This is a genomic window from Streptomyces sp. NBC_01525, from assembly GCF_045040405.1.
GTDB classification, from domain to species: domain Bacteria; phylum Actinomycetota; class Actinomycetes; order Streptomycetales; family Streptomycetaceae; genus Streptomyces; species Streptomyces benahoarensis.
Genome location: NZ_CP109397.1, coordinates 5,120,302 through 5,177,972, shown reverse-complemented (window position 1 = coordinate 5,177,972; position 57,671 = coordinate 5,120,302). Strand labels below are relative to the sequence as shown.

The window sequence follows — 57,671 nt, the reverse complement described above, 5'->3', positions numbered from 1 at the left end:
CACGATGCGCAGCAGATCGCCCTTGGCCGCTCGCTCCCGGCATCCCACACAGGTTCGCTCAGGGCATGCGCGGGCATCCGTCCGGCCAGACACTTGTTAAGTCTACCTCCCCGCGCCGACCTCACCCCGATGGGGTAAAGGCCGGACGACTGCTCAGAATTCCCGGTCGGCCCCCACGGCACCACTCATTTTCACGAGCGGTCCGCGGGGGCGTGCCGTGCGGCTCAGTCCCGGGGGGCCTGCTGCTCGGTGTCCGGGCGGATGTCGATGCGCCAGCCGGTCAGCCGGGCGGCGAGGCGGGCGTTCTGCCCCTCCTTGCCGATGGCCAGGGACAGCTGGTAGTCGGGGACGGTGACCCGGGCGGAGCGCGCGGCGAGGTCGACGACCTCGACCTTGCTGACCCGTGCCGGGGACAGCGCGTGCGCCACCAGCTCGGCCGGGTCGTCGGACCAGTCCACGATGTCGATCTTCTCGCCGTGCAGCTCGGCCATGACCGCACGCACCCGGCCACCCATGGGGCCGATGCAGGCGCCCTTGGCGTTGAGCCCGGAGCGCATGGAGCGCACCGCGATCTTCGTACGGTGCCCGGCCTCACGCGCGATGGCGGCGATCTCGACGGAACCGTCGGCGATCTCCGGCACCTCCATGGCGAAGAGCTTCTTCACCAGGTTGGGGTGCGTGCGCGACAGCGTCACGGACGGGCCGCGGACACCCTTGGCCACCCGGACGACGTACGACCGCAGCCGGGTGCCGTGCGAGTAGTCCTCGCCGGGGACCTGCTCCTGCACGGGGAGCATGGCCTCCATGGGGCCGACGTCCACGAGGACGTTCTTGGGGTCCTTGCCCTGCTGGACGACGCCGGTGATGACGTCGCCCTCACGCCCGGCGAACTCGCCGAAGGTGATCTCCTCCTCGGCGTCCCTCAGCCGCTGCAGGATGACCTGCTTGGCGGTGGTCGCCGCGATCCGGCCGAAACCGGACGGGGTGTCGTCGAACTCGCGGGGCTCCTCGCCCGGCTCCAGGTCCGCCGCGTCTTCCTTCGCCCACACAGTCACATGACCGGTACCGCGGTCCAGCTGCACCCGTGCGTGACGGCGGCTGCCGTCGGTGCGGTGGTAGGCGATGAGGAGGGCCGACTCGATCGCCTCGACCAGCAGGTCGAACGAGATCTCCTTCTCCCGCACCAAACCCCGCAGGGCACTCATGTCGATATCCACGGCTACGCCTCCTCCTGACTCTCGTCGATCTTCTCGTCGTCCTGCGCACCGCGCTGATCGGACGACTCGCTCTTACGGTTGAACTCCAGCTCGACCCGCGACTTGCCGATCGCGTCGAAGGCGAGGCGCCGCTCGGTCGGCTTGCGGCCCTTGACGCCCGGTACCTCAAGATCGAGGCCGTCCTCGTCCACCGCCTGGATACGGGCCACCAGCTCGCCGCCCTCGCGCAGCTGCGCCTTGATCAGCCGGCCGACGGCGCGGCGGTAGTGCCGCAGCTCGGTCAGCGGCCGGTCGGCACCGGGCGAGGTGACCTCAAGGGTGTACGGGGCGCCGCCCATCACATCGGAGTCGTCCAGCGCCTGCGAGACCTCGCGGCTGAGCTCGGCGCACTCGTCGAGCTGGACGCCCGCGTCGGAATCCACCACGACCCGCAGCACCCGCCGTTTGCCCGCGGGGGTCACATCGATCTCTTCCAGATCCAGCTCTCGCGCGGCGACGAGCGGTTCAAGCAGCCCGCGCAGCCTCTCGCTCTGGGTGGTGCTCATCCGGGTGACTCCTCGGCCGCGTGTGCTGTTGTGGGTGGGTCGCGTGTCGGGTCAAAGCCTATCTGTTCCGGCGGGGTACTGACGATTCGGTGGCCGGTCGCGGATACGCTCGCCTGCGGTGATCACTACGGAAGACCCGGGATGTGGAACGTGCCGAACGTGGCGCTCACGCGCAGAACTACCCTGCTGGCCGGCGCCGCGCTCGGTGCCGCCCCCCTGCTGACCGGTTGTTCCGACGACTCCGGGCCGCCTCGTGCGCGGCAGACGGCGGCCGCCGAGCGGCTGCGTGCCGCGGCGGCGGGCGACAGTACGCGCCTGCTGGCCCGCTACGACGCGACCCTCGCCGCCCATCCCGCCCTGGGGCCCCGCCTGGGGCCGCTCCGCGCCGAAGTGGCGCGCCATGCCGAGGCGTTCGGCGCCCGCCCCGCCGGCGGCAGCGGCGCCCCCTCCCCCACCGACGGGCCGGAGAGCCCGGCCGGGCCCTCCGCACCCGGCGCCTCGGGAAAGCCGGACGCCTCGGAGGGTTCCGACGCGTCGCCGAAGGCCGAGGCACCGGGGAAGGCCGCCGCATCGAAGAAGCCCGCCGCCGGGTCCGCGGCGTCCGGCTCCGGCGTGCCCGGTGACGAGAAGGCGGCGCGCGCCGCGCTGGCCGACGCCGAGCGCCGCCTGGCCGACGCCCGCGCCCGCACGCTGCGCACCGCGCCGCCCGATCTGGCCCGCCTGCTGGCCTCGGTGGCCGCCGCCGGTGCCGCCCACGCGTATCTGCTGACCGCCGCCGGGTGACACGGCCGGTACGCCGGACCCCCGCCCCGGACCGGACGGGCGCCCCGTACGTACGGTCCCCGGGCCCCGCTCCGGTCCGCATGGGGCGGCCGCACCCTGCGGACCGCACCGTGCCCCGTCCCGGCACACCCCCCGTCCACCGAAGGAACAGGCCCGCCCCGTGACGCCCACCCCGCGCACCGCCGACGCCCGCCCCACGCAGTTGTCCGCCGTGCAGAGCGCCCTGGCCGCCGAGCACGCCGCCGTCTACGGCTACGGCGTGGTCGGCGGGCGGATCGCCGCCGACCGCCGCAAGGAGGCCCACGACGCCTACGACGCCCACCGCGCGCGCCGCGACGCGCTGCGCCGCACGGTGCGCGACCTCGGCGGCACCCCCGCGGCGGCGGCCGCCGCGTACGAGCTGCCGTTCCCCGTGCCGGACGCCGCCGCCGCGGTCCGGCTCGCCGCAGAGCTGGAGGACCGGCTCGCCGCCGTCTACGCGGGGCTGGTGCGTGCGGGGGACTCGGAGCGCCGCGCGGACGCGGCCGCCGCGCTCCGTGAGGCGGCGGTGCGTGCGGTGCGGTGGCGCGGCAGCGGCGTAGCCTTCCCTGGGCTCGCGGAACGGGCGGCGAACGGCGCCCCGTCCCCGTCCGTGAGCGTCTCGGCGAACGCGCTCTGACGACCGGCCGCGGGCCCTGACGGGCCGGGCGGCCCTTGACCCTGGAAAGGGACGGCAAGGCATGGCAACGGCACCCGTCGAACCACCGCGGCGGTTGGTGACCTTCCTCGGCAGCGACCCGGCCGCCCCCGTGCGCGCCTGGCTGGCCGCGCTGCCGTCGGCGGTCCACGAGCGGCTCGACGCGTGGGGGCTGACGCTGGAGCGGGTGGACGCGCCCGGGGGCCGCAGCAGCCTGGTCGCGCTCGTCCGGCAGCAGGACGGGACCCCGGCGACGCTCAAGTTCCCCGTCCCGGGCCGCTTGCACGCGCGGGAGGCCGCGGTACTGCGGCTGTGGGACGGCTGGGGCGCGGTCCGGCTGCTGCGGGCGGACGAGGCGAGCGGTGCGCTGCTGCTGGAACGTCTCCAGGGCTCGGTCTCACTGCGGTCGCTGCCGGAGGCGCGGGCGCTGCTGGAGGCTGCAGGAACGGTACGCCGCCTGTGGGTGGCACCCGGTGCGGACCACGGGTTCGAAACGCTGTCGGACCGCACGGAGGAGGCGGTGGAGGCGCTGCGCACGGCGGGTGCCCTGACGCCGACGGCCGCTCCCCTGGTGGAGCAGGCGGCGGAGCTGCGCCGTGCGCTGCCGTCCTCCGCCACCGAGGAGTACGTGCTGCACGGCGCGTTCCGTCAGGGCAAGGTCCTCGCCGGGGAGCGGGCGCCGTGGCTGGCGGTGGGCCCCGCCCCGGTGGTCGGCGAGCGGGCCTATGACCTCGCGGCGCTGACCACGGACCGCTTCGAGGACCTGGCGGCCGGCTCGGGCGCCGCGGCCGCGACCCGTCGCCGGGTGGCGAAACTCGCCGACTCCCTGGAGGTCGACCGCGACCGGCTGCGCGACTGGACGCGCTACCGCGCGGTGGCCGCCGGAGTCCACGAAACCGCATCGGGCGACCGCCGTCACGGCGAACTCCTCCTGGAATTCGCCACCTGGCTCTGAGCGGTCACGTTCTCGGTCGCCTGGGCCATGGCGGCAGCGGTGTGCCGGGGCTGGCATGGCGGGGTGAGGGGGCGTGGGGCGGGGCGCGCCTCATGCGCCGGGCCCACGCGCCATGCGTCGGGCCCCATGCGCTCGGCTCCATGTCTCCCGCACCGTGCCCCAAGCCCCATGCGCTCGGCTCCACGTCTCGGGTTCCTTTGCGGATGGGAGGTCAGCCGTTTCGCGCATGGGGCGCTGGCCTTCTCCGCACGGGGCGAGCGCATGGGGCGCTGGCCTTCTCCGCATGGGGCAGACGCATGGAGCACCCCGCACCATGCGGAAGGCCGCGCCACCCCGCCCACGGGAACGCGCCCACCACCACTCGCCCCGCCCCCGGCCAAGGCCACCCCAGGCACACGAAAGGGCCGGCCCGGACGTCATCGCCCCGGCCGGCCCTTTCGTCGCTGTTACGCGCCGAGCCGCGCGACCGCGTCCTCGACGGAGAGCTCCTCACGCTCTCCCGTGCGGCGGTCCTTGACCTCGACGACGCCCTCGCCCGCGCGGCGTCCCGCGACCACGATGGTCGGGACGCCGATCAGCTCGGCGTCGGTGAACTTCACGCCGGGCGAGACACCGGCACGGTCGTCGACCAGCACCCGCAGGCCCGCGGCGCCGAGCTTCTCGCCGATTTCCAGGGCGAGTTCGGTCTGCTTGGCCTTACCGGCGGCGACGACATGCACATCGGCCGGGGCGACCTCGCGGGGCCAGCACAGACCGGACCCGTCGTGGCTCTGTTCGGCGAGCGCCGCCACCGCGCGGGAGACACCGATGCCGTACGAGCCCATGGTGACGCGGGTGGGCTTGCCGTTCTGGCCGAGCACGTCCAGCTCGAAGGCGTCCGCGTACTTGCGGCCCAGCTGGAAGATGTGACCGATCTCGATGGCACGGTCGATGCGCAGGCCGGTGCCGCACTTGGGGCAGGGGTCGCCGGGCTCGACGACGACCACGTCGAGGTACTGGTCGACCTCGAAGTCGCGGCCCGCGACGACGTTCTTCGCGTGCATGCCCTGCTTGTTGGCGCCGGTGATCCAGGCGGTGCCGTGGGCGATCCGCGGGTCCGCGAGGTAGCGGAACGCGGTCCCGGCCAGGCCCTGCGGGCCGACGTAGCCGCGGACCAGGTCGGGGCGGTCCACGAAGTCCTCGGCGGTGACCAGCTCGACGGTGGCGGGCGCGAGGTGCTCGCCGAGCTTGCCGAGGTCGACCTCGCGGTCACCGGGGACGCCGACCGCGACGATCTCACCATCGACCTTCACCAGGAGGTTCTTCAGCGTCGCCGACGCCAGGACGTCCAGGTGGGCGGCGAGGGCCTCGATGGTCGGGGTGTCGGGGGTGTCCAGCTCCTCGACGGGCCCGTGGTCCGCGTCCTCGACCGGGGCGACCTTGACCGTGACGGCCTCGGTGTTCGCGGCGTAGTCGCAGGCGGGGCAGTCCACGAAGGTGTCCTCACCGGCCGCGGCGGGGGCCAGGAACTCCTCGGAGGCGGAGCCGCCCATGGCGCCGGAGACGGCAGAGACGATGCGGTAGTCCAGGCCCAGCCGCTCGAAGATCTTGGTGTACGCCTCGCGGTGCAGGGCGTAGGAGGTGGCCAGGCCCTCGTCGGTGGTGTCGAAGCTGTACGAGTCCTTCATCTGGAACTCGCGGCCCCGGAGCACGCCGGAGCGGGGGCGGGCCTCGTCGCGGTACTTGGTCTGGATCTGGTAGAGGATCACCGGCAGGTCCTTGTAGGACGTGCACTGGTCCTTGACCGTGAGGGTGAAGATCTCCTCGTGCGTGGGGCCGAGGAGGTAGTCGGAGCCCTTGCGGTCCTTGAGGCGGAAGAGGAGGTCGCCGTACTCCTCCCAACGCCCGCTCACTTCGTACGGCTCCTTGGGGAGCAGGGCGGGCAGCAGGACTTCCTGGCCGCCGATGGCATCCATCTCCTCGCGGACGATGCGGGAGACGTTCTCCAGCACCTTCTTGCCCAGCGGGAGCCAGGTCCAGACGCCCGCGGACGTACGGCGGACGTACCCGGCGCGTACCAGCAGCTTGTGGCTGGCGGTCTCGGCGTCGGCCGGGTCGTCGCGCAGCGTCTTGATCATCAATCGGGACATGCGCTGGACCTGAGCGGCGTGGGCCATGGGAATTTCTCCTGCGTAAGAAAGGTGACTCCCTGGAGATTAGCCGCCGGGGCATGGCGCACGGAAATGGGTTGCCCGCCGCGCCCCATGCACGGCGCACCGCGCGGACGAGCCGCGCCCCGTGCATGGGGCGCCCGCATGGGGCGTCACGCGTGGGCCCGGGCCCCTGGTGCGTACGCCATGGGGCGGCCACCTGGGGCACGGGGCATGGGGCATGGGGCACCCGCATGGGGCGCGGCGCATGGGGCGCGGCGCCCCAGGTCCAGAGTCCCAGATGCGGGCCCTCCGCCCCATGCCCCGCGCTCCGTACCCGCCCCACGCCGTACGAGCGCGATGTCAGCGGTGAGGCAGCGGCAGCAGGGCGCCCATGACGGCGTAAGGCGTGGGGGCGCTGGGGAACAGGACGCGGCGGGCGAGGTCCTCGTAGCCGAGGGAGTGGTAGAGCGCGCGGGCGGGGCTCTCGGTGTCGAGGGCCGAGAGGATGCTGCGGGGCCGCGTGGTGGTGTCGGTCAGCTCCGTGATCAGCCGGCGGCCGATGCCGCGGTGCTGGTACGCGGGGTGGACGTGGAGTTCGGTGATGACGAAGGAGTCGTCGAGCCAGTGGTCGAGCTGTTGGGCGCGTAGGTAGGGCTCGACGACGCCGGACCACCAATGGGCGCGGTCGTTGGGCATGCCGTAGACGAAGCCGATGAGGCGGCCGGCGGGGGTGGTGGCGCCCAGCGCGCGGGCCCCAGGGCACTGCAGATGCCGCAGCACAATGGGGCGGCGGATGGCCATCTCGCCCTCGGTGAGGCCAAAGGCGAGGGCCTGCACCGCCAGCGCATCGTCCACGCGGGCGGCGAGATCGAGGGGGCCGACCGCGATGTCATCCATGGTCGGGAGCGTACAAGGCGTACGGCCCCCAGAGCACGGTCACAGCCGTACGGTCACGACGGTGCGGGCGGAGCGGGACGACCACGGGCATGGGGCGCAACGGTGCGGAGCCGGACGGCCGCGGCACGGCGGGCACCATGGCGCGACGGAGCGGGACGACCACGGGCATGGTGGGCGCAACGGTGCGGCCGAGCCGGGCGGCCGCGGCGCGGCACGGAGCGCACGACGGGGCGGCCGCGGCGGGGCGCCCACCACGCGGCACGCAGGGGGCAACGGCACGTCCCGGCCGCTACCACAGCACAGGTCAGAACAGCACGCTCATGAACGCCCCGACCTCCTCGAACCCCACCCGCCGGTACGCCGCCCGCGCGGCCGCGTTGAAGTCGTTGACGTAGAGGCTGACGACGGGGGCGACGTCGGCGAGGGCGTAGCGGAGGACAGCTGCCATGCCGGTCTCGGAGAGGCCCCGGCCGCGGTGGTCGGGGTCGACCCAGACGCCCTGGATCTGGCAGGCACGGGGCGTGGCGGCGCCGATCTCGGCCTTGAAGAGCACCTTGCCGTTCTCGACCCGGGCGAAGGAGCGGCCGGCGCCGACGAGTTCGGCGACGCGTGCCTGGTAGAGGAGTCCGCCGTCGCCGGCCATCGGGGAGATGCCGACCTCCTCGGTGAACATGGCCACGCAGGCGGGCATGATCAGTTCCATCTCGTTCTTGCGGATGCGCCGGACGTAGGGATCGGGCGCGATCTCCGCGGACGGGGCGCTGGTGACCATGAGGGGCTGGTGGGCGCGGACCTCGCGGGCGGGGCCCCATGCGGGCTCCAGGAGGGACCACAGGGCGGCGGTGGCCTCGGCCGGGCCGACGAGGGAGGAGCATCGGCGGCCCTGACGGCGGGCGCGTTCGGCGAAGCCACGGATGGCCTCGGGGGTGGCGCAGATGGGGACGAGGTTGGCCCCGGCGTAGCAGAGGGATTCCAGGCGGCCGCCGGTGTACCAGCCCCACATCTCGCCGCCGAGCCGCCACGGATCGAGTCCCGCCACCTGGACCCGGGCGGCGACGAAAGCGTTGGCGACCGGGTCGCGGTCCAGGACCTCCAGGGCGGCGTCGAGCTCCCCTGGCTCCAGGACCTTGAGGGTGGTGGTCGTCAGCACGTGTCGGAAAGCCTCACCGGTGCGGGCCTGGGAGGCCAGGCAGGAGCAGGTTCTCGCACTGTACCTCCCGCCGTCGGACACCACCTATGGCGCTACGTGTGAGCCCCGCCGCCCCTGGGTAGGGGGCGTCGGGGCTCGGCCACGGCGGGCGCCATGCGGCGGGTGACGGGGCGCTCAGCCCGCGGCGGTGACGACGGGTTCGCCGGAGGTGACGCCGTCCTTCTCCATCTGCTCGGCGATCTTCATGGCCTCTTCGATGAGCGTCTCGACGATCTTCGACTCGGGGACGGTCTTGATGACCTGGCCCTTGACGAAGATCTGGCCCTTGCCATTGCCGGAGGCGACGCCGAGGTCGGCCTCACGGGCCTCGCCGGGACCGTTGACGACGCAGCCCATGACGGCGACGCGCAGCGGCACCTCCATGCCCTCCAGACCGGCGGTGACCTGGTCGGCGAGCTTGTACACGTCGACCTGGGCGCGGCCACAGGACGGGCAGGAGACGATCTCCAGGCGGCGGGGCTTGAGGTTGAGGGACTCCAGGATCTGGAGGCCGACCTTGACCTCCTCGGCGGGCGGCGCGGAGAGCGAGACGCGGATGGTGTCGCCGATGCCCTCGGAGAGCAGCGCGCCGAACGCGACCGCGGACTTGATGGTGCCCTGGAAGGCGGGGCCCGCCTCGGTGACGCCGAGGTGGAGCGGGTAGTCGGACTGCGCGGCGAGCTGGCGGTAGGCGTTGACCATCACGACCGGGTCGTTGTGCTTGACCGAGATCTTGATGTCGCGGAAGCCGTGCTCCTCGAAGAGGGACGCCTCCCACAGGGCGGACTCGACGAGCGCCTCGGGGGTGGCCTTGCCGTACTTGGCGAGCAGGCGGGCGTCGAGCGAACCGGCGTTGACGCCGATGCGGATGGGGGTGCCCGCGTCACCGGCCGCCTTGGCGATCTCCTTGACCTGGTCGTCGAACTTCTTGATGTTGCCGGGGTTGACGCGGACCGCGGCGCAGCCCGCGTCGATCGCGGCGAAGACGTACTTGGGCTGGAAGTGGATGTCCGCGATCACCGGGATCTGGGACTTCTTCGCGATGACCGGCAGCGCGTCGGCGTCGTCCTGGGTCGGGCAGGCGACGCGGACGATCTGGCAACCGGAGGCGGTCAGCTCGGCGATCTGCTGGAGCGTGGCGCCGATGTCGGAGGTGCGGGTGGTCGTCATCGACTGCACCGACACCGGTGCGTCTCCGCCCACCGGTACCGACCCGACGTGAATCTTGCGGCTGACCCTGCGGTCGGCAAGCTTGGTCGGTACGTCCGGCATTCCCAGCGAAATGGCAGTCATCTGGCGAGCAACCCCAAGGTGTGGATCTAGGTCCCGAAGTCGGCGGGCTCCGGCGTCCGAGATTACGGCACCGGGGTTCCCCGAAGCACATCCTGGCCGCGCGGCGGCGTCGTACGGCGACGGCCGGACACCCGCGGCGCGCCGCGGGACGTCCGGCCGTCCACGTGTGTGACCTGCTGCTTCCCGAGCTATCCGGTGAGCGTGACCGGGTTGACGACGTCGGCGACTAGGACGAGCAGGGTGAAGCAGATGAACACGCCCGCGACGACGTACGCGACCGGCATCAGCTTGGCGACGTCGAACGGGCCCGGGTCCGGTCGGCGGACGACCTTCGCGAAGACGCGGCGGACCGACTCCCACAGGGCGCCGGCGACGTGCCCGCCGTCCAGCGGGAGCAGCGGCAGCATGTTGAACAGGAAGAGGGAGAGGTTGAAGCCCGCCACCAGGAAGAGCATCGTTGCGACGCGCTGCTCCGGGGGGATGTGGAGGGAGAAGACCTCTCCGCCGACGCGTGCGGCGCCGACCACGCCCATCGGGGAGTCCGCCTTGCGTTCCGCACCGTTGAAGGCGGCGTTCCACAGGTCGGGGACCTTGCCGGGGAGGTGGATCAGGGAGGTGACGCCCTGCTGGACCATGTTGCCCATGCGGTCGACGGACTGGCCGAAGGACTGCTGGACGACGCCGCTGGCCGGGGTGAAGCCCAGGAATCCGGCGGTGACGTACTGGCCGTCGACGTAGCCGCCGTGGCCGTCGGTCTTGGCGACCTTGTTCTCGATGAGGTCGGCGTGCAGGGTGCGGCGGGCGCCGTCGTGTTCGACGACGAGCGTGGCGGGCCCGGTGGTGTCGCGGATCTGGCCCTGAAGGGTGTCCCAGTCGGGGATGGTCCGGCCGTTGAAGCTGACGATCTTGTCACCGGCGCGCAGGCCCGCGGCCTTGGCCGGGGAGTCCTTGGCACCGGCGGGGCACTTGTCGGTCTTGGCGGACGCCGCGATGACGCAGTCGGAGACCGAGCCGACCTGGGTGGTCTGGGTGTTGATGCCGAAGCCCATCAGCACACTCATGAAGATCGCGACCGCGAGGATCAGGTTCATGAACGGCCCGGCGAACATCACGATGACGCGCTTCCACGGCTTGCGCGTGTAGAAGAGCCGCTTCTCGTCGCCCTCCTGGAGCTCCTCGAAGGCGGCCGAACGGGCGTCCTCGATCATGCCGCGCCACGGTGAGGTGGAACGGGCCTGGAGCTTCCCGTCGTCGCCGGGCGGGAACATCCCGATCATGCGGATGTAGCCGCCGAGCGGGACGGCTTTGATGCCGTACTCGGTGTCGCCCTTCTTACGGGAGAAGAGCGTCGGCCCGAAGCCCACCATGTACTGCGGCACGCGGATGCCGAACATCTTGGCCGTCGAGAGATGGCCGAGCTCGTGCCAGGCGATGGAGAACAGCAGGCCGACGACAAAGACGACTATGCCGAGGAGGGTCATCCAGGTCGTCATGCGCGAGCCTCCGAAGGTGTACGTGCCGCACGGGCGGCCAGTTCGCGGGCGCGGGCGCGCGCCCAGGTCTCCGCCTCCCGTACGTCCGCGACGGTGAGGGAAGTTCCCCGGCCGGGCACGGAGTGTGCGGCGACCACTTCGGCGACCGTATCCACAATCCCTGTGAAAGGCAGCCCGCCGTGGAGGAAGGCGTCGACGCATTCCTCGTTCGCGGCGTTGAAGACGGCGGGCGCGGTGCCGCCGAGGTCGCCGACGTGGCAGGCGAGCGGGACGGAGGGGAACGCCTTCTCGTCGAGGGGGAAGAACTCCCAGGTCCGGGCCGTCGTCCAGTCGACGCCGGGCGCGGCGTCGGGGACGCGGGCGGGCCAGCTCATGCCGAGCGCGATGGGCATCCGCATGTCGGGCGGGCTGGCCTGGGCGAGGGTGGAGCCATCGGTGAATTCCACCATCGAGTGGATGTAGGACTGCGGATGGACGACGACCTCGATCTGTGCGAAGGGGATGTCGAACAGCAGGTGCGCCTCGATGACTTCGAGACCCTTGTTGACGAGGGTCGCGGAGTTGATGGTGACGACGGGCCCCATGGACCAGGTGGGGTGGGCCAGCGCCTGCTCGGGGGCGACACCGGCCAGCTCCGCACGGCTGCGGCCGCGGAACGGGCCGCCGGACGCGGTGACGACGAGCTTGCGGACCTCCTGGGGGGCGCCGCCGGTCAGCGCCTGGAACAGCGCGGAGTGCTCGGAGTCGACGGGGATGATCTGCCCCGGGGCGGCGACGGCCTTGACCAGTGGGCCGCCGGCGATCAGTGATTCCTTGTTGGCAAGGGCGAGCACCCGTCCGGCCTTGAGGGCGGCGAGTGTCGGCGCGAGGCCGATGGAACCGGTGATGCCGTTGAGGACGGTGTGGCAGGGGGAGGCGGCGAGCTCGGTGGCCGCGTCGGGTCCGGCGAGGATCTCCGGCAGCGGTTCGCCCGCGCCGTACCGTGCGCGCAGCGCCTCGCGCAGCGCCGGGGCGGCCTCCTCGCGGGCCACGGCGACGGTGCCTACCCGCAGCTGGTGCGCCTGCTCGGCGAGCAGCTCCACCCGGCCGCCGGCTGCGGAGAGCGCAGTCACCCGGAAACGGTCGGGGTTGCGCTGCACGATGTCGATCGCCTGGGTGCCGATGGAACCGGTCGATCCGAGGATCACGATGTCGCGGGGGCCGTGCTGCGCGTCCGGATCCGCGGAAACCGGGGCGAAACGCAGGTGCGGGTGGGCGAGGGAGTCCGTCATGGGGTCCATTGTGGCCGGTCGCGGAGGCGGCGGGGGCATCGCGGCCGGGTTGGGGCGCATCGGCGGGGTGGGGCGTGGCTGCGTGGGGCGGGGTGCCATGCGCGGGGTACGGAGCGGCGGCGCGTGGGGCGGGGGCATGAGGCGCGGGCCCCATGCGGGGGGGGTGCGTTGTACGGGGCGTGGGGCGGCATGGGGCTGAGGCGCGGGGCTCCGGCCGCGTGGGGGCTCGAGGCATGGGGCGCCGTGCCCCATGCACGGGGCACGGGGCACGGGGCACGGGGCACAGCGCATGGGGCGGGCGCCTCCCACGGGGAGCGGGCAGCTCCCCGCCGCTCCCCCACGGCACGTCGCCCGGGCCTACGGTGCCTCGGAGCCGGGGCGACGGATGGGGCGGTGGACGTTGTCGTGGACGCTGGGGCCGGGGGTGGCGTCGGCGATCCAGGGAGCCTCGCCGCTGGCGTCGACGACGCCCTCCTCCAGCCAGCGGTACGCGCCGTCGAGGACGCCGGAGACGACCTTGCGGTCGAGGCTGTCGGTATTGGTCCACAGCCGGGCGAAGAGCTCGTCGGCGCGGATGCGGGACTGCCGGCAGAACGCGTCGGCCAACTGGTACGCCGCCCGCCCGTGGTCACCGGTCAGCCGCAGATGCTCGGCCCGTACGCAAGCGGCGCTCATCGCGAACAGCTCGGCGCCGATGTCGACGACCCGCCCGAGGAAGCCCTGCTTGGTCTCCATCCGCCCCTGCCAGCGCGACATCGCGTAGAAGGTGGCGCGGGCCAGCTTGCGGCAGGACCGTTCGACGTACCGCAGATGCCCCGCCAGCGGACCGAACTCCTGGTAAGCATGCGGCAGTTGACCGGAACCGGCGACGAGCCGGGGCAGCCAGCGGGCGTAGAAGCGACCGGCGTCAGCGGCGGCCCTGCCCTTGTCGCCGAGGCTCTTCTCCGGGTCGATGAGGTCGCCCGCGACGGACAGATGGGCATCGACCGCCTCGCGGGCGATCAGCAGATGCATGATCTCCGTCGATCCCTCGAAGATGCGGTTGATACGCATGTCGCGCAGCAACTGCTCGGCGGGCACCGCGCGTTCGCCCCGCGCGGCGAGCGAGTCGGCGGTCTCGAAGCCGCGGCCGCCGCGGATCTGGACCAGTTCGTCGGCGATCCGCCACCCCATCTCGGACCCGTAGAGCTTGGCGAGGGCGGCCTCGATCCGGATGTCGTTGCGGTTCTCGTCGGCCATCTGGGAGGAGAGGTCGACGACCGCCTCCAGGGCGAAGGTGGTCGCGGCGATGAAGGAGATCTTGGCGCCGACGGCCTCATGCGCGGCGATCGGCCTGCCCCACTGTTCACGGACGGCCGACCACTCCCGGGCGATCTTCAGGGCCCACTTGCCGGAGCCCACACACATCGCGGGCAGCGACAGCCGTCCCGTGTTGAGGGTGGTCAGCGCGATCTTCAGACCGGCGCCCTCGGGGCCGATACGGTGCGCGACGGACACCCGCACCTGGTGGAAGCGGGTGACGCCGTTCTCCAGCCCGCGCAGGCCCATGAACGCATTGCGGTGCTCGACGGTGATGCCGGGCGTCGCGGTCTCGACGACGAAGGCGGTGATGCCGCCCCGGTGGCCCGCCACGGCGGGGACCCGCGCCATCACCACCAGCAGGTCGGCGATGACGCCGTTGGTGGTCCACAGCTTCACGCCGTCGAGGACGTATCCGTCGCCGTCGGGGACGGCAGTGGTCGCCAGCCGCGCCGGGTCCGATCCGACGTCCGGCTCGGTGAGCAGGAACGCCGAGATGTCGGTACGGGCACAACGGGGCAGGAAGGCATCCTTCTGTTCCTGGCTGCCGAAGAGCTTCACGGGCTGCGGGACGCCGATGGACTGGTGCGCGGAGAGCAGCGCGCCGACGGCGGGGCTGGCGGAACCGACGAGGGCGAGCGCCTTGTTGTAGTAGACCTGCGTGAGGCCGAGTCCGCCGTACTTCGTATCGATCTTCATGCCGAGCGCGCCGAGCTCCTTGAGACCGTTGACGGTCTCGTCGGGGATTCGCCCCTCGCGTTCGATCCGGGCGCCGTCGATCCGCGTTTCGCAGAACGTGCGCAGCACGGCCAGGAACGCCTCGCCCCGCCGTACGTCCTCCGTCGCCGGGCTGGGGTGCGGGTGGATCAGGTCGAGCCGGAAGCGTCCCAGGAACAGTTCCTTGGCGAAGCTGGGCTTGCGCCAGTCCTGTTCCCGGGCCGCCTCGGCGACCTGCCGTGCCTCGCGCTCGGAGACGTTGCGGGTGGTCGGAGCGGACATGTCGGGCTCACCTCGCCGCGTTCGGATGGACCGTGCCGACGGACCGGGGCCAACGGGACGGCACCCATGGGCACTCATGGGCTACATGTGAGAATTACCCGATATACAGCATTTGCACCAGTGCTGTGGCGCCGTCGGACACCCCGAAAAGGGCCGTCGGCCGGGGGCTGCTGGCCTCGAACCCGTAGGGGGGTGTTGCGCCGGTGAGGGGTACGCGGCTGTGGGGGCGGGGCAGGGGCTCGCCGCATGGGGCCGTCGCATGGGGCCGGGCGGGAGCTGTTGCATGGGGCCGAGGCGCGGGCCGCCGCATGGGGCGAGGCCGCGGCTCCTGCCCCATGCGCGCGGGGGAGGCGGCTGCTCCATGCACAGGGGCGCGGCTGCCCCATGCATGGGACGGGTAGCCGCCCCCTGCCTGAGGGCCGCTGCCCCATACGCAGGGCAGGGGGCGCGGGACACGGGCCGAGCCCCCTCAGACACGAAGAAACGGCCCGCGCGGGGCCGTACGGTCAAGATCTGGAGAGCCCCGGGGCCGGGCCCCAAGGGGGGCGCGGCGCGCTCCGGAACAGGATGCCGGAGCGCGCCGCGGCCGGGGCCGGTCCACGGGAGGAACGGACCGGCACCTGGCCTGGACTCATGTGACGGTCTCGGGGCGACCGCGCTGTCCACCGGTCCAGACCGGGTCGGGCGAACGGGGCGTGCCGCGGCCGGTGGGCCGGGCACCGTCCCTCAGAGGTCGATGCCGGTCAGCACCAGGACCCGCTCGTAGGTGTAGTCGTCCATGGCGTAGCGGACGCCCTCACGGCCGACGCCGGAGAGCTTGGCGCCGCCGTACGGCATCTGGTCGGCGCGGTACGACGGCACATCGCCGATGATCACGCCACCGACCTCCAGCGCACGGTGCGCACGGAACGCCGCCTGTACGTCGTGGGTGAACACCCCGGCCTGGAGCCCGTACTTGGAGTCGTTGACCGCGGCGAACGCGGCGGCCTCTCCGTCAACCTTCGCGACCGAGAGCACCGGGCCGAAGACCTCCTCGCAGGCGAGGGTGGTGTCGGCGGGCAGCTCGGCGAGCACGGTCGGCGCGTACGAGGCGCCCTCCCGCTTGCCACCGGTGAGCAGCTTGGCGCCGGATGCGACGGCCTCGTCCACCCACGCCTCGACGCGCTCGGCCGCGGCCTCGCTGACCAGCGGGCCAACCTCGGTCGCGGCGTCGGACGGGTCGCCGGTAACCTGCGCCTCGACCGCCGCAACGATCTTGGGCACCAGGCGGTCGTAGAGCTGCGCGTCGGCGATCACCCGCTGCACCGAGATGCAGGACTGGCCGCCCTGGTAGTTGGAGAAGGTGGCGATCCGCTGGGCCGCCCAGTCCAGGTCCGCCTCGGAGGCGTAGTCGCCGAGGATGACGGCCGCGCCGTTGCCACCGAGCTCCAGGGTGCAGTGCTTACGGGGCACCGAGTCGAGGATGTCGTAGCCGACCTTTTCGGAACCGGTGAACGAGATGACCGGCAGCCGCTCGTCCTGGACCAGCGCCGCCATGCGGTCGTTGGGGACCGGCAGGATCGACCAGGAACCGGCCGGGAGGTCGGTCTCGGCGAGGAGTTCACCGAGGATCAGACCGGACAGCGGCGTGGCGGGGGCGGGCTTGAGGAAGATCGGCACGCCTGCCGCGATGGCGGGGGCGACCTTGTGGGCGCAGAGGTTGAGCGGGAAGTTGAACGGGGCGATGCCCAGCACCGTGCCGCGCGGGAAGCGGCGGGTCAGCGCGAGGCGGCCGGCGCCGCCACCGTCCGTGTCGAGCCGCTGCGCCTCGCCGCCGTTGAACCGGCGGGCCTCCTCGGCCGCGAAGCGGAAGACGGACACGGCGCGGCCGACCTCACCGCGCGCCCACTTGATGGGCTTGCCGTTCTCCGCGGAGATCAGCTGCGCGATCTCCTCCGTACGCTCGACCAGCCGGTGCTCGACGTGGCTGAGGGCAGCGGCGCGGACGTGGGCGGGGGTGGCGGCGAACTCGTCCTGGACGGCGAGGGCGGCGGCGATGGCCTCCTCGACCTGCTCCTCGGTCGGGACGCTCACCGTGCCGACGAGACGTCCGTCCCAGGGGGAGGTGACGTCGAAGGTGGTGTCACCGGCGGCCTCGCGGCCGGCGACCCAAAAGGCGGTGGGGGCTGCAGCATTGTTCGGCACAGTGGATCCCGGCCCTTCCGAAGTGGTGGGTGGTACGCACGGACCGGCGAGCAGATCCGCGCTGTCGACTCTGCCCCCACCGTAGGGGTGCGACGCCGCCGTGGCGTTTGTCCGAAGCGGCGCAATCCATCCGTGTGTCTCTCCGCGGTGGACGAGGCAGGGGCGCCATGGGGGCGGCGCGAGGCGGAAAGGGCTGGCACGAGTGGCGCCCCCATGCCCCATGCCCCATGCCCCATGCCCCATGCCCCATGCCCCATGCCCCATGCCCCATGCCCCATGCCCCATGCCCCATGCCCCATGCCCCATGCCCCATGCCCCATGCCCCATGCCCCAGCGGAGCGTAAGGCCGGGGCATGTGTGTTCATTCCCCCGGTGTACCCGGTGTGCCGTGTGTGTCCGCGGTGCCCGAGGTCGCCTTGAGGGCGAGCCACAGTTCCATCCGGACGTCCGCGTCATCCAGGGAGCGGCCGAGGATCTCCTCGACGCGCCGCATCCGGTACCGGAGGGTGTGGCGGTGCACCCCGAGGTCGGCGGCGGCGGCGTCCCACTGCCCGTGCCGCGAGAGCCAGGCGCGGAGCGAAGCCACCAGATCGCCCCGGCCGGTCGCGTCGTGCTGCCGCAGGGCGCGCAGCAGCCCGTCGGCGAAGGCCCGGACGGCGTCGTCGGCGAGCAGGGGAAGGACGGATCCGGCGGCGACGTCCTCGTGCTCGATCAGCGCGCGGCTCCGCCGACGGGCAACGGAGAGCGCCTGTTCGGCCTGGCAGTGCGCGGTCGGCGCGGCGGCGGGACCGGTCGGGGCGGAGAGCCCGGCCGCCAGCCCCTCACCGCCGTACGGGGCCTCGCCACGGGGCGCGCCGCCACGCGGCGCGGACGGCGCGTCCGGACGGTCCTCGGCGTCCGCGGCGAAGCGGGCGCACGCGTCGGCCGCGGCCCCGTCGTCGGCGACCAGAGCCGTCAGCCGCCCCGTCTCAGGAACGACGAGCACCGCCTCCCCCGTGCGGGCGGCGGCGGACTCCAGGGCGTCCGCGAGGCCGTCGAGCACACCGGGCCCCGTGCGGGCGGCGCCGTCGTCACCGGCCACCGGTTCGGCGACCAGCACCCGGAACGGGGCCTCCAGCAAGCCTCCGTAGAGCCGTCCCGCCACGGACCGCGCATGGTCCGGCTCGCCGACCAGCAGCATCTTCAGCACGGCGGAGGCGAGCCGGGCCTCGGCGTCCTGGAGGGCACGGGAGCGCTCCGTGGCGAGCGTCAGGAGGGCCACGGCGGAGTGGACGGCGTAGCGTTGCGCCGTGCCCAGGGCCGCCCCTGTGCCGACAGCAAGGACGCCCCGTGCCCGCCGCCCCGTGCCCAGTGACTGGAGTTCGACGCGGTCGTCGCCCTCCGCCACGCTGATCACCGCGCTGGCGGGCGCGGGGCGCTCCCGCAGCCGGGCGACGTCGGCGGTGAGCCGGGCGGCGCGGCGGGCCGCCCATTCGGGCGCGGCGGCCAGCACGGCGCCGGACGCGTCGTACAGCGCGGCCCAGCCGTCCAGGTGAGCGGCGAGTCGGGCCAGCAGTTCGGCCGGGCCCTCGGCGCTCAGCGCGGCGCGGGTCAGTTCCCGCTGCGCCTCGAACCCGGCGGTCACGGCGCGGTACTGGTCAGCGGCGACGGCGGCGGACACTGCCTTGCTGATGGCGATGAACGGGGTCCGGCGGGGCACGCCGAACAGCGGCAGCCCCTCGGCGCGTGCCGCGGCGACGAGCGCCTCGGGCACCTCGTCGTAGTTGACCCCGATCGCGAAGCCGAGACCGATGACTCCCGCGCGGGCCACCCGGCGTACGTAGGCGCGCGCGGTCTCCTCGTCCTCGGCGTCCAGTTTCAGCGCGGTGATCAGCAGCAGCTCACCGCCCTCCATATAGGGCACCGGGTCGATCAGCTCGCTGGCGTGGGCCCAGCGCACGGGGACGTCGAGCCGCTCCTCGCCCGCGAGCACGGTCAGCTTGAGCGCGGTGTGGTTGACGAGGGAGGCGAGGGTGTGCGGCATGGAACCTTCGACGGCGACGGGGGGGGCGGCGGCCACCGCCGGTGGGACGGGGGCGGCACGCCCGTGGTGGGGCCGTCCCGTAGGAACGGTCACCACCGATTCTGCCTCAGTGGCGGTCGAAGCAACCGGGCGGCACGAGCCGCCGACCAGGGCGCATCCGCCCCATGCCGCGCCGCATGGGGCGCGGCAGGTACGGGGGCAGGGCGCGGGCGGTGTGGGGCCGGGGCTCTTCACGCGGGGCGGCGCGCCCACAGTGAGCCGCGCATGGGGCATTCGCATGGGGCGCTGCTGACGGGGCCTGGGCACTCCCCTGAGGCACCGCGCGTGGAGCCGCCCCATGCAGGAAGTGTTGGCGCGCTCCCTGGGGCGGCGCGCACGGAGCGCCGCCCCACCCCGCCCCGCTACTTCTGCAGGTCCACCAGCACCGGAGGCGCGTGTTCGCCGCGTACCGAGGTGACCGACAGCACCGCATGACCGGGCGGGACGGCGTTGGCGAGGTCGGAGGCGGACCATCGTTCGCGCTCGACGGTGCGGACGGTGATCGCCTTGGCCGTGGCCGCCTTGCCCGTGGCCAGTTGGCGGAACATGTGGAACACCTTGCCCGCGGCGCTGTACGCGATGATCTGCCGGTCGGTGACGTCGCGGGTCTCCACCCACTCCTTGCCCCACACCTCGGCGAACCGCGCCCCGTCCCAGGTCGTAACGCCGGCGAACGCCATCCGGCACCCGACCGCGCCGAGCAGCGCGCTACGCAGCGCCTCGGGGACGTCGTCCAGCGCACGGAGCGTCAGCACCACGCCCGCGTTGGCCGCTCGCAGCCGCTGCAGGCCCCGCAGCGCCTCGGCGGTGATGGTGTGCGCCGCCTCGTCCAGGACCAGACAGGCGAAGAGGGAGCGGTCGGTGCGGGCCACCGCGGCCTCGGTGAACTGGGCCAGCACCAGCCGCGCGAGGATCCGTGACGCCTCGGCGTGGCCCCGTTCCGGGAGTTCGACGCGTACCCGCAGCGGCTGGTCGAGGGAGCGCAGCGACACCTGACGGGTGCGCCCCGTGGTGTCGAAGAATCCAGCGAAGGCGGGGCGGTCCAGCAGCGCGATCCGGTCGGCGAGCAGCGCCCCGGTGTCACCCGGACGCTCGGACTGCCGGGCACGGGCATCCAGTTCACGCAGCTGCGCCGTGGCACCGGCGGCTCGCAGGGCCTCACGCAGCTCCGCCACCGGCTCCTGCGCACCGTCGAGGAGTTCGCGCAGCTCCGGCACCGAGGGGAAACGACTGTGGGCGGTCCGGAACGGGCCGAGGAGCTGCCCCAGTGCGGTCGCCGCGCGTCGGCCGTCCGCGCCCTGCTGCCCGGTCGCCAGATCGCCGACCAGCGCCTCGGCGAGAATGCCCGCCGCCTCGTCGGGGTCGGTGGTGCCGCCGTAGAGATCGAGGTCGGTGTCCTGGCCGGGGCGGCCGACGCGGACCACCACGTCGAAGGCGTCATCGGGGCCGAGGTCCGCGCCCACGGGGCCGACGGCGACGACGGCGCACCGCCGGGCGAGCGCTTGGAGGCACATCGACTCGACGACCGGCTTGAGCACCCGGCTGGTCTTGCCGCTGCCCGACGGGCCGACGGCAAGCAGAGAGGTGCCCAACAGGCCCGGATCGAGGGCGAGTCCGGCGCCGCGGTGCTGGTGCGGGTTGCGTTCGTGGTCGGCGGCGACACCGATGCGTACCTGGTGCGCCAGGAGGTCGTGGTGGGCGGTCCGGCGGGACAGATCGCGTGCGCCGGACGGGTGCGCCTCGGCGGCGGCGCCGTGCCGCAGGACGGTGTCGGTGAAGGAGGAGACGCCGCCCGCGCCGCCCCGTGCGGCGCGCCATGCGTGGTCGATGCGGGCGACGTCGACGTCGTTCATCCGCCCCGCGCGGGCCTCGGCGGTGAGCTTGTCGGCGGCGTCGACGGCGCCCGCGGCGCGCAGCTCGGGCCACTGCGCCCGGTCCACGGCCGGTTCGGGCTTCGCCACGGGAGCGCCCTCCCCCATCCGCCGCAGCAGCGGGCCGGCCACCCGGCGGAACAGTTCGGGCCAGCGGCCGAGACGGCCGAAGATCGTGGCGATACCCGCGATCCACACCCCGTAGTAGAAGTTGACGATCCAGACGGCGAAGGTGCCGCTGGTGCGCCAGGAGTCCGGGGTGAGGGCGTAGAGCGGCCACACCCAGTAATTGCCCAGGTAGTTGTTCCACAACAACGACCACAGCAGCCACCCGCACAGGCCCGAGATGACCGCACCGCTGATCAGCTGGCGCAACGGGGCACGGTCGGGGTCGGCGGCCGGGCGGGGGCGGTGGCCGTACGTCCAGATGCCCGGCGCGGCGGCGGGGCGGGGGGTGCGCAGCCAGCGCAGAACCGGGGGTTCGGACGCCGCCTCATGCGGGACGGGCGGCGGGGCCGCGGGAGGCGGCGGGGCGGCCGCCGACGGGGCGACGGGCGGTGCCGCGGGGCGCGGGACGGTGGGTTCGGGTCGGGGTGCTCCGTGCGGTGGCGGCGGAACGGTGTGCGGTGCGTCGTGCGTGCCCTCGGTGTCCATCCGGTGCCCCTCGTCCCCCTTGGACTGTGCCTGCGTCGTTCGTGGACCGTCCGCTTCGGCGACGGCGCGGGTGCGCCGCCGTGCGGTGCGCCGCCGCTCAATCTACTGGCCCCGCGCCGTCGCTATGTCCGGCGCGGACAACGCAACACGCGCACTTCTCCCGAACGGAACATGCCAGACCCGGCCCACCACCCCTAGCCTGCGAGAAAAGACCTTTCGTACGTCCCCTTCCACCCCCAGGAGACTGCCATGACCGAACTGTCCGGAGGCCCCGCCCTCCCCCAGGAGCGTCGCGTCGTCACCGCGATCCCCGGCCCCAAGTCGCAGGCGCTGTGGGAGCGTAAGCAGGCCACCGTGGCGGGTGGCGTCGGTGCGGTGCTGCCCGTCTTCATCCAGCGCGCCGGCGGCGGCGTCCTGGAGGACGTCGACGGCAACTCCCTCATCGACTTCGGCTCCGGCATCGCCGTGACGTCGGTCGGCAACAGCGCCGAGGCCGTGGTGCGCCGCGCCACCGCGCAGCTCGCGGACTTCACCCACACCTGCGCCATGGTCACGCCGTACGAGCCGTACGTCGAGGTGTGTGAGCAGCTCGCGGAGCTGACGCCGGGCGACCACGCGAAGAAGTCCGCGCTGTTCAACTCGGGCGCGGAGGCGGTGGAGAACGCGGTGAAGGTCGCCCGCGCCTACACCAAGCGCCAGGCAGTTGTCGTGTTCGACCACGGTTACCACGGCCGTACGAACCTCACGATGGCGCTGACCGCGAAGAACATGCCGTACAAGCACGGTTTCGGCCCGTTCGCGCCCGAGGTCTACCGGGTGCCGCTGGCCTACCCGTACCGCTGGCTGACCGGCCCGGAGAACTGTGCGCAGGAGGCCGCCGAGCAGGCCATCTCACAGATCACCAAGCAGATCGGCGCGGAGAACGTCGCGGCGATCATCATCGAGCCGGTGCTCGGTGAGGGCGGCTTCATCGAGCCGGCGAAGGGCTTCCTGCCCGCCATCGCGAACTTCGCGAAGGAGAACGGCATCGTCTTCGTCGCCGACGAGATCCAGTCCGGCTTCTGCCGCACGGGGCAGTGGTTCGCGTGCGAGGACGAGAACATCGTCCCGGACCTGATCACCACCGCCAAGGGCATCGCCGGCGGTCTGCCGCTGGCCGCGGTCACCGGCCGCGCCGAGATGATGGACGCGGCGCACGCGGGCGGCCTCGGCGGCACGTACGGCGGCAACCCGGTGGCGTGCGCGGCGGCGCTGGGCTCCATCGAGACCATGCGTGAGCTGGACCTGAACGCCAAGGCCCGCCGGATCGGCGAGATCATGAAGGCGCGCCTGGGCACGATGGCGGAGAAGTTCGACATCATCGGCGAGGTCCGCGGACGTGGCGCGATGATCGCGATCGAGCTGGTCAAGTCCGGTTCGAAGGAGCCGAACGCCGAGGCCACCGCCGCGCTCGCGAAGGCGTGCCACCAGGAGGGCCTGCTGGTCCTGACCACCGGTACGTACAGCAACGTGGTCCGCTTCCTGCCGCCGCTGGTCATCGGCGAGGACCTGCTCAACGAGGGTCTGGACATCCTCGAGACGGCGCTCGCTGCGCTCTGAGCCGGACGCGGACGGGGCGGCATGGGGCCGCTTACGGGGGCGTCGGCCTGGACTCGACAGCCCGTCGGGGCCCCGGTTCCCATCGGCCGCCGGACTCGCTCCGTCGCCCCGGGCGCACCGGTACGGATTGCGTCCGGCGGCAGCGTCGCCCCGCCCCACACCTACGGCGCCCCGGCCCGGGGCGCGGCACGGACCACGTCCCGGGCCGGGGTGTGTGGGGCCCGTGCCTGGGCCCCATGCGCGGGGACGGGGCCTGCGCATGGGGTGTCCCGTGCAGGTGAGAGGGGCGGCAGCGTGAAGAAGATGTGCGGGGGCAATGGCGGCCGGGTGATCCGCCTGTCGGGCGCGTTCCGGGTGCCGTACGGTTTCTGCAGATGAGAGATACACCCCGCTCGCAGGGGACTGCGAGCGACACCTGGTCGGCGCTTCACCGGCTCCGACCAGGCCGTGCCCTCGCGCACAACTCCGGGGCCTCCGGCTCCGGGAATCCTCACCGATCGGACGGCCGCCCGCCCCAGACCCCCCGGGGCGGGCGGTACCCCGATCCGCGCGGCCGCCTCGGAATCATCCCCCCTGTTCCGAGGCGGCCGTTTTCTCTGCCCGGACACGGCGGCCCCACCACCGGGCGCCCTCGGTACCGGTACACCGCCCAGGCCCTGTTCTGCCTGCTGGTGTTCGCGCTGCTCACCTGGCAGGTGGCCGCGCACGGTGCGCTGCGGACGCTGGACGAACGGTGCGGCCTCGCGCTCAGCGGCAGCGCCGTCCCGGCACCAGTCGCGCAGTTCTTCGCCGATCTCGGCAGCACCACCGTCGCGCTGCCGGTACTTCTGGCGGCGGTCGCCGGGACACTTTGGCGCTCCGTACGAGCCTCGCGGCACGCATGGGGCGCCGAACGGGGCGGGGGCACCGGCCCGCATGGGGCGCGGGGCAGGGTGGAGAGCCCGTGCCGGTCGCCGCGGGGCGGGGAGACACCGGTGGATGGGCCGGAGGCGGGACGCGCAGGGTATGTCGGCTCCGTACGGTGCGCTTCTGGGTGGCCCGGCCCCGTGCGGGTGCGGCGGTGGCTGCCGTCGCTCGCCGCGCTCTGCACGATGGTCCTCGTACCGGCGGTGGTCGTTCCCGCGAAGGTCTGGATCGGGCGGCCGGGGCCGCCGCGCATGGCGGGGGCGCACCCTGACGGGTTCTATCCCTCCGGTCACGCCGCCACCGCCGCGGTCGCGTACGGCCTCGTGGCGTTGTTGCTCCTGCACGGCCGACGGCGGTCCGGCCGCACCGTGCGCGGGCGTGGTGCGGCGGCCCTCTCCGTATCCGTCGTCCTGGTGAACGTGGGTGTCGGCGTGGGGCTGGTACGGCAGGGCTACCACTGGCCGATGGACGTGGTGGCGAGCTGGTGCCTGTCCGGGGTGTTGCTGACGCTCTGGTCCGCGGTCTGCGCCCGCTGGTACGGGGCCGGGTCCACGGGTGGCTCTGACCCGCATCGCGCCTCATGCGCTGCCCCGGTGTGAGGCGCCGCGGCCCCATGCGCCGCACATCGGGCCCCATGCCCCGTGCCCGGGCGCCACGCCCCATGCCCAGCCGCATGCCCCATAGCGGGATGCCCCAGGCGCACATGCCCCCGGTACCGACCGCCCCATGCGCACGCTGCGCGCCGTACGGGCCGTGCACGCCACGGAGGGGCGCGTAACCGTGGGGAGCGGCCGCACCGCAGGTGCGGCGCGCTGCATGGTGCGGTGCGCGCCGTGCCCCGTCCGGCGGCCGTTCCCGTCAGGCGTCGCGGGCGAGTACCGCTGCCGCTTCGTGCAGGGCGAGTTCGAGGAGACCGGGGTCGTTGAGCGTGCCCCGGCCATCCGGAGGAACGATCCAGCGGACGCCTCCGGTGGCCCGGCCCGGGTACGGGACGACGATCCAGGTGCCCTTGCCCGCGCCCCGTATCCCGGTGCCCAGCCAGCGCGTGGCGGTGCCCGGCGGGACGAAGAAGCCCATGCGGGAGTCTCCGAAATCGGACAGGACGGGGCCGGGCCGGGGCGTCACCCATGTCAGGACGTCGAGGGTGGGGTAGCCGAGTTTCCCGTCGACGATCAGCACGTCCCACCGCTTGCCGGCCGGAAGGAGAGCCACCCCCAACGGGCTGCGTTCCCATGCCCACCGGCAGGCGTCGGGATCGGTCGCCGCCGATACCAGCCAGTCCACTGCGTGCTTCGCCCCTGCGGCGTTCATGTCATTCCTCGCTCTCCCGGCCCGTTCGGACAGGTCCACGGGGAGAGGGTGCGGAGGCGGCATCCTTACACGGGTCGGCGGAGCAATTTTTCCGCCGGTGTGTGCAGCCGGAAATATCGCGTCGCAAGGCGACGACGCGCATGGTCACGACGGAGCGTCAGCCGGGGTGCAGCGGGCCGCTCATACAGTGGTGGGTCACCGTACGAGGAGAGGCAGCGCCCCACGTAGCCGCCGTTCCAGCATGGGGCCGCTGCATGGGGCGCGGGCCCCATGCAGCAGGCCCCACGCAGCAGGCCCCACGCAACGCGCCCCATACACCGCCTCCGCCACCCTCAGCTGTCGAACCCCAACCCCGCCGTGTCCATCGCCTTCAGCCACAGGTTGCGGCGGCCCTCGCGGGCGTCGGCGCGGGTCATCGACCACTGGGTGATCCCGATCCCGGCCCAGCGCAGCGGTTCGGGCGGGAACGGCAGGGGCTTGCTGCGGACCATCTCCAGCTCGGTGCGTTCGGTGCGCTCGCCGGAGAGGAGGTCGAGCATCACCTCGGCGCCGAAGCGGGTGGCGCCCACGCCGAGGCCGGTGTAGCCCGCGGCGTACGCGACGCGTCCCTTGTGTGCGGTGCCGAAGAAGGCGGAGAAGCGGGAGCAGGTGTCGATGGCGCCGCCCCATGCGTGGCTGAAGCGGAGCCCTTCCAGCTGGGGGAAGCACTGGAAGAAGTGCCGGGCGAGCTTGGCGTAGGTGGCGGGATGGTGGTCGTACTCGGCGCGTACGCCGCCGCCGTAGCGGTAGACGATGTCGTAGCCGCCCCACAGGATGCGGTGGTCGGCGGTGAGGCGGAAGTAGTGGAAGTGGTTGTTGCTGTCGGAGAGACCCTGGCGGCCGCGCCAGCCGATGGCGGCGCGCTGCTCCTCGGTGAGCGGTTCGGTCATCAGCACGTGGTCGTAGACCGGGACGATGTACGGGCGGACACGTCGCACCAGGGACGGGAACGCATTGGTGCCGAGCGCGACCTGGCGCGCGAAGACGCGGCCGTAGGGGGTACGGACGGCCATGGCGCCGCGGTACGGGGCGAGGGCCGTGGCGCGGGTGTGTTCGTGGAAGCGGACGCCGAGGTCGCGGCAGGCGCGTTTCAGGCCCCATGCGAGGCGCGCCGGGTTCAGCATGGCGACGCCATCGCGGTCCCACAGACCGGCGTGGAAGGTCGGTGAGTCGACTTCGGCGCGCAGGGCGTCCCGGTCGAGGAAGGTGTACCGGTCACTGTGACCGAGGCGGGCGGCGTCCTCGGCCGCCTCCTGGAGTTCGGCGATCTGGTGGGGCCGGGTGGCGATGTCGATCTCACCGGTGCGTTCGAAGGCGCAGTCGATGCCGTGGCGGGTGACGGTGTCCTCGATGGCGTCGAGGTTGCGCAGGCCGAGTTCTTCGAGGCGGGCGAGTTCGCCGGGCCAGCGGGCGAGGCCGTTGCCGAGACCGTGGGTGAGGGAGGCGGCGCAGAAGCCGCCGTTGCGTCCGGAGGCGGCCCAGCCGGTTTCGGCACCCTCGATGAGCAGGACGTCCCGGTGCGGGTCGCGTTCCTTGGCGAGCAGCGCGGTCCACAGTCCGGAGTAGCCGCCGCCGACGACGAGCAGATCGCAGTGGGTGTCGCCGGTGAGGGCGGGCAGCGCGGCGGGGCGGTCGGGGTCGTCGAGCCAGAACGGGGCGGGGGTGGCGTCCGCGAGGGCGGACGGGGCGTTCATGGCAGCTCGTGCCATGGTTCTCAGCTCCTCTTTCTGCGGGTGCCGGCCAGTTGGCCGACGACGACGCACACGACGGCGATGAGGAACATCGCCGTACCGATGACATTGATCTGAACGGGCGTGCCCCGCTGCGCCGATCCCCAGACGAACATGGGGAAGGTCACGGTGGAGCCGGCGTTGAAGTTGGTGATGATGAAGTCGTCGAAGGAGAGCGCGAAGGAGAGCAGCGCGCCCGCGGCGATGCCGGGGGCGGCGATCGGCAGCGTCACCCGCAGGAAGGTCTGTACGGGGGTGGCGTAGAGGTCCTGGGCGGCCTGTTCGAGGCGCGGGTCCATGCTCATCACGCGGGCTTTGACGGCGGTGACGACGAAGCTCAGGCAGAACATGATGTGGGCGATGAGGATCGTCCAGAAACCGAACGGGATGCCCATGTTGAGGAAGAGGGTGGCCAGCGACGCGGCCATGACGACCTCGGGCATCGCCATCGGCAGGAAGATCAGGGTGTTGACGGTGGAGCGGGCGCGGAAGCGGTAGCGGGCCAGCGCGAAGGCGATCATGGTGCCGAGGGCGGTGGCGCCGAGCGTGGCCCAGACGGCTATCCGCAGACTGAGTCCCAGGGAGCCGCAGAGGTCGGCGACGCCGCACGGGTCGGTCCAGGCGTCGGTCGAGAAGCGCTGCCACTGGTAGTTGAAGCGGCCGTTGGGCTTGTTGAACGAGAAGATCAGGACGATGACGTTGGGCAGGACCAGATAGACCAGCGTGCACAGTCCGGCGAGGGTGACGAGGTGGCGGCGGAGCCTGCCGGGGCGCCGCATGGTGCGGGCGCGTGGGGCGGCGTCGGTGGTCTCGTGGACGGTCATCAGACCAGGTCCTCCGTCCCGGACTTGCGGATGTAGAAGGTGACCATGGCGAGGATCGCCGCCATGAGGAGGAACGAGAGCGCGGCGGCGGTGGGGTAGTCCAGGACGCGCAGGAACTGCGACTGGATGACGTTGCCGATCATCTTCTGGTCGGTGGAGCCGAGGAGTTCGGCGTTGATGTAGTCGCCGGTGGCGGGGATGAAGGTCAGCAGGGTGCCGGCGACGACGCCGGGCATGGACAGCGGGAACGTCACGCGGCGGAAGGTGGCGGCGGGGCGCGCGTAGAGGTCGCCGGCGGCCTCGTGCAGCCGTGGGTCGATGCGTTCCAGCGAGGTGTAGAGCGGCAGGACCATGAACGGCAGGAAGTTGTAGGTGAGGCCGCAGACCACGGCGAGCGGGGTGGCGAGGACCCGGTGGCCGTCGGTGAGGCCCAGCCAGCTGGTGACGTCCAGGACGTGGAGCGCGTTCAGGGCGCCCACCACAGGGCCGCCGTCGGCGAGGATCGTCTTCCAGGCGAGGGTGCGGATCAGGAAGCTGGTGAAGAACGGGGCGATGACGAGGATCATCACCAGGTTGCGCCACCGTCCGGCCTTGAAGGCGATGAGGTAGGCGAGCGGGTAGCCGAGCAGCAGGCACAGCCCCGTCGCGGTGGCGGCGTAGAGCACGGAGCGGACGAACTGCGGCCAGTACTGGACGAGCGCGTCCCCGTACGTGGCGACATGCCAGGTGACGCGGAAGCCGTCCTCCAGGGAGCCGGTCTGCAGGGACGTCGACGCCTGGTAGACGAGCGGCGCGGCGAAGAAGACGACGAGCCAGGCGATGCCGGGCAGCAGCAGCCAGTACGGGACGAGCCGTTTGCGCAGCGGCGGCGTGCGGACCTCGGGCGGCGCGGCCTCGGGGGCGGGCGCGGGGGCCTCGGTGACGGTGCTCACGCGGCCTCCTCGTCGGCGTCGGCCCCGGCGCTGATGTCCTGGGCGGCGTCGAGACCGAAGGTGTGCGCGCCGCTCCAGTGCGCGACGACGTCGGCGCCGGGCACGAGGCGGCCGTCGCGGGCGATGTTCTGCTCGTAGACGGCGAGTTCGCCAACGCCGGGGACATCGAGGAGGTACTGCGTGGAGACGCCGATGAACGCGGCGTCCTTGATGCGGCCGGACAGCCGGTTGTGGGCCTCGGGGACGGTGTCGTCGGGGTGGGCCAGGGCCATTTTCTCGGGGCGGACCCCAGCGAGCAGCTTGTCCCCCGTGCGGGCGGTGCCGGGGCAGCGGCGGGCCGGAGCGCGGAGCGCGCGGCTGGCGGCGCGCAGCAGCAGATCGTCGCCGTCGGCGCCGGTGACCTCGGCTTCGATGAGGTTGGAGGTGCCCAGGAAGTTGGCGACGAAGGTGGTGGCGGGGTTCTCGTAGAGGTCGGCGGGGGCGCCGAGTTGTTCGACGCGGCCGCCGTTCATCACGGCGACGGTGTCGGCCATCGTCATGGCCTCTTCCTGGTCGTGTGTGACGTGCACGAACGTGATGCCGACCTCGGTCTGGATGCGTTTGAGTTCGAGCTGCATCTGACGGCGGAGTTTGAGGTCGAGGGCGCCGAGCGGTTCGTCGAGGAGCAGCACCTGGGGGTGGTTGATCAGGGCGCGGGCGACCGCGACGCGCTGCTGCTGGCCGCCGGAGAGCTGCTGCGGTTTGCGGCGCGCCATGGGGCCGAGCTGGACGAGGTCGAGCATCTCCTCGACCTGCTTCTTCACGGACTTGATGCCGCGGCGGCGCAGGCCGAACGCGACGTTCTCGTAGATGTCGAGGTGGGGGAAGAGCGCGTAGTTCTGGAAGACGGTGTTGACGTGGCGCTTGTAGGGCGGCAGGGCGGTGACGTCCGCGCCGGAGAGCTCGACGGTGCCGGTGGTGGGGTCCTCCAGACCGGCGATCATCCGCAGGGTGGTGGTCTTGCCGCAGCCCGACGCGCCGAGGAGCGCGAAGAAGGAGCCTGCGGGGACGGTGAGGTCGAGCGGGTGGACGGCGGTGAAGGAGCCGTACGTCTTGCTGATCCGGCGCAGGCGGACGTCGCCGCCGCTGCCGCGCTGGGGGCTTGCGGTCTTCGTCATGTCGGTCGTCCCGTGTCTCGGAGGTCGAAGCGGCGCATGGGGCGGGGGCGTGGGGCAGGGGCGTGGGGCCGTGGGGGGGCTGGGAGGGGCAATGCATGGGGCGCGGCGCCTCGGGCCCCGCGCATGGGGCCCGGCGCATGGGGCCCGGCGCATGAGGCGCGGCGGGGCGTCCCGTTCAGGAGCCGGTGAGGTCGGAGAACTTCTGTGCGTACTCCTTGCTCTCCTCGGCGCTGAGCGCACGGAAGGCGTGGGACCGCGCGGCCATGTCCGGGCCGGGAAGGATTAGCGGATTGTCCGCCAGCCCCTTGTCGATCTTCGCGAGTTCGTCGCGGACGCCGTCGACGGGGCAGGTGTAGTTGATGTACGCGGCGAGCCGGGCGGCGGCCTTGGGTTCGTAGTAGTAGTCGATGAGGCGTTCCGCGTTCCGCTTGTGGCGCGCCCCGTTCGGGACCATCAAGTTGTCGGACGAGATCATGTACCCGGCCTTGGGGACGGCGTAGGCGATGTCCGGGTTGTCCTGCTGGAGCTGGACGATGTCACCGGCCCAGGCGATGCAGGCGGCGAGGTCGCCCTTGTCGAGGTCGTTGGTGTAGTCGTTGCCGGTGAAGCGGCGGATCTGTCCCGCGTCGACGCCCTTACGGATCCGGGCCAGGGCCGCGTCGTACGCGTCGGCGGTGACGTCCTCGGGGCGTTTGCCCATGTCGAGGAGGGTCAGCCCGACGCTGTCGCGCATCTCGGAGAGGAAGCCGACGCGTCCCTTGAGGCGCGGGTCGTCCAGCAGTTGGCTGACGGAGTCGACGGTGCGGCCGCCGGTGGCCTTCTTGTTGTACGCGATGAGCGCGGGGATGCCCTGCCAGGGGTAGGAGTGGGCGCGACCGGGGTCCCAGGCGGGGCGGCGGAACTGCTCGGCGAGGTGGGCCGTGGCGTGCGGGAGGTGGGCGTGGTCGAGCCGCTGGACCCAGCCCAGGGAGATCATCCGGGCGCACAGCCAGTCGGTGAGCACGATCAGGTCGCGGCCGGTGTCCTGGCCCGCCACGAGCTGGGCCTGGATCTTGCCGAAGAACTCGTCGTTGTCGTTGATGTCCTCGGTGTACCTGACGGTGATGCCGGTGCGGCGGGTGAACGCCTCCAGGGTGGGCCGGTGCTTGCCGTCGTCGCTGACATCCATGTACTCGGTCCAGTTGGAGAAGGCGAGACGTTTCTCCTCGGCCGAGTGGTCGGGCGTCCGCGCCGCGTCGGTACGGCCGGCGGGCGGGATGCCGCACGCGGACAGGGCGAACGAGCCACCGAGCGCGGTGGCGGCGAGTGCGCTCGCGCGCAGCATGGAGCGGCGGGTCATGGCGAGACGGCCGTCGCGCATGCTGCGGCGCACCGCGGCGACCTCGGGCGGGGAGAGCGGGGCGGGCTGTTGCTCGTGGTGCTCCATGCGCGGATGGCCCTTTCCGGGTGGACCGGCATGGTGCCGGTGCTGACGTTGCCGCGCGGCGCTGGCGGCCGGGGGGATGGGCGTGGCGCCGGGGCGTCACGCGGAGGGGTTCTTTGCGGGGGTGGGGCGGTTGTGCGGGGGCGAGGGCTCGGCGCGCGGTGGCGGGTGCGCGCCGGGGGGCGGTTGGTGCCGGGCGGGGCCGCGGGGCGGTTACGCGATGGGCACGGGGCCGTGCGACGGGGGGCCGGAGGCTGCGTGTCGCGGCCTGTGCCGCCCCCTGCGCGGGGCACGGGGCGGCCCGCACGGGGCGGCGGGGCCGCCGGGGGCGACTCGGAGCGCACGGGGCGGTACAGGTTCACGCGCATGGGGCGCCGGGATCCCCACCGGTGCCACGGCCACGCCGGTACAGCGGGGCCGCGCACGGGGCGCCGGGCCACGGTGCCGAAGCCACCCCGCATGGCGCGCCTCGGTCCGGCCCCGGGACGAGATACGTAGACACGCCTCATGGGCCAGCCCCGCGGACGGCCGCATGGCGCACCGCCCCCTGCAGCTCGCGCCACGCAAGACGCCCCGCGCTGCACGTCCCACGGCGCACGCCCCGTGTCGCGCGCCCCCGGCGGGTTACGTCCGGTCCCCGAAAACGGTCCGGTGCCAGTCCTTCCTCGCCGTCCCGGTGATGTCGTACATGACGTGCTTGACCTGGGTGTACTCGTCGAAGGAGTAGGCGGACATGTCCTTGCCGTAGCCGGACGCCTTGGCGCCGCCGTGCGGCATCTCGCTGATGATCGGGATGTGGTCGTTGACCCAGACACAACCGGCCTTGATCTCGCGGGTGGCGCGCCCGGTGCGGTAGACGTCCCGGCTCCATGCGGAGGCGGCGAGGCCGTACGGGGTGTCGTTGGCGAGTGCGATGCCCTCGTCGTCACTGTCGAAGGGCAGCACCACCAGCACCGGGCCGAAGATCTCCGACTGCACGATCTCGCTGTCCTGGGGTGCGTCGGTGATCAGGGTGGGCCGGTAATACGCACCGTTCGCCAGGGCGCCTTGGGGCGCCTCGCCACCGGTGACGACGGTGGCGTAGGCGCGGGCCCGGTCGACGAAACCGGCGACGCGGTCCCGCTGGGCGTGCGAGATCAGCGGGCCGAGGTCGGTGGAGCGGTCGAAGGGGTCGCCGAGCCGCACGGTCGCCATGAGGTCGGCGACTCCGGCCACGAACGCGTCGTACAGGGGCCGTTGGACGTACGCCCGGGTCGCCGCGGTGCAGTCCTGGCCCGAGTTGATCAGCGCACCGGCCACCGCCCCGTGCACGGCCGCCTCCAGGTCCGCGTCGTCGAAGACCACGAACGGGGCCTTGCCGCCCAGTTCGAGGTGGAGGCGTTTGACGGTGGCCGTGGCGACCTCGGCGACGCGCTTGCCGACGGCGGTCGAGCCGGTGAAGGACGTCATCGCGACGTCGGGGTGGCCGACGAGGTGTTCACCGGCGTCCCGCCCCGCGCCGGAGACGATGTTCAGGGCCCCGTCCGGCAGCCCCGCGCGGGTCGCGGCCTGCGCGAACATCAGGGACGTCAGCGGGGTGATCTCGGCGGGCTTGAGCACGATGGTGTTCCCGGCGGCGAGCGCGGGCAACACCTTCCACGCCGCCATCTGGAGCGGGTAGTTCCAGGGAGCGATGGAGCCGACGACGCCAACGGCCTCACGCCGCACGGCGGAGGTGTGGTCCGCGCTGTACTCCGCAGCGGCCTTGCCCTCCAAGTGGCGGGCGGCCCCGGCGAAGAACGCCGCGTTGTCGACGGAGCCCGGTACGTCGAACTCCTCGCTGAGCTTGAGGGGCTTTCCACAGTTCAGCGACTCGGCGAAGGCGAGGTCGGCGGAGTCCTCGGCGAGCGCCGCGGCGAAACGGTGCAGCGTGCCGGAGCGCTCCCCCGGGGTGGCGCCGCTCCACGCGGGGAAGGCGCGCCGCGCGGCGTCGACCGCGGCGTCCACGTCGCCGGTACCGGCCAGCGCGTAGGTGTGGATCTGCTCACCGGTCGCGGGGTCCACCACGGCCTGGGTGCGGCCCGATCTGCCGCCCCGGAGCCGTCCGTCGATGAATTGCGCACCCTCGGCAAACCGCTCGGACACATCGAATCGCTGATCCATGGTGCTCTCCTGAGCCGGTCCAGAGCCGTTCCACGGCGCGACCGGGCGTAGCTCATTGCGGAAATGATGGCCGATCCTGGCAGAGCACCTGGTGGCCAACAAGGGATTCCGTAGTTTCCTTTTGGTTACGCAACGAATTCTGCGAATTCCGTGGGGTGGGTGCCCGACACGTTGTCAGTGCCCGCTGACAGAATCCCGGCATGATGCACGACGCGACGGGGACCGCACGAGCCGACGCCACCGAACTGCCCCTCTCACTGCCCGCGCTGCGCGAGGCGGTGGCCGCGGGGCGGCGTTTCCGGTACGTCCACTTCTGGGGCCACGCCCCGCGCCGGGACGGCACGCTCGGGCCGAGCTGCCTCAGTCAGTGGTGGCCCGCACCGTTCACCGTCGACGGCGTCACGTACGCGACCGCGGAGCACTGGATGATGGCGGGCAAGGCCCGGCTGTTCGGCGATACCGAGGCGGAGCGGCGGGCCGTCGAGGCGTGCCACCCACGGGAGGCGAAGGCCGCGGGGCGCGCGGTGCGCGGCTTCGACGACGCGCGGTGGCAGGAGCACCGCTTCGAGCTGGTCGTCGAGGGCAGCATGCACAAATTCGGCAGCGACCCTGCCCTGGGGGACTTCTTGCGGGCCACCCGCCACCGCGTCCTGGTGGAGGCCAGCCCGCTGGACCGCATATGGGGCATCGGCCTGGCCGCCGATGACGAGCGGGCCGAGGACCCGGCTCGTTGGCGGGGCCCCAACCTCCTCGGCTTCGCCCTCATGGAGGCCCGCCGGAGGCTTGACGGGCCGGGGGCGGCGTAACGCACAGCTCCTCGTACCGAGCGGTGTCACGCGCTCCCGACGTGTCCTGCCACAGGGACCTCGGACAGACGGGGCGCGACCTCGAAGGTGTCGGTGGTGCCGGGCTGCTGCCGGTGGCCGCCACCCCCGCCCCCGTTCCCTCCTCCCCGTCTCCACCGGGGCCGGGGCCTCCCAGGGCGAGGACCGCGACGGTCAGGGCGCTGAGGAGCAGGGCGGCGCAGCCCAGCAGGGCACCGGCCAGCGCAGTCCTGCCGTTCGTGGCCTCGCCCCGGGCGCTGCGGGCCCTGCCGAGCGCCCCCAGAAGGATGGCGAGCGCGCCGAAGAGGACGCCGATGACGAGCGTGACGCCGAGCAGCACCCCAACGGCATCGGTGATCAGTGCGACGGTGCCGTAGCCGTTGCGCGGCCGGGAGCACGCCCATGGCCGCCCGCAGCCCGCGCCTCAGCCTCGGCCTGGGGAGCCGTCGGGCATCCGCACCCAGTGGTACGGCTCCGGCGACAGCGACACGGTCGGCGGCGGCGCGCACCCACCCGACGGAACGGGCGGAGCGGAAGCGGCAAAGGCGAAGAAGCGACGGGGCGGCGTCCCCTGGTGCGCTCCGGGATGGGCAGTCGCCGGGCACGGCCCCGGATACGGGCCCCATGCCGGGGGACGGGGCGGACGTGGTGGTCGCGGCGGGGCCCCATGGAAGCGTCGGCTCGGGTTCCTCGCGCTTTTCGGTCATGGCACTCCCCCTTCCTGGAGGTCCTGTCATCGCAAGACCGGCCCTCGGACGGCGCCCTGGTGCCGCATACGATGACGAGCGTCTCCGCACACCGCTGCGCCACTGTCCAGGAGGAACGTTGTCCGATCTCGATGCCTTCATCGCGGGCCTGCCCAAGGCGGAGCTGCATGTCCACCACGTCGGATCGGCCTCCCCCCGGATCGTCGCGGAACTCGCTGCCCGGCATCCGGATTCCGCGGTCCCCACCGACCCCGAGGCGCTGGCCGATTTCTTCACCTTCCGCGACTTCGCGCACTTCATCCAGGTCTACCTCTCCGTCGTGGACCTCATCCGTGACGCGGCAGACGTCCGGCTGCTGACGTACGAGGTCGCGCGCGACATGGCACGGCAGAACATCCGGTACGCGGAACTGACCGTCACCCCGTTCAGCTCGACCAGCCGCGGGATCCCGGACGCCGCGTTCGTCGAGGCGATCGAGGACGCCCGCAAGGCCGCGGAGGCAGAGCTGGGCGTGGTGCTGCGCTGGTGCTTCGACATTCCCGGCGAGGCGGGCCTGGCGGCGGCCGAGGAGACGACGCGGATCGCCTGCGAGCTGCAGCCCGAGGGGCTGGTGTCGTTCGGGCTCGGCGGGCCCGAAGTCGGCGTGCCGCGGGGGCAGTTCACACCGTACTTCAACCGCGCCATCGCGGCGGGGCTGCACTCCGTCCCGCATGCCGGGGAGACCACGGGGCCGCAGACCATCTGGGACGCGCTGCACGAGCTGCGCGCCGAACGCGTCGGGCACGGCACCAGCGCTGTGCAGGACCCGAAGCTGCTGGCCCATCTCGCCGAGCACGCCATCCCGTTGGAGGTCTGCCCCACCTCCAACATCGCGACCCGCGCGGTGCGCACACTGAACGAGCACCCGATCAAGGAGATGGCCGAAGCGGGCCTGCTGCTCACGGTCAACAGCGACGACCCGCCCATGTTCGGCACCGACCTCAACACCGAATACGGCGTGGCCGCACGGCTGTTGGGCCTGGACACGGACGGCGTCGCGGCGCTGGCGAAGAACGCGGTGACGGCATCCTTCATGGACGCCCCGTCCAAGGCCCGCCTGGCCGCCGAGATCGACGCCTACACGGCGGCGCAGCGCGCATGACGCGAGGTGGGCTCCCGCCGCATGGGGCGGGAACCCACCCGGCAGACGGACGGGGCCCGGGCGCCGCACCGCATGGGGCGCCGCACCGTGCCCGCATACGGGGCTCCGCGTCACCCCCTGCGCGCGCCGTCCCGCCCTGCGTACGGCATGGGGCGGCGCCCCGTCCTCGTTCAGCGGCAGCCCCGAGGCGGCGCCCCGTTGACGCACCGCCCCATGCGCTCGCCCGCCCCCGCGCTCACAACCCCACGATCGCGTTCCACTCCCCCGCGAGGGCCGGGCGTTCCGCCGCCGTGATGTCGCGGGCGGTGGCGAGGCGCTGGCGCAGGGCGGCGTCGGGGAAGATCAGTGGGTCCTCGGCGAGGGCGGCGCGCTCCTTGTCCTTGGAGGCGGCCAGGACCTCGCGGGCGGCCGGTACGGGGCAGACATAGTTGACCCAGGCAGCCAGGTCGGCGGCGACGTCAGGCCGGTAGTAGTGGTCGATGAGCCGCTCGGCGTTGCGCTTGTGGGCCGCCAGGTTGGGGATCATCATGCTCTCCGCCCACAGTTCGCCGCCCTCTTCGGGCACCACGAAGGCGATGTCCGGGTTGTCGGCCTTCAGCTGGATGACGTCGCCGGAATACGCCTGGGCGGCGAGCACGTCCCCGGAGTCGAGGTCCTTGATGTAGTCGTTGCCGGTGAACCGGCGGATGTGGCCCCGTGCGACAAGCCGACGCAGCCGGTCGGCCATCCGGTGGAAGTCGTCGGGCCGCCAGCGGGTGATGTCGACGCCCTCGCCCTGCAACAGCAGCGCGAACGCCTCGTCGATACCGGAGAACAGGCTGACCCGGCCACGGAGGTCGTCGTGCCACAGGTCGGAGACGCTCCGGATCTCGCGGCCGAGTCTGCGGCGGTTGTAGGCGATGCCGGTGATGCCCGACTGCCAGGGCACGCTGTGCCTGCGGGCGGGGTCGAACGACGGGGACGCGAGCTGCGGGTCGAGGTTGCGGGCGACATGCGGCTGCGCCGTGCGGTCCATTTCCTGGACCCAGCCGAGGCGGACGTAGCGCGCACACATCCAGTCGCTGATGACGACCAGGTCGCGGCCGGTGGGCTGGTGGTTCATCAGCGCGGGGCTGATCTTGCCGAAGAACTCGTCGTTGTCGTTGATCTCCTCGGTGTACGTGACGGAGATCCCGGTCCGCCGCCGGAACGCATCGAGGGTGGGTCGACGCTGCTTGTCGTGGTCGTCGACGTCGATGTACAGCGGCCAGTTGGCGAAGAGGAGACGGCGGTCGGCCGCCGAACGGTCGGGGGCCGCACGTTCGGCGGCCCGGACGTAGGCGGGCGGCACACCGCATCCGGCGAGTCCGGCCAGCGCCGCCGCCGTACCGATTCCGAACGTGCCCCGAAGCAGCGAACGCCGCGTGAGTTCCGACATGGCGTGCACTTTCACGCCTCACGGACGGCGGCGGCAAGCCGACAGAACGTCAACTGCCGGAACTCCACCCGCGACGGTCTGCCGGGCGAAGGCCCGCATGGGGCACCACGCATGAGGCGCAGGGCACGGGACAGGGCGTGGGGCGCAGGGCACCTCGCCCCACGCCCCGCCCCCTCACCCGTCCAGCGACGTCATCACGTGCTTCACGCGCGTGTAGTCGTCGAAGCCGTACGCGGAGAGGTCCTTGCCGTAGCCGGACTTCTTGAAGCCGCCGTGGGGCATCTCGGCGACGAGCGGGATGTGGGTGTTGATCCACACGCAGCCGAAGTCGAGGGCCTTGGACAGCCGCATGGCGCGGGCATGGTCCTTGGTCCACACCGAGGAGGCGAGGGCGTACTCGACGCCGTTGGCCCACTCCAGGGCCTGCTCCTCGTCGCGGAACGACTGGACGGTGATGACGGGGCCGAAGACCTCGTGCTGGACGATCTCGTCGTCCTGCTTGAGGCCGGAGACGACGGTCGGGGCGAAGAAGTAGCCCTTCTCGCCGACCTGTTCGCCGCCCGCCTCGATCTTGGCGTGGGCGGGAAGCCGCTCGATGAAGCCCTTGACCTGCTTGAGCTGGTTGGCGTTGTTCAGCGGTCCGTAGAGCACGTCCTCGTCGTCGACCGCGCCGGTCTTCGTCTCCGAGGCGGCCTTGGCCAGCGCGGCGACGAACTCGTCGTGGATGGACTCCTGGACGAGCACGCGGGTCGCGGCCGTACAGTCCTGACCGGCGTTGAAGTACCCGGCGACGGCGATGTCCTCGACGGCCTTGGCGATGTCGGTGTCCTCGAAGACCACGACCGGGGCCTTGCCGCCCAGCTCCAGGTGGACGCGCTTGAGGTCCTTGGACGCGGACTCGGCGACCTGCATGCCGGCGCGCACGGAGCCGGTGATGGAGGCCATCGCGGGCACCGGGTGCTCGACCATCAGGCGGCCGGTCTCCCGGTCACCGCAGACGACGTTGAACACACCGCGGGAGTGGCCCAGTTCGTCCAGCACGCCGCCGATGATCTCGCCGATCAGGACGGTCGACGCGGGGGTGGTGTCGGAGGGCTTGATGACGACGGTGTTGCCCGCGGCCAGGGCCGGGGCGAACTTCCACACGGCCATCATCATCGGGTAGTTCCACGGCGCGACCTGGGCGCAGACGCCGATCGGCTCGCGGCGGATGATGGACGTGAAGCCTTCCATGTACTCGCCGGCCGAGCGTCCTTCCAGCATCCGGGCGGCACCCGCGAAGAAGCGGATCTGGTCCACCATCGGCGGGATTTCCTCGGAGCGGACGAGGCCGACCGGCTTGCCGCAGTTCTCGGACTCGGCGGCGATCAGCTCCTCTGCGCGCTCCTCGAAGCGGTCGGCGATCTTGAGGAGGACCTTCTGGCGCTCGGCGGGGATCAGGTCGCGCCAGGCGGGGAAGGCGGCCTCGGCCGCGGCCATCGCCGCGTCCACGTCGGCGGCTCCGGAGAGCGGCGCGGTGGCGTACGGCTCGCCCGTGGCCGGGTTGACCACCTCCGTGGTCCGCCCGTCGGCGGCGTCCCGGAACTCCCCGTCGATGTAGTTGCGCAGACGACGCAGTGCGGTGGTCACTGTGCGCCCCCTTCAATCAGATGTCCGGTGGTTGAGACACCCACCCTAGCCATGAAGCTGACGCTTTCAACACACCCGCCACTCCCAAACAACGGAATCAGTGAAAATTAGATCGCTATCCAACTGATTTCATCGCTCACGGGTTGCGAGACCGACGAGGCTCGTGCACAGTGTGGGGCGTGGCCCCCCGCAACAGTCACGACAGACGTGACCGCACCCCGTCGATCGACTCCGTCTCCCTGGCGATCATCGAGCAGCTCCAGGAGGACGGGCGCCGTCCGTACGCCGCGATCGGCAAGGCCGTCGGCCTGTCCGAGGCAGCCGTACGCCAGCGCGTACAGAAACTGCTCGACCACGGCGTGATGCAGATCGTTGCCGTCACCGACCCCCTCACGGTCGGCTTGCGGCGGCAGGCAATGGTCGGCATCAACGTCGAGGGTGACCTCGATCCCGTGGCCGATGCCCTGACCGCCATGGAGGAGGTCGAGTACGTCGTCATGACGGCGGGCTCCTTCGATCTGCTGATCGAGATCGTCTGCGAGGACGACGACCACCTGCTGGAAATGATCAACAAGCGCATCCGCACGCTGCCCGGCGTCCGGACGACCGAGAGCTTCGTGTACCTGAAGCTCCGGAAGCAGACCTACACCTGGGGAACGAGATAGCAATGAGCGCCGACCTCTCCAAGACGGCGTACGACCACCTGTGGATGCACTTCACCCGCATGTCGTCGTACGAGAACGCCCCCGTGCCGACGATCGTGCGCGGCGAGGGCACCAACATCTACGACGACAAGGGCAAGCGCTACATCGACGGCCTTGCCGGCCTCTTCGTGGTCAACGCCGGTCACGGACGGGTGGAGCTGGCCGAGGCCGCCGCCAAGCAGGCGCAGGAGCTGGCCTTCTTCCCGGTGTGGTCCTACGCCCATCCCAAGGCCGTCGAGCTGGCCGAGCGGCTGGCCGACTACGCCCCCGGCGACCTCAACAAGGTCTTCTTCACCACGGGCGGCGGTGAGGCGGTCGAGACCGCCTGGAAGCTCGCCAAGCAGTACTTCAAGCTCACCGGCAAGCCGATGAAGCACAAGGTGATCTCCCGCGCGGTGGCCTACCACGGCACCCCGCAGGGCGCCCTGTCCATCACCGGCCTCCCGGCCCTGAAGGCGCCCTTCGAGCCGCTGGTCCCCGGCGCGCACAAGGTCCCCAACACCAACATCTACCGCGCGCCGATCCACGGCGACGACCCCGAGGCGTTCGGCCGCTGGGCCGCCGACCAGATCGAGCAGCAGATCCTCTTCGAGGGCCCCGAGACCGTCGCCGCCGTCTTCCTGGAGCCGGTGCAGAACGCCGGTGGCTGCTTCCCGCCGCCCCCCGGCTACTTCCAGCGCGTCCGAGAGATCTGCGACCAGTACGACGTGCTGCTCGTCTCCGACGAGGTCATCTGCGCGTTCGGCCGCCTGGGCACGATGTTCGCGTGCGACAAGTTCGGCTACGTCCCGGACATGATCACCTGCGCCAAGGGCATGACCTCGGGTTACTCCCCGATCGGCGCCTGCATCATCTCCGACCGCCTGGCCGAGCCGTTCTACCAGGGCGACAACACCTTCCTGCACGGCTACACCTTCGGCGGTCACCCGGTCTCGTCCGCCGTGGCGCTCTCCAACTTCGACATCTTCGAGCGCGAGGGCCTGAACAAGCACGTCCTGGAGAACGAGGGCAACTTCCTCTCCACCCTCCAGAAGCTCCACGACCTGCCGATAGTCGGCGACATCCGCGGCAACGGCTTCTTCTACGGCATCGAGCTGGTCAAGGACAAGCACACGAAGGAATCCTTCAACGAAGAGGAGACCGAGCGCGTCCTGTACGGCTTCCTCTCCAAGGCGCTGTACGACAACGGTCTGTACTGCCGCGCCGACGACCGCGGTGACCCGGTCATCCAGCTCGCGCCGCCGCTCATCGCCGACCAGTCGGTCTTCGACGAGATCGAGCAGATCCTGCGCACCGTCCTCACGGAGGCGTGGACCAAGCTCTGATCCCCCGCGCCGTTCCGGTCCGCTCCGGTCCGACGCCGAGCAGGAGCTTGCACAACCGAAGATCGCACGGCCCGAATTCGCTCAAGAGAAGCCATAGGAGTGAATTCGGGCCGTTGTGCATGCCAAGCGCCGAATCATGAGGGTCCGTAGTCCTTACCGTGCCAGTGACCGATACCCTCCATGGTCGTTCACCCGGCCGAGGGAACGAACGGACGCGAACGCAAGAGGTGCGCAGATGGTGGCCCCACCTGACAACGACGTTCTCTGGGCCCGCGGCCTGCACCACAGTTACGGCGCCAGCACCGCACTGGCCGGAGTCTCCCTCGGCGTCCGCGAAGGGGAGATCCTCGCCGTCACCGGCCCGCGCGGCAGCGGCAAGACGACGTTGCTGCGCTGCCTGTCCGCCCAACTCGCCCCGTCCGAGGGCGAGGTGTGGTTCAACAGTTCACCGGTGCACACCCTCGCCGCCCGCCACCGCGAGCGGCTGCGCCTGGACCGCTTCGGCTGGATCGACACCCAGCCCCACCTCGTGACCGAGCTGACCGCCGGGGAGAACGCCGCCCTGCCGCTGCTGCTGCGCGGCGAGGGCGGCCGCGCCGCGCGGAACACCGCGGCCGAGTGGCTCGACCGGCTCGACGTCGGCGACTGCGCACGCCGCCGCCCCGCGCAGCTCGATCAGTCGCAGCGTCAACGCGTCGCCATCGCCCGCGCGCTGGCCACCACGCCGCAGGTCCTCTTCGCGGACGAACCGACCGCGCCGCTGCACCGTGCGGACGCCACCCAGGTCCTGCGCACCCTCACCACGGCGGCCCGCTCGCACCAGATCACCGTGGTCCTCGCCACCCACGACCCGGAAGCGGCGTCCCTCGCCGACCGCACCGTCGCCCTCCTCGACGGCCGCCGGGCCCGGGGCGGCGCCGTCTCCTCCCCCGACGCGGAAAGCAGGGCAGCGTGCTCGCTCTCCGTCTAGCCCGCGGTACGCGCCCCCTGGTGCTGGTGCGGCGTGCCGCCGTCGCCGCGGCGGCCGGGGGCACCGGGTTCCTGCTGCTGGCCACCCTCGGCCACGCCACCGCGCACCCCACGGACTCCGGCCAGGCCGCGGTGCGGCTGCTGTGGTGTCTGGCGCCGCTCGCCGCGACCGCGCAGCTCGCGGTGGCCGTGGCGCGTACGGATCCCGCCGCGCGGCTCCAACGGGGCATGGCGGCGGCGGGGTTGGGCCCGTTCCGGTTGACGTTGCTCGCCGCCGTCTCCACCGCGCTCTCCGGTGTGCTGGGCGCCGTCGCGGCACTGCTGGTGTTCCTCCGGCTCCGCGGCGGACTCGGAGCGGCGCCGTGGCCGAAGCTCGCGACGGAGCTGCTCGGCGCGGGGCACCCGCTGCCGGTCGCCGGAACGGTGCTGCTGCTGTCGCTGGTGCCGCTGGTCCTGGCGGGGGCGACCGCCCTGGCGCTGCGTCCGCGCGAGGCCGCCCCGGCCCCGCCGCCGACGCCCGCACCGACGGAGGCGGGTGACGGTGCCGACGGGGCGCCCCGCACGGCGCCCGCCGCCCCGTCCGGCCTGCCGTGGGGCATCGCCCTGACGGCGGTGGGGCTGACCGTCGAGACCTACGCGGGCCGCGGTACGGCCGTCGGCTCCGGCCTGCTCCCGCTGCCGGGCCGTCTGGTGGGCAGTCCCCCGGGCGTCCTGGCGGGCTGGGCCCTGTCCGCCGTCGGACTGGTGCTGGCGGGCCCGGGTCTGGTGCACCTGTGCGGGCGGTTGCTGTGCGCGGGCCGTCCCGGCGCGCTCCGGCTGCTGGCGGGACGGGTGCTCCAGGAGGAGGCCCAGCGGATCGGCCGCCCCGTCGGGGTGCTGTGCGCGGTGGTGTCCGGTGGCTATGCCGCGGTGAAGGTGTTCCGCGCCGCGCCGCTGGAGACCTTCGGGCCGCTGACCGCGGTCGGCGCGGCCGTCGTGCTGGGCTGTGTCCTGGCGAGCGCGCTGGCCGCCGGCCTGGAGTCACGCGCCGCGCGGGCCGAGGCCACCGCGGCCCTGCGCAGGCTCGGCGCACCGGCCGCCCTCCTCCGCCGCGCCGCCACCCTCCGCGCCGCCACCCTGCTCCTTGTCCTGGCCCCGTTGACGTGGGGCGTGGCCGAACTGGCGACGGTGCCGTTGGTGCGTTGAGGGGGATGCCGCTACACGGCGTGGGGCCGGGCATGGGGCGTGGGGTGCGGGGCATGGGGCGGCTCGCATGGGGCGCCGGGCATGGGGCGCCGGGCCGCACCGCGCGCCATGCGGGCAGCATCCGGCGTGCGGGCGGCGTCTTCTCTTCGCACGGAGCCCGCCCCGTGCCTCGCGCCCCACGCGGGTAAACCGCCAAGACCGGCGACGGAGCGGCCCGAGTATGGCGGGCGCGCAGTTGAATCAGGCGTCCTCCGCACCCCACGCGCCCCGTGAGTGTGCCGACCGGGAGTCCTGACCTGAGGCATCCGGCCGCTCCGCCGAGGCAACCCCTTCCCCGGAAAGCACGTCTGCATGGCCGGGTAACGCAGTGGTGAGATGCACGCCCGCGGAACCGGGCCGAGCCACGGTGCGGCGGACGGGGCGCGAACGGAGCACGTAGTGATCATCGGTCTTGTGACTGCCGTGGCGGCCTCCGCCTGTTACGGCGCGGGGTCCGTACTTCAGGCGGTGGGCTCGCGCAGGTCCGCCCGCCGAGAAGCGGCCGTCGCCCCTTCCTCCGGTGTGACGCAGCACGGCGGCCCCAGCCTCTCCTCGACCGCGAAGGCGGCGGTGACCTGGGAATTCCTCGTCGGTACCGGCCTGGACTTCCTCGGTTTCGCCCTGGGCGCGCTGGCCGCGCGGCTGCTGCCGTTGTTCCTCTCCCAGACGGTGATCAGCGCCAACCTGGTGATCACCGCGCTCCTGAGCATCAAGATGCTGGGCATCCGCCTGACCCGGCCCGAGTGGGCGTCGATCGCCGTGGTCTGCTCGGCACTGGTGCTGCTGGCCACCGCCGCGGGCCACGAGGGCAGCGGCACCACCCCGCTCGCCACCCACTGGTGGCTCCTGGCCGCGTCCGTGCTGTTGATCGGCGTCGGCACCCTCGTCGTCCGGTTCCTGGGCGCCCGCGCGGCCATCCCGGCCGGTCTGCTCTCCGGGCTGGGCTTCGGCGCACTCGGCGTCGGCGTACGCGTCCTGAACGGCGTCGCCCCGTTCGACCTGCCGACGCTGCTGGGGGACCCGGCCCTCTACGCGATTCTGGTGGCGGGCCTCGGCGGCATGTATCTGCACACCGTGGCGTTGCAGATCGGCTCGGTGAACGGTGCGACGGCGGCGCTGGTGGTGGGCGAGACGGTGGTGCCCGGCATCCTCGGCGTGCTGTGGCTCGGTGACGCCTCCCGTCCGGGCTTCGCCTGGATGGCTGTCCTCGGCTTCGTCCTCGCGGTCGCCGGAGCCGTGGCCGTCGCCTGGTTCGGCTCCCCCGAAACAGAACCCACCGCGATCCCTGCGGTCGATGCGGACAATGCCTACGACACGGCGGATACGGGACGGAGCCGGGCCGAGGGCGTGGCGGGGCGCTGACGCCGCCACGGGGCGGGCCCACGGGTGCGCACATGGGGCGCGCCGGGCCGCCGCGCGCGCGAGAGGCGCACCGGGCCACCGGCGGCATGGGGCAGCCCGCATGGGGCGATGCCACGACGCCGTGCCCCATGCGTGTACCGCCGTCCCGCGCGCTCCGCTACTCGGACTGCTCGCCTGTAGCTCCGAGGCTCGGGGCTCCAGGGTTCGGCCCTCCGTCTCCCGGGGCTCCCTCCCTCGTCGCCCCCAGCACCACGACATCCTCCGGGACGAACCGCACCCCCACCCGCTGCCCGGGCTCCGGCGCGTCCCCCAGCATGCAGGCCGCCTCCAATTGCGGGCCTTGCTCGGGCTGGAGGAGGAGAGCCACATGCGTACCGCGGAAGGTGCGGGAGGTGACGGTGCACGGCAGGCCGTCCTCGGGCCGTGTGAGCCGGACCCCGGCCGGGCGTACCAGCAGGCGGCACGGGCCGTCCTCCGCACCGTGCGGTACCGGCACCGTGCCCCAGGGCGTTGCCGCGGCTCTGCCCCGTACCGTCGCCTCGACCACGTTGTCGAAGCCGAGGAACCGGGCGACGAACTCGGTGGCGGGGCGCTGCCAGACCTCCAGCGGTGTGCCGGTCTGCGCGATGCCGCCGTTCTGCATGACGACGACGCGGTCGGCCAGCGCGAATGCCTCCCCCTGATCGTGGGTGACGGCCAGCACCGTCGTCCCCAGCGTGCGGAAGAGGCCACGCAACTCGACGACGAGGCGTTCGCGCAGCCCGCGGTCGAGCTGTCCGAGCGGTTCGTCGAGCATCAGCAGCCGGGGGCTCGGGGCGAGGGCACGGGCGAGGGCGACCCGCTGCTGTTCGCCGCCGGAGAGCGAGCCCACGGCGCGCCGTGCGGCGCCCGGCAGGCCCACCAGGTCGAGGAGTTCGGCGACGGTGCGGTCCTGCTCGGTGCGGCGGGCCCCGCGCATCCGCAGGCCGAAGGCGACGTTCCCGGCGACATCGCGCTGCGGGAACAGCTGGTGATCCTGGAACATCAGGCCGACGCCGCGCCGGTGCGTGGGCACCCGCGCCTGATCGCGTCCCTCCAGGACGACCCGCCCGGAGTCGGCCGCCTGCAGCCCGGCCACCACCCGCAGGAGCGTCGATTTGCCGCTGCCGCTCGGGCCGAGGACGCAGACGATCTCGTGGGCGGCGATGCCCAGGTCGACGGCGTCGAGCGCGGCGGGCGCCCCGTGCCCGCCGAAGCGGACGGTCACCCCGTCCAGGCTCAGCAGGTCCCGGCGTTCGGTGGCCCGGGCCATGGTGGTGGCGGTCATCTAGAACTCCCCGGAGTGGTCGGTGCGGAGGCGTTCCAGGGCGAGCAGGGCCCCGGCGCACACCACCATCAAGAGCGTGGACAGGGCCATCGCCTGGCCGTAGTTGAGCTCCCCGGCGCGGCCCAGCAGCCGGGCCACGGCCACCGGCAAGGTGGGGTGATCGGGGCGGGCGATGAACACCGTCGCGCCGAACTCACCGAGGGAGACGGCAAAGGCGAAACCCGCGGCGATCAGCAGGGCGCGGCGCACCATGGGCAGGTCGACCTCCCGCCACACGCGCCACGGGGAGGCGCCCAGGACGGCTGCGGCCTCCCGGAGCCGTCCGTCGACGGCGCGCAGCACCGGCAGCATGGTGCGCACCACGAACGGCACGCCGACGAGGGCCTGTGCGAGCGGCACCAGCCACCAGGAGGAGCGCAGGTCCAGCGGTGGCTTGTCGAGGGTGATCAGGAAGCCGAAGCCGACGGTCACCGCGGACACCCCGAGCGGCAGCATCAGCAGCGCGTCGAGGCCGCGCATGAGGCGGCCGCCCCGTCGGGTGAGCGCGGCGGCGGCGAGCCCGCCGACCACCAGGGCGATGGCGGTGGCCGCGGCGCCGTAGGCCAGGGAGTTCCACAGCGCGTCGAGCGGGGCGACGGCGAAGGTGCTGTCGGCGGACGCGGCGGAGCCCAGCGTGGTGTAGAAGACCGTCCCATAGCCGTCGGGACCGGCGAAGGACCGCACGACGAGGACGACGAGCGGGGCCACGAGGAGCACCACGATGACGGCGACGGTGCCCCACAGCAGCGCCCACTGCCCGCCGCCCCGTGGGCGGTGCGCGGTGCGGGCGGCGTCGACGAGGCGGAGGGTGGTCTCGCGGCGGCGCACCGTCCAGGCGTGCAGCGCCAGCAGGCCCAGCACCGCGACGAACTGGATCACGGTCAGGACGGCGGCGGTGGGCAGATCGAGGAAGTCGGCGGTCTGCCGGTAGATCTCCACCTCCAGGGTGGAGAAGGTGGGGCCGCCGAGAATCTGCACCACGCCGAACGACGTGAAAGTGAACAGGAAGACCATCAGCGCGGCGGCGGCGACGGCGGGGCCGAGTGCGGGCAGCGTCACCCGGCGCCAGGCCGCGAACCGCCCGGCGCCGAGCACCCGTGCGGCCTCCTCCTGCCGCGGATCGAGCTGGCTCCACAGACCGCCCACGGTGCGGACGACCACCGCGTAGTTGAAGAAGACGTGCGCCAGCAGGATCGCCCACACCGTGGTGTCCAGCCGCGCCCCCCACAGGTCGTCGAGGAGCCCGCCGCGGCCGACCAGCGCGAGGAAGGCTGACCCCACGACGACGGTGGGCAGGACGAACGGGACGGTGACGACGGCACGCAGCAGCTGCTTGCCGGGGAAGTCGAAGCGGGCGAAGACGTACGCCCCGGGGAGGGCGACGAGCAGCGTCAGGCCGGTGGAGGCGGCGGCCTGCCAGAGCGTGAACCCCAGGACGTGCAGGATGTCCGGGTCGCCGAGGACAGCGGTGAGCCGGCCGAACTGCCAGTGGCCGCCGTCGGTGAGTCCGCGGCCCACGATCGCCGCGACGGGATAGGCGAAGAACAGCGCGAAGAAGACGAGCGGCAGGGCCAGCAGCCCCATGCGCGCCGCCGTGGCGCGCATGGGGCGGCGGCCCCGTGCGGTTACTTCAGGACGAGCGAGGACCACTGCTTGATCCACTGCTCGCGGTGCGCGGTGATCGTCTCCGGCGCGACCGTCGCCGGTTTGCCGATCGTCGCGCCGTACTTGGTGAACAGCGCGGGCACGGCAGCGTCCTTGCGTACCGGGTTGACGAACATCTGGAGCGGCATGTCCTCCTGGAACTTCCGGCTCAGCAGGAAGTCCAGCAGCGCCTTGCCGCCCTTCTCGTTCTTCGCGCCCGTGAGCAGGCCGCCGAACTCGATCTGGCGGAAGCAGGTGCCGGTGGCCACGCCGGTAGGGGCCTGCTTGGGCTCCGGCTTCTTGCCGAGCACCTCGACGGGCGGGCTGGAGGCGTACGAGACGACCAGCGGCTTGTCGCCCTTGCCCTTACCGGCGGCGGAGCCGGAGAACCGTTCGTTGTACGCCTGCTCCCAGCCGTCGACGACCTCGACACCGTTGGCCTTGAGCTTCTTCCAGTAGCCCTGCCAGCCGTCCTGGCCGTACGCGGCGACGGTGCCGAGCTGGAAGGCTAGCCCCGGGGAGGACGTCGCGGAGTTCTCGGTGACCAGCAGGTTCTTGTACTGCGGCTTGATCAGGTCGTCGAAGGTCTTCGGCGGCGCGAGGTGGTGCGCGGCGAAGTAGGCGCGGTCGTAGTTGACGCAGGTGTCGCCGTAGTCGAGCGGGGTGACGTGGTGCCCGGCCTTGTCGAGCTGGAGCGCGTCCGGCACCGTGTCGAGGCCCTTGGCCTGGTACGGGGCGAAGACCCCGGCCTTCAGGCCGCGGGAGAGCAGGGTGTTGTCGATGCCGAAGAAGACGTCGCCCTGCGGGTTGTCCTTGGACAGGATCGCCTGGTTGACGGCTTTTCCTGCGTCGCCGCCCTTGAGGATCCGGACCTTGTAGCCGCTCTGCTTCTCGAAGTCGGCGAGCACCGATTTCGAGGCGTTGAACGAGTCGTGGCTGACGAGCGTGACGGTCTTGGCGTCCGCCGCGTCACCGCCGGAGCTGTCGCAGGCGGCGAGTCCGCCCATGGTGACGGCGGCGACCGCGACGGCCGCGGCGGCTCTGCGGGTGGTGGTACGGCTGGTGTGACCCACTGATGTCCTCCTGGCTGGCCAGGAAGAGACGCGGCCCCGTGCGGCGCCGCACGGGGCGCGTCGGTGACGCGCGCCGTGCGGCGCCGCACGGGGCGCAACAGCATGAGTGATGACCGAACTTCCTACCCGGAATGACCCGGGCGAGGTTCAAGGGTCTGCGGATCCCCCGTATGCCTACGGTCTCTCCGCACTCTCAGCGCTGTGGCGCTCCCCTGTCGGAATGTGCGTTTGTTCGATCACACGGTACCAGCGCGCCGGTCAGCGCTCCGAGGCGGCGAGCTGGCCGCAGGCCCCGTCGATCTCCTGGCCGCGGGTGTCGCGCACCGTCACCGGCACGCCGTGTGCCTCGATGGCCCGGACGAACGCCCGCTCGTCCTCGGGCCGCGAGGCGGTCCACTTCGACCCGGGCGTCGGGTTCAGCGGGATGAGGTTCACATGGACGCGCCGCCCCTTGAGCAGCCGTCCGAGCAGGTCACCGCGCCATGCCTGGTCGTTGATGTCACGGATGAGGGCGTACTCGATGGAGATCCGGCGACCGGACTTCTCGGCGTACTCCCAGGCCGCGTCGAGGACCTCACGGACCTTCCAGCGGGTGTTGACCGGCACCAGCGTGTCGCGCAGCTCGTCGTCGGGCGCATGGAGCGAGACGGCGAGGCGGCATTTGAAGCCCTCGTCGGCGAACCGCAGCATCGCCGGGACCAGCCCGACCGTCGACACGGTGATACCGCGCTGAGACAGCCCCAGGCCGTCCGGCTCGGGGTCGGTGAGCCGCCGGATGGCACCGACGACCCGCTTGTAGTTGGCGAGCGGCTCCCCCATGCCCATGAACACGATGTTGGACAGCCGCGCGGGGCCGCCGGGCACCTCGCCGTCGCGCAACGCCCGCATGCCGTCGACGATCTGGTGGACGATCTCCGCCGTCGAGAGGTTACGGTCCAGACCGGCCTGCCCCGTGGCGCAGAACGGGCAGTTCATACCGCAACCGGCCTGCGAGGAAATGCACATGGTGACGCGGTCGGGATACCGCATCAGCACCGACTCGACGAGGGTGCCGTCGTGCAGCTTCCAGAGGGTCTTGCGGGTGGTGTCGTCATCGCACGAGACGTGCCGCACCACGCTCATCAGCTCGGGCAGCAGCTCCGTCGCCAGCTTCTCCCGCGCGGCGGCGGGGATGTCCGTCCACTGCTCCGGGTCGTGCGCGTACCGCGCGAAGTAGTGCTGCGACAGCTGCTTGGCACGAAACGGCTTCTCCCCGATCGCGGCCACCGCTTCACGGCGCTCCACGGGGCTGAGATCAGCGAGGTGCCGCGGGGGCTTCTTGGCCCCACGCGGCGCGACAAAGGTGAGTTCTCCGGGCTTCGGCATGGTGCATCCAGTGTCGCAGACCCCTGAGGCGGGCCGGGCCGTCCCGAGGGTGGGGGCGGTCACCCCGCGAGCCCGGGCACGGGGCGCGGCCTGCCCGCAGTCAGGAGTGCCAGACCTCGCGGAGGTGGGTGACGGCGCCTGCGGGGCCGAGGGTGATCTCGTAGATGTCCCCTGAGCAGGAGTACGGGGCCTTGACCGGTGCGTGGCGCAGGCAGGCGGCGAGGTGCCCGGTCAGCTCACTCGCCGTGACGGTGCGGTGCCCGGTCGCGCCCGTGCTGAGTTCACCGGTGGCCCCGTCCGCGAGCGGATAGCTCCCGGCCTTGCCCGTCCCGTCGTATGCGCCGCCGCTCGGCCCGCAGACGAACTGCGCCACGCGGACGGGCACGGCACCACCGGACGGGGCGCCCGTGACACGCACCATGCGGTGCCCCGCCGGCACCTTCGGCGCGGTGCAGTCGAAGGTCGGCTCCGGATCGACCGGGAGATCTTCGGCCCGCGACGCGGACCCGGACGGCCGGGGAGCCCCCGGTACGCCGGTGACCGCAGCGGACGCCGACGTGGCAGCCCCGTCCGACGGCGCCGCGGCCGAACCGCTGTCCGTGCAGGAGGTGAGCGTGGCCAACGAGGCGGCAAGGGCAGCTACGGCGAGCAGGCGGCGGGTGATCATCGCGGTGTTCTCTCCGGTATACGGATGGGGCGGACGGAATTCGTGTGCGGAGGGGGAGGGCGACGGGGCGGGAGGGAGGGCGACGGGGCGGCATGCGCCCGCCTCGTGCGCCCAGCCCCATGCGGCGCACGCCACCGCTCCGTCGCCCCCAGCACGCTCAGAGACCGTTACGGCGATAGGGCACGTACGGGTGCCCGCCCGCCCTCTCCTGGGCGGCGTCGCCCGAGTAGTAGGGGTAGGGGATGACATGCGAGACGGTGCCCTGGGAACCGTTGTCCTCCAGCGCGACGTACTTGGTGTGTGACGCGTCGGCCCAGCCGCCGAAGAGGACGGTGTGGTCCCCGGCGACCAGGGCGTCTCCTGGTTGGAGGTCGTCCTTGGTGATCTGATGTGCGGTGTCGCTGCCCATCAGGCCGTAGGTGTTGAGTCCCGGCGGCTTGAGGCCCCATGCGGCGGAGACGAAGCCCGAGCAGTCGTCGCGGTAGCCGTTGGTGGTGGCCGACTGGCTGTAGCCGATCCGGTGGTTCACCCGCTCCAGGGCGCGGTCGACGATGTCCTTGCGCTCCTGCGGCAGCCCGGAGGTGTCGGGGGCGGTTTCGACGCCCGCGCCGGTGGTGGTGTGGTGCTTGCCGGGCGACCAGGCGTCCCAGTCCCCTTCCGTTTTCCACTTGCCGTCGCCTTGGCCTTGTGCGGGCGCCGGTCCGCCCCCGCCGTGACCTCCACCATCGTCTCCGGTACCTCCCGTGCCGTTTCCGCTCCCGCTGTGGTGGCCGGGCGGCGGGGAATCGTCGTGCTTGCCGGCGTCCTTGGCCTTCTTGAGCTTGTCCTCGATCTTCTTCTCGTTGGCCTCGTACTCGTCCTTGACCTGCTTGATCTTCTTGGCGTCTTCGGCCAGTTCTTCGAGCAGCAGCCCCTTGCGTTCCTCCAAGCGCTCGGTGAGCTGCAGGATCTCCTTCACGTCCGTGAGTACCTGGTAGGCGATACCGAAACCGGGAAGCTGCGCGATGGGCGCCGCGGCGAGGTCGATGGCCGCGGCTTTGACCAAGGTGCTTTTGATGTCGCTCAGTTGCTGGTTGAGCTCCCCCATGTGCTTACTGGCTGACTGCCAGTCGTGCTCGATCTTGTCGAGTTCGGCCAACTCAACGCCGAATGTGTGGTCTGCCATCCGTCAACCCCCGTGTTGTCGTGATGCGTCGTGAACCGCGCCGCGTGCGGCGCATGGGGCGCCCGCCCCGTGCGGGCCCCGGTTGTCGAGCGACGGCGCGCGAAGGCTGGGCGGTGCGCCGCGGAAGTCGGGCGACGGGCGCGACGCGACGAGCCGGAAAGAGCGCCTGCCCCTCCGGCAACCACGCAACGTGCCGCACCTCGTCAGCATTTCGCCGGGTCAGCCGGGTCAGCCGGGTCAGTAGACCTTGGCGAGCCGATCGACCGACTTGCCCAGCGAGGACAGGTCGTCGGTGATCTTCTTCATCTCGTTGACCCGCCCGTGCGCGACCTTGACGAAGGCGTCGGACGCGGGGCCGTGCCAGGTGAGCTGGCCGAGCGAGGAGTTGACCTCCTTGGTGAGGCCGTCCATTTCGCTGCTCAGCTTCTCCAGGGCGGCCGCGATCTTCTGCAGATCCGCCTCGCCGCCGCCGAACATCTGGCCCAGGACCCAGTGCGCGATCTCGGCGGGCGCCATCATGACGTCCTTGCCGACCTCGACGACATCGCCGACCAGCTTCGTTCCGTCGTCCCAAAGATCTCCGAGAGATCCCATCGCTTCCCCCCGTGGTGCGTACGGACCATGCCTGCAACCAGCCGAGGCTAGCGCTGCATGTACGTGGCATCTACCGGTACGCACCGGCCGCCTACCGCACCACGACGTATTCCGGCCATCGGCGCCACACGCCATACCGCCGACCGTTCCGTCCGACTCCGTCTTCGACACACGAAGCCACTGCTAACGGACACGTCACGTGCCGCCCCGTGCGCACGGCCAATTGGCGGAAACCCTCGCCCGCCCGGCCTCCTCATTTCGGGCATGGGAGCACCGCATGGCGCACCGCCGCATGGGGCGACGAGGTGCCCACCGCCCCATGCGGCCGCCCCGTACACAACGTAGAAGCCCCCCACCAACAGTTTCCCGTCGGCAGGGGGCTTCCCGTCATGCGGTGACGGAGGTGGTATCAGGCGTGGGGCGGAGGCGTCATCCCGTGCCCACGAAGATCACAAAGAGCAGCCAGACGACCGGAGCGGTGGGCAGCAGGGAGTCGAGCCGGTCCATGATGCCGCCGTGCCCCGGCAGCAGGGTGCCCATGTCCTTGATGCCGAGGTCCCGCTTGATCATGGATTCGCCGAGGTCGCCGAGGGTGGCGCTGGCAGCGACGGCGAGGCCCAGCAGCAGGCCCTGCCACCACGCACCGCCCTTGATCAGGAACTCCATGCACAGCGCACCGGCGACCATCGCGAACAGTACGGCGCCGACCAGGCCCTCCCGCGTCTTGCCGGGGCTGATCCGGGGCGCGAGCTTGTGCTTCCCAAACCGCCACCCCACGGCGTACGCCCCGGTGTCGCTGACGACGGTCAGCAGCAGGAACGTCAGCACCCGCTGCGGGCCGTCCGCGTCGGCGGCGAGCATCAGCGCGACGAAGGTGGCGAGGAACGGGACGTAGAACGCCGTGAACACGCCCGCGGTGACGTCCCGCAGGTAGTTCTCCGGCTTCCCTGTCATCCGCCACACCAGGACGGCGAGGGCCGTAAGTGCCATCGCCGCCCACGCGCCACCGGCCCCGCGGACATACCCGGCGACCACCATGGCGGTGCCGCCGACGGCGAGGGGGATCAGCGGTACCTGGATGTCCTTGCGTTCCGCGAGGCGCGCGGTCAGCTCCCACAGGCCCACGACGACGGCGACCGCTATCACGCCGATGAAGACGGGCTTGTAGACGAAGAGGGAGGCAAGGATGACCACGCCGAGGCCGACGCCCACCCCTATCGCGGCGCGCAGATTACGCCCCGCGCTCTTCTTCTTGGGCTTCTCCGGCTCCGTCGGGTGAGGCTTCTGCGGGTCCGTCGAGCCATCGTGCCCGGGGGGACCGGGGAAAGGCGTGGCCATGGGCTCCTGCGGCTTTTCGTCGCGGAACAGGGGGCCGCTCAGGCGAGTGGCCCCCCGGTCGTCCCGGTGGTTCGGGTCATCCCGGGGGCCCCGGTGGTCCCGGTCGTCGTCCTCGTGTCGGCCGGCGTCGGGCACGACGGGCAGCGGACGGGTCCGGGCGACCGCTCCCCCGTCGTATGAGTGTCCCGCCGCAGCGGGGGACGCCGCCCCATGCGGCGCGGGGGCCGCCCCGTGGTCCGGCGCCGGCCCCCATGGACCGGCGCCGGGCGAGGCCCCCCAGGATGACTCGTTCATCAGACCTCGAGGAGCTCGGATTCCTTGTGCTTGAGCAGCTCGTCCACCTGCGTGACGTACTTCGCGGTGGTGTCGTCGAGCTCCTTCTCCGCGCGGCGGACCTCGTCCTCGCCGGACTCCTTGTCCTTGACCAGCTTGTCCAGGCTCTCCTTGGCCTTGCGGCGGACGCTGCGGATCGAGATCTTCGCGTCCTCGCCCTTGGTCTTGGCGACCTTGATGTAGTCCTTGCGGCGTTCCTCGGTCAGCTCCGGGAACGTCACACGGATGATGTTGCCGTCATTGCTCGGGTTGACGCCGAGGTCGGAGTCGCGGATCGCCTGCTCAATGTTGCGCAGGGCGCTTTTGTCGAACGGCGTCACGACGGCCATCCGCGGTTCCGGGACCGAGAACGACGCCAGCTGGTTGATCGGCGTCATCGCGCCGTAGTAGTCCGCCACGATCTTGTTGAACATCGCCGGGTGCGCACGCCCCGTGCGGATCGCGGCGAAGTCCTCCTTGGCGACCACGACGGCCTTCTCCATCTTCTCCTCGGCTTCGAGGAGGATCTCTTCGATCACCACTTGCTCCTGGTCTTATTCGTAAGAAGCAGAGCCTCGCCCCTGCCGCGCGTCCACTCCTGCACGGTGTCCGACCGGCAGGCGGTTGTCCATCCCCGTGCCGGTCTCGTCCCCGTGCACGGGAGGTGCCGCGGGGCGCGGGGCGACGCCCCGTGCCCGCGCGGCAGTTGGGGCCGTCAGGCCCGGGTGTCCTGATCGCTGACGAGCGTGCCGATCTTCTCACCCTTCACCGCACGCGCGATGTTGCCCTCGGCGAGCAGTTCGAAGACGAGGATCGGAAGCTTGTTGTCACGGCACAGCGTGATGGCGGTGGCATCGGCGACCTTCAGGTCGCGGGTGATGACCTCGCCGTATTCAAGAGCGTCGAACTTGACCGCGTCGGGGTTCTTCTTCGGGTCGGCGTCGTACACACCGTCCACGCCGTTCTTGCCCATCAGCATGGCCTGGGCGTCGATCTCCAGGGCACGCTGGGCGGCCGTGGTGTCGGTGGAGAAGTACGGCATGCCCATACCGGCGCCGAAGATGACGACGCGGCCCTTCTCCAGGTGGCGCACGGCGCGCAGCGGGATGTACGGCTCCGCGACCTGCCCCATGGTGATGGCGGTCTGGACGCGGGAGTCGATGCCTTCCTTCTCCAGGAAGTCCTGGAGGGCGAGGCAGTTCATGACTGTGCCGAGCATGCCCATGTAGTCGGAGCGGGCCCGGTCCATGCCGCGCTGCTGGAGTTCGGCGCCACGGAAGAAGTTGCCGCCGCCGATCACGATGGCGATCTCGTAGCCGTCGCGTACCACGGCGGCGATCTCGCGTGCGATGGCGTGGACGACGTCGGGGTCGACGCCCAGAGCGCCGCCGCCGGCGAACGCTTCGCCGGACAACTTCAGCAGGAAGCGTCCCTTCCCGTCGCTGTCGGGATTGCCGGCTTTATCCGAGCCGTCGGCACCGTGGTTCATGTGAAGCTCTCCTCGTACACATACGAAGGAGGCCATTGCCGTGGGTCTGGTCCAGATCCCTGTGCGGCAATGGCCTCCTCGTCACATCTGCGGCCGGCCGGTGTGCGGCCGACTGCGTACGACCCTAATGGGGCCGCGGGTCATTCGCTGCCCTGCGCTAGGCGGTCGGCCGTGGCGGCCGGTCCCGGCGGCGCGGGGCGTTCCGGCTCGCTCAGATGCCGACCTTGATGCGCGAGAAGCGCTTCAGGGTGACACCGGCCTCCTGGAGGACCTTCTCGACCGACTTCTTGTTGTCGAGCGCGTACGGCTGACCGAGCAGCGTCGCGTCCTTGAAGAAGCCGTTGAGGCGACCCTCGACGATCTTCGGGAGGGCGGCCTCGGGCTTGCCCTCGGCGCGCGTGGTCTCCTCAGCGACGCGGCGCTCGGCCTCGACGACATCGGCCGGCACGTCGCCCTTGGCGAGGTACTTCGGCGCGAACGCGGCGATGTGCTGGGCGATGCCCTTGGCGACCTCGGCGTTCTCCTTGTCGAGCTCGACGAGGACACCGATCTGCGGGGGCAGGTCGGGCATGGTGCGGTGCATGTAGGCCGAGACGTAGCCGCCGGTGAACTGCGCGAAACGGTCCAGGACGATCTTCTCGCCCAGGGTGGCGTTGGCCTCGTCGACGAACGCCTGGACGGTCTTGCCGGCCTCGATCTCGGAGGCGAGCAGCGCCTCGATGTCGGCCGGGGAGGTCTTGGCGACGTGCGCGGCGATCTCGTTGGCGACGGCCTGGAACTTCTCGCCCTTGGCGACGAAGTCCGTCTCGCACTTCAGCTCGACGAGGACACCGGAGGTCTTGTCGTCGGCGATCAGGGAGACGACGGCGCCGTTCTCGGCGGAGCGGCCCTCGCGCTTGGCGACGCCCTTCTGGCCCTTGATGCGCAGCGCCTCGACGGCCTTGTCGACGTTGCCCTCGGCCTCGTCCAGGGCCTTCTTGCAGTCCATCATGCCGGCGCCGGTCAGCTCGCGGAGCTTCTTGACGTCAGCGGCGGTGTAGTTCGCCATGATCTGTGAATCTCTTCTCGAAAGTCGAAAGATCTACGGGTGGACGGCGGGGGCGGCGCTTGTGGCACCGTCCCCCGCCGTCGTCAACCGGTCTGAGGTCAGGCCTGCTCGGCGTCGGCCGCCGGCTTCTCCTCGGCCGCGGGCTCGGCCTCGGCCGCGGGCTCGGCCGCGGGCTCGGCCGCGGGCTCGGCCTCTGCCTCGGCGGGCTTCTCCTCGGCCTTGGGGGCCTCGTCAGTCTTCTTGTCGCCCTCGAGCAGGTCGCGCTCCCACTCGGCCAGCGGCTCGCCGGCGGCCTTCTCACCCTTGCCCTCGGCGCCACCGGAGCGGGCGATGAGGCCCTCGGCGACGGCGTCGGCGATCACGCGGGTGAGCAGGGTGACGGAGCGGATCGCGTCGTCGTTACCCGGGATCTTGTAGTCGACCTCGTCGGGGTCGCAGTTGGTGTCGAGGATCGCGACGACCGGAATGTTGAGCTTCCGGGCCTCACCGACGGCGATGTGCTCCTTCTTGGTGTCCACGATCCAGACGGCGCTGGGCACCTTCTGCATCTCGCGGATACCGCCGAGGGTCTTCTCCAGCTTGGCCTTCTCGCGGGAGAGGACCAGCAGCTCCTTCTTGGTGAGGCCGGACGCGGCCACATCCTCGAAGTCGATCTGCTCGAGCTCCTTCAGGCGCTGCAGACGCTTGTAGACGGTCGAGAAGTTGGTCAGCATGCCGCCGAGCCAGCGCTGGTTCACGTAGGGCAT

The 57,671-nt window shown here is 71.9% G+C and carries 46 protein-coding genes and 1 riboswitch (2 of these 47 only partly in view); of the genes, 12 read left to right on the top strand and 34 right to left on the bottom strand.

The window, feature by feature from the left end:
• From OG422_RS23255 to rimP, 3 genes are all read right to left on the bottom strand, one after another.
• Positions 1–93, bottom strand: the 5' portion of a protein-coding gene (locus tag OG422_RS23255; RefSeq protein WP_143944724.1) for a YlxR family protein. It extends 198 nt beyond the left edge of the window; 93 of the gene's 291 nt are visible here — the first part of the coding sequence; its start codon is at positions 91–93; its stop codon lies beyond the left edge, outside the window.
• Between the two features lie 131 nt (positions 94–224).
• Complete coding sequence (nusA, locus tag OG422_RS23250; RefSeq protein ID WP_143944723.1) at positions 225–1,217, bottom strand: transcription termination factor NusA; 993 nt, start codon at positions 1,215–1,217, stop codon at positions 225–227.
• A gap of 2 nt (positions 1,218–1,219) precedes the next feature.
• A complete protein-coding gene (gene rimP, locus OG422_RS23245) occupies positions 1,220–1,762 on the bottom strand; it encodes a ribosome maturation factor RimP (RefSeq protein WP_143944722.1) in 543 nt (180 codons plus the stop codon).
• Between the two features lie 159 nt (positions 1,763–1,921).
• Here rimP and OG422_RS23240 point away from each other — a divergent pair, with 159 nt between their 5' ends.
• From OG422_RS23240 to OG422_RS23230, 3 genes are all read left to right on the top strand, one after another.
• Positions 1,922–2,545: a hypothetical protein gene (locus tag OG422_RS23240; protein WP_405745111.1), complete on the top strand. Its 624-nt coding sequence runs from the start codon at positions 1,922–1,924 to the stop codon at positions 2,543–2,545.
• 160 nt (positions 2,546–2,705) lie between these two features.
• Complete coding sequence (locus OG422_RS23235; RefSeq protein ID WP_405745108.1) at positions 2,706–3,203, top strand: ferritin-like domain-containing protein; 498 nt, start codon at positions 2,706–2,708, stop codon at positions 3,201–3,203.
• A gap of 61 nt (positions 3,204–3,264) precedes the next feature.
• The gene (locus OG422_RS23230; protein WP_405745105.1) at positions 3,265–4,176 is read left to right on the top strand and encodes an aminoglycoside phosphotransferase family protein; all 912 of its coding nucleotides are present in this window, start codon (positions 3,265–3,267) and stop codon (positions 4,174–4,176) included.
• Positions 4,177–4,622: 446 nt separating this feature from the next.
• Here the strand turns inward: OG422_RS23230 and OG422_RS23225 are convergent, their stop codons facing one another.
• From OG422_RS23225 to OG422_RS23180, 10 genes are all read right to left on the bottom strand, one after another.
• The gene (locus OG422_RS23225; RefSeq protein ID WP_405745102.1) at positions 4,623–6,332 is read right to left on the bottom strand and encodes a proline--tRNA ligase; all 1,710 of its coding nucleotides are present in this window, start codon (positions 6,330–6,332) and stop codon (positions 4,623–4,625) included.
• A 336-nt stretch (positions 6,333–6,668) separates the two neighbouring features.
• Complete coding sequence (locus tag OG422_RS23220; RefSeq protein ID WP_405745099.1) at positions 6,669–7,205, bottom strand: GNAT family N-acetyltransferase; 537 nt, start codon at positions 7,203–7,205, stop codon at positions 6,669–6,671.
• Positions 7,206–7,509: 304 nt separating this feature from the next.
• Positions 7,510–8,355 carry a GNAT family N-acetyltransferase gene (locus tag OG422_RS23215; RefSeq protein ID WP_405745096.1) on the bottom strand — a complete coding sequence of 282 codons (846 nt, stop codon included), beginning with the start codon at positions 8,353–8,355 and terminating at the stop codon, positions 7,510–7,512.
• A 174-nt stretch (positions 8,356–8,529) separates the two neighbouring features.
• Positions 8,530–9,687, bottom strand: a complete 1,158-nt coding sequence (gene ispG, locus OG422_RS23210; RefSeq protein WP_143943317.1) for a flavodoxin-dependent (E)-4-hydroxy-3-methylbut-2-enyl-diphosphate synthase — start codon at positions 9,685–9,687, stop codon at positions 8,530–8,532.
• Positions 9,688–9,875: 188 nt separating this feature from the next.
• Complete coding sequence (locus OG422_RS23205; protein WP_405745093.1) at positions 9,876–11,180, bottom strand: M50 family metallopeptidase; 1,305 nt, start codon at positions 11,178–11,180, stop codon at positions 9,876–9,878.
• On the bottom strand, positions 11,177–12,451 hold the full coding sequence (dxr, locus tag OG422_RS23200) for a 1-deoxy-D-xylulose-5-phosphate reductoisomerase (RefSeq protein ID WP_405745090.1): 1,275 nt from the start codon (positions 12,449–12,451) through the stop codon (positions 11,177–11,179). The genes OG422_RS23205 and dxr overlap by 4 nt, the downstream gene beginning before the upstream one ends.
• Before the next feature lie 357 nt (positions 12,452–12,808).
• Positions 12,809–14,749, bottom strand: a complete 1,941-nt coding sequence (locus tag OG422_RS23195) for an acyl-CoA dehydrogenase family protein (RefSeq protein ID WP_405745087.1) — start codon at positions 14,747–14,749, stop codon at positions 12,809–12,811.
• A 726-nt stretch (positions 14,750–15,475) separates the two neighbouring features.
• Entirely contained in the window at positions 15,476–16,933 is a 1,458-nt protein-coding gene (locus OG422_RS23190) for an aldehyde dehydrogenase family protein (RefSeq protein ID WP_405745085.1), read from the bottom strand.
• Between the two features lie 361 nt (positions 16,934–17,294).
• The gene (locus OG422_RS23185; protein ID WP_405745082.1) at positions 17,295–18,956 is read right to left on the bottom strand and encodes a PucR family transcriptional regulator; all 1,662 of its coding nucleotides are present in this window, start codon (positions 18,954–18,956) and stop codon (positions 17,295–17,297) included.
• A 401-nt stretch (positions 18,957–19,357) separates the two neighbouring features.
• Entirely contained in the window at positions 19,358–21,520 is a 2,163-nt protein-coding gene (locus tag OG422_RS23180; protein ID WP_405745079.1) for an ATP-binding protein, read from the bottom strand.
• 249 nt (positions 21,521–21,769) lie between these two features.
• On the opposite strand from OG422_RS23180, the gene gabT reads away from it, so the two are divergent.
• A complete protein-coding gene (gene gabT, locus OG422_RS23175; protein ID WP_143944762.1) occupies positions 21,770–23,119 on the top strand; it encodes a 4-aminobutyrate--2-oxoglutarate transaminase in 1,350 nt (449 codons plus the stop codon).
• Between the two features lie 671 nt (positions 23,120–23,790).
• Complete coding sequence (locus tag OG422_RS23170; protein ID WP_405745076.1) at positions 23,791–24,624, top strand: phosphatase PAP2 family protein; 834 nt, start codon at positions 23,791–23,793, stop codon at positions 24,622–24,624.
• 259 nt (positions 24,625–24,883) lie between these two features.
• Here the strand turns inward: OG422_RS23170 and OG422_RS23165 are convergent, their stop codons facing one another.
• The 7 genes from OG422_RS23165 to OG422_RS23135 all read right to left on the bottom strand — a co-directional run bounded on the left by OG422_RS23165 (position 24,884) and on the right by OG422_RS23135 (position 33,583).
• Positions 24,884–25,336, bottom strand: coding sequence for a bifunctional DNA primase/polymerase (locus tag OG422_RS23165; RefSeq protein WP_405745073.1), 453 nt, complete (start codon positions 25,334–25,336; stop codon positions 24,884–24,886).
• A 332-nt stretch (positions 25,337–25,668) separates the two neighbouring features.
• A complete protein-coding gene (locus tag OG422_RS23160) occupies positions 25,669–27,084 on the bottom strand; it encodes an NAD(P)/FAD-dependent oxidoreductase (RefSeq protein WP_405745071.1) in 1,416 nt (471 codons plus the stop codon).
• Between the two features lie 5 nt (positions 27,085–27,089).
• The gene (locus tag OG422_RS23155; protein WP_405745068.1) at positions 27,090–27,929 is read right to left on the bottom strand and encodes an ABC transporter permease; all 840 of its coding nucleotides are present in this window, start codon (positions 27,927–27,929) and stop codon (positions 27,090–27,092) included.
• Complete coding sequence (locus OG422_RS23150; protein ID WP_143945449.1) at positions 27,929–28,861, bottom strand: ABC transporter permease; 933 nt, start codon at positions 28,859–28,861, stop codon at positions 27,929–27,931. Before OG422_RS23150 ends, OG422_RS23155 begins: the two co-directional genes overlap by 1 nt.
• Positions 28,858–30,018 carry an ABC transporter ATP-binding protein gene (locus OG422_RS23145; RefSeq protein WP_405745065.1) on the bottom strand — a complete coding sequence of 387 codons (1,161 nt, stop codon included), beginning with the start codon at positions 30,016–30,018 and terminating at the stop codon, positions 28,858–28,860. The genes OG422_RS23150 and OG422_RS23145 overlap by 4 nt, the downstream gene beginning before the upstream one ends.
• A 175-nt stretch (positions 30,019–30,193) precedes the next feature.
• Complete coding sequence (locus tag OG422_RS23140; protein WP_405745062.1) at positions 30,194–31,444, bottom strand: extracellular solute-binding protein; 1,251 nt, start codon at positions 31,442–31,444, stop codon at positions 30,194–30,196.
• A 621-nt stretch (positions 31,445–32,065) separates the two neighbouring features.
• Positions 32,066–33,583 (bottom strand): gamma-aminobutyraldehyde dehydrogenase, encoded by a 1,518-nt coding sequence (locus OG422_RS23135; RefSeq protein WP_405745059.1) that lies wholly within the window; start codon positions 33,581–33,583, stop codon positions 32,066–32,068.
• 200 nt (positions 33,584–33,783) lie between these two features.
• Here OG422_RS23135 and OG422_RS23130 point away from each other — a divergent pair, with 200 nt between their 5' ends.
• Both OG422_RS23130 and OG422_RS23125 read left to right on the top strand, forming a co-directional pair.
• Positions 33,784–34,389 (top strand): NADAR family protein, encoded by a 606-nt coding sequence (locus tag OG422_RS23130; RefSeq protein ID WP_405745056.1) that lies wholly within the window; start codon positions 33,784–33,786, stop codon positions 34,387–34,389.
• A 723-nt stretch (positions 34,390–35,112) separates the two neighbouring features.
• On the top strand, positions 35,113–36,255 hold the full coding sequence (locus OG422_RS23125) for an adenosine deaminase (RefSeq protein WP_405745053.1): 1,143 nt from the start codon (positions 35,113–35,115) through the stop codon (positions 36,253–36,255).
• A gap of 235 nt (positions 36,256–36,490) precedes the next feature.
• On the opposite strand, the gene OG422_RS23120 is transcribed toward OG422_RS23125, so the two are convergent.
• Together OG422_RS23120 and OG422_RS23115 are read right to left on the bottom strand one after the other, a co-directional pair.
• Positions 36,491–37,672 carry a spermidine/putrescine ABC transporter substrate-binding protein gene (locus OG422_RS23120; protein WP_405745051.1) on the bottom strand — a complete coding sequence of 394 codons (1,182 nt, stop codon included), beginning with the start codon at positions 37,670–37,672 and terminating at the stop codon, positions 36,491–36,493.
• A gap of 174 nt (positions 37,673–37,846) precedes the next feature.
• Complete coding sequence (locus OG422_RS23115) at positions 37,847–39,301, bottom strand: gamma-aminobutyraldehyde dehydrogenase (RefSeq protein ID WP_143942889.1); 1,455 nt, start codon at positions 39,299–39,301, stop codon at positions 37,847–37,849.
• A gap of 179 nt (positions 39,302–39,480) precedes the next feature.
• Here OG422_RS23115 and OG422_RS23110 point away from each other — a divergent pair, with 179 nt between their 5' ends.
• The 5 genes from OG422_RS23110 (at position 39,481) to OG422_RS23090 (ending at position 44,885) form a co-directional block, all read left to right on the top strand.
• Positions 39,481–39,966, top strand: a complete 486-nt coding sequence (locus OG422_RS23110) for an Lrp/AsnC family transcriptional regulator (protein ID WP_251076745.1) — start codon at positions 39,481–39,483, stop codon at positions 39,964–39,966.
• A 2-nt stretch (positions 39,967–39,968) separates the two neighbouring features.
• On the top strand, positions 39,969–41,330 hold the full coding sequence (locus tag OG422_RS23105) for an aspartate aminotransferase family protein (protein ID WP_143942887.1): 1,362 nt from the start codon (positions 39,969–39,971) through the stop codon (positions 41,328–41,330).
• Between the two features lie 235 nt (positions 41,331–41,565).
• Entirely contained in the window at positions 41,566–42,300 is a 735-nt protein-coding gene (locus tag OG422_RS23100; protein ID WP_143942886.1) for an ABC transporter ATP-binding protein, read from the top strand.
• A complete protein-coding gene (locus tag OG422_RS23095) occupies positions 42,282–43,484 on the top strand; it encodes a hypothetical protein (RefSeq protein WP_405745047.1) in 1,203 nt (400 codons plus the stop codon). The genes OG422_RS23100 and OG422_RS23095 overlap by 19 nt, the downstream gene beginning before the upstream one ends.
• 438 nt (positions 43,485–43,922) lie before the next feature.
• On the top strand, positions 43,923–44,885 hold the full coding sequence (locus OG422_RS23090) for a hypothetical protein (RefSeq protein ID WP_405745044.1): 963 nt from the start codon (positions 43,923–43,925) through the stop codon (positions 44,883–44,885).
• 157 nt (positions 44,886–45,042) lie between these two features.
• On the opposite strand, the gene OG422_RS23085 is transcribed toward OG422_RS23090, so the two are convergent.
• The 12 genes from OG422_RS23085 to rpsB form a co-directional block, all read right to left on the bottom strand.
• Positions 45,043–46,191: an ABC transporter ATP-binding protein gene (locus OG422_RS23085; protein WP_405745041.1), complete on the bottom strand. Its 1,149-nt coding sequence runs from the start codon at positions 46,189–46,191 to the stop codon at positions 45,043–45,045.
• Positions 46,192–47,835 (bottom strand): ABC transporter permease, encoded by a 1,644-nt coding sequence (locus OG422_RS23080; RefSeq protein WP_405745038.1) that lies wholly within the window; start codon positions 47,833–47,835, stop codon positions 46,192–46,194.
• 20 nt (positions 47,836–47,855) lie between these two features.
• Positions 47,856–48,881, bottom strand: coding sequence for a thiamine ABC transporter substrate binding subunit (locus OG422_RS23075; protein ID WP_143941563.1), 1,026 nt, complete (start codon positions 48,879–48,881; stop codon positions 47,856–47,858).
• Between the two features lie 167 nt (positions 48,882–49,048).
• Positions 49,049–49,171, bottom strand: a riboswitch (TPP riboswitch).
• Between the two features lie 34 nt (positions 49,172–49,205).
• A complete protein-coding gene (rlmN, locus tag OG422_RS23070) occupies positions 49,206–50,312 on the bottom strand; it encodes a 23S rRNA (adenine(2503)-C(2))-methyltransferase RlmN (RefSeq protein ID WP_143941547.1) in 1,107 nt (368 codons plus the stop codon).
• Between the two features lie 100 nt (positions 50,313–50,412).
• Complete coding sequence (locus OG422_RS23065) at positions 50,413–50,979, bottom strand: hypothetical protein (RefSeq protein WP_405745035.1); 567 nt, start codon at positions 50,977–50,979, stop codon at positions 50,413–50,415.
• A gap of 157 nt (positions 50,980–51,136) precedes the next feature.
• Entirely contained in the window at positions 51,137–52,144 is a 1,008-nt protein-coding gene (locus OG422_RS23060) for a hypothetical protein (protein ID WP_405745032.1), read from the bottom strand.
• A gap of 237 nt (positions 52,145–52,381) precedes the next feature.
• Positions 52,382–52,738, bottom strand: a complete 357-nt coding sequence (locus OG422_RS23055; RefSeq protein WP_405745030.1) for a WXG100 family type VII secretion target — start codon at positions 52,736–52,738, stop codon at positions 52,382–52,384.
• A gap of 429 nt (positions 52,739–53,167) precedes the next feature.
• Entirely contained in the window at positions 53,168–54,370 is a 1,203-nt protein-coding gene (locus OG422_RS23050) for a phosphatidate cytidylyltransferase (protein WP_405745027.1), read from the bottom strand.
• A complete protein-coding gene (gene frr, locus OG422_RS23045) occupies positions 54,370–54,927 on the bottom strand; it encodes a ribosome recycling factor (RefSeq protein ID WP_405745024.1) in 558 nt (185 codons plus the stop codon). Before frr ends, OG422_RS23050 begins: the two co-directional genes overlap by 1 nt.
• 176 nt (positions 54,928–55,103) lie before the next feature.
• Positions 55,104–55,877, bottom strand: a complete 774-nt coding sequence (pyrH, locus tag OG422_RS23040) for a UMP kinase (RefSeq protein ID WP_405745021.1) — start codon at positions 55,875–55,877, stop codon at positions 55,104–55,106.
• 211 nt (positions 55,878–56,088) lie between these two features.
• The gene (gene tsf / locus OG422_RS23035) at positions 56,089–56,925 is read right to left on the bottom strand and encodes a translation elongation factor Ts (protein WP_143943442.1); all 837 of its coding nucleotides are present in this window, start codon (positions 56,923–56,925) and stop codon (positions 56,089–56,091) included.
• 98 nt (positions 56,926–57,023) lie between these two features.
• Positions 57,024–57,671, bottom strand: the 3' portion of a protein-coding gene (gene rpsB / locus OG422_RS23030; RefSeq protein ID WP_405745017.1) for a 30S ribosomal protein S2. 264 nt of this gene lie beyond the right edge of the window; only the last 648 of its 912 coding nucleotides appear in the window; the start codon falls outside the window, past its right edge — the gene reads right to left on this strand; it ends in the stop codon at positions 57,024–57,026.

What these genes read in the sequence shown, in the direction of transcription:
- rimP (WP_143944722.1), bottom strand. Translation starts at nt 1,762, where the DNA reads ATGAGCACCACCCAGAGCGAGAGGCTGCGCGGGCTGCTTGAACCGCTC.
- OG422_RS23230 (WP_405745105.1), top strand. Translation starts at nt 3,265, where the DNA reads ATGGCAACGGCACCCGTCGAACCACCGCGGCGGTTGGTGACCTTCCTC.
- OG422_RS23225 (WP_405745102.1), bottom strand. Translation starts at nt 6,332, where the DNA reads ATGGCCCACGCCGCTCAGGTCCAGCGCATGTCCCGATTGATGATCAAG.
- OG422_RS23220 (WP_405745099.1), bottom strand. Translation starts at nt 7,205, where the DNA reads ATGGATGACATCGCGGTCGGCCCCCTCGATCTCGCCGCCCGCGTGGAC.
- ispG (WP_143943317.1), bottom strand. Translation starts at nt 9,687, where the DNA reads ATGACTGCCATTTCGCTGGGAATGCCGGACGTACCGACCAAGCTTGCC.
- OG422_RS23205 (WP_405745093.1), bottom strand. Translation starts at nt 11,180, where the DNA reads ATGACGACCTGGATGACCCTCCTCGGCATAGTCGTCTTTGTCGTCGGC.
- dxr (WP_405745090.1), bottom strand. Translation starts at nt 12,451, where the DNA reads ATGACGGACTCCCTCGCCCACCCGCACCTGCGTTTCGCCCCGGTTTCC.
- OG422_RS23195 (WP_405745087.1), bottom strand. Translation starts at nt 14,749, where the DNA reads ATGTCCGCTCCGACCACCCGCAACGTCTCCGAGCGCGAGGCACGGCAG.
- OG422_RS23185 (WP_405745082.1), bottom strand. Translation starts at nt 18,956, where the DNA reads ATGCCGCACACCCTCGCCTCCCTCGTCAACCACACCGCGCTCAAGCTG.
- OG422_RS23180 (WP_405745079.1), bottom strand. Translation starts at nt 21,520, where the DNA reads ATGGACACCGAGGGCACGCACGACGCACCGCACACCGTTCCGCCGCCA.
- gabT (WP_143944762.1), top strand. Translation starts at nt 21,770, where the DNA reads ATGACCGAACTGTCCGGAGGCCCCGCCCTCCCCCAGGAGCGTCGCGTC.
- OG422_RS23165 (WP_405745073.1), bottom strand. Translation starts at nt 25,336, where the DNA reads ATGAACGCCGCAGGGGCGAAGCACGCAGTGGACTGGCTGGTATCGGCG.
- OG422_RS23160 (WP_405745071.1), bottom strand. Translation starts at nt 27,084, where the DNA reads ATGGCACGAGCTGCCATGAACGCCCCGTCCGCCCTCGCGGACGCCACC.
- OG422_RS23155 (WP_405745068.1), bottom strand. Translation starts at nt 27,929, where the DNA reads ATGACCGTCCACGAGACCACCGACGCCGCCCCACGCGCCCGCACCATG.
- OG422_RS23145 (WP_405745065.1), bottom strand. Translation starts at nt 30,018, where the DNA reads ATGACGAAGACCGCAAGCCCCCAGCGCGGCAGCGGCGGCGACGTCCGC.
- OG422_RS23140 (WP_405745062.1), bottom strand. Translation starts at nt 31,444, where the DNA reads ATGGAGCACCACGAGCAACAGCCCGCCCCGCTCTCCCCGCCCGAGGTC.
- OG422_RS23135 (WP_405745059.1), bottom strand. Translation starts at nt 33,583, where the DNA reads ATGGATCAGCGATTCGATGTGTCCGAGCGGTTTGCCGAGGGTGCGCAA.
- OG422_RS23130 (WP_405745056.1), top strand. Translation starts at nt 33,784, where the DNA reads ATGATGCACGACGCGACGGGGACCGCACGAGCCGACGCCACCGAACTG.
- OG422_RS23125 (WP_405745053.1), top strand. Translation starts at nt 35,113, where the DNA reads ATGGCACTCCCCCTTCCTGGAGGTCCTGTCATCGCAAGACCGGCCCTC.
- OG422_RS23120 (WP_405745051.1), bottom strand. Translation starts at nt 37,672, where the DNA reads ATGTCGGAACTCACGCGGCGTTCGCTGCTTCGGGGCACGTTCGGAATC.
- OG422_RS23105 (WP_143942887.1), top strand. Translation starts at nt 39,969, where the DNA reads ATGAGCGCCGACCTCTCCAAGACGGCGTACGACCACCTGTGGATGCAC.
- OG422_RS23100 (WP_143942886.1), top strand. Translation starts at nt 41,566, where the DNA reads ATGGTGGCCCCACCTGACAACGACGTTCTCTGGGCCCGCGGCCTGCAC.
- OG422_RS23085 (WP_405745041.1), bottom strand. Translation starts at nt 46,191, where the DNA reads ATGACCGCCACCACCATGGCCCGGGCCACCGAACGCCGGGACCTGCTG.
- OG422_RS23080 (WP_405745038.1), bottom strand. Translation starts at nt 47,835, where the DNA reads ATGCGCGCCACGGCGGCGCGCATGGGGCTGCTGGCCCTGCCGCTCGTC.
- OG422_RS23075 (WP_143941563.1), bottom strand. Translation starts at nt 48,881, where the DNA reads ATGGGCGGACTCGCCGCCTGCGACAGCTCCGGCGGTGACGCGGCGGAC.
- rlmN (WP_143941547.1), bottom strand. Translation starts at nt 50,312, where the DNA reads ATGCCGAAGCCCGGAGAACTCACCTTTGTCGCGCCGCGTGGGGCCAAG.
- OG422_RS23065 (WP_405745035.1), bottom strand. Translation starts at nt 50,979, where the DNA reads ATGATCACCCGCCGCCTGCTCGCCGTAGCTGCCCTTGCCGCCTCGTTG.
- OG422_RS23060 (WP_405745032.1), bottom strand. Translation starts at nt 52,144, where the DNA reads ATGGCAGACCACACATTCGGCGTTGAGTTGGCCGAACTCGACAAGATC.
- OG422_RS23055 (WP_405745030.1), bottom strand. Translation starts at nt 52,738, where the DNA reads ATGGGATCTCTCGGAGATCTTTGGGACGACGGAACGAAGCTGGTCGGC.
- OG422_RS23050 (WP_405745027.1), bottom strand. Translation starts at nt 54,370, where the DNA reads ATGAACGAGTCATCCTGGGGGGCCTCGCCCGGCGCCGGTCCATGGGGG.
- pyrH (WP_405745021.1), bottom strand. Translation starts at nt 55,877, where the DNA reads ATGAACCACGGTGCCGACGGCTCGGATAAAGCCGGCAATCCCGACAGC.
- tsf (WP_143943442.1), bottom strand. Translation starts at nt 56,925, where the DNA reads ATGGCGAACTACACCGCCGCTGACGTCAAGAAGCTCCGCGAGCTGACC.